Origin of the sequence: Sphingopyxis sp. DBS4, from assembly GCF_024628865.1 — a bacterium.
Lineage (GTDB): Bacteria > Pseudomonadota > Alphaproteobacteria > Sphingomonadales > Sphingomonadaceae > Sphingopyxis.
The window spans coordinates 3,238,445-3,293,261 of sequence record NZ_CP102384.1 but is presented as its reverse complement, the minus strand read 5'-3'; the positions used below and the strand labels follow the sequence as shown (position 1 = coordinate 3,293,261).

The window sequence follows — 54,817 nt, the reverse complement described above, 5'->3', positions numbered from 1 at the left end:
TGATCGGCGGCGTGAAGAATGACCGGCATCCGGTCGTGAATGTCGAACAGCTCCTCGGTCGCATCGACCATCACCATCGTATAGCAATCGCCCCACTCGTTGGTCGGACGCCAGAGCCCGGCGCAGGCGGCGAGCGGCTGGTCGACGACGCTTAGCCAGGTTCGCGTCATCTTGCCCTTCTCGCCTTCGGCTTCGGCGAAGGCCGTGATCGGGATCAGACAGCGCTGGGCGGGATTGGTAAACCATGTTCGCCAGAAGGTCATCAGCTTGTCGTCGCGGGCATTGTTGACGGGCTTGGGCTTGCTCGTCGGTTTCATATGCTTGAGCCGCACCGGGAAGCCCCAGGTCATCGACTGGAGCGCGCGCGTGCCCGCGTCGTCACGGACCACAAATCCTTGTCCGCCGGGATAGACTTCGCCGGGTTGCGCATTGGTGAGCGGACGCCGCGCACCGAACGCCGAGGCCACTTCGGCGACCGAAGCCTTGAGGGTCACGAGATTGCACATGGCGGCGAGTCCCCTTGGGTGGTTTCGGTCAGGCCGCGCCGAGCATTTCGTCGAAATTCTGCTGGATCGGCGGCATGATGCTGAAGCTATTCTTGGGGAAAGGTCGCAACATGTCCAGCGGCGGCCGCGCCCCCATCAACCAGTCGAACCAGTCCTCGGGGCGGACCACGCCGACGTGGCGATCCTTGTGCGGCGCCAGATCGTCATAGGCCGGGACGGTGAGCACCGCGAAGCTCTCAGGCCACAGGCGGTGCGCCGGACGCCAGACCGCTGCGATGCAGAAGAAAGGCTCGTCGCTGATGAGGCTTGCGGCGTAGATCGTCTTGCCGCGCTTCACGAGGCCGAACTCATTGGCGAGCAGCAGACAGGGGCGATCAATGATCGCGGTCTCGGACTTCAGGAGCGGGATCTGGAATATATCGGCATCGCGCGAGGGCAGCCCCCACAGCATCTCCTTCTCGCATTCGCGCTGGCCGTTCCACACCATCACGCGGTGGAGCTTGCCGATGCCGACCAGCGCGTCGTCCGTCTCGATATCCATGAACTCAGTCCTCAGGCGCGGAAACGGCTGAGCGCGCGCTTCCATTCGCGTTCTTCGGGCATCGGCAGGGCGATGTCATCGGGGCTCGGGTCGACGAGCTCGATCCGCACCGGGCGGACGCGCTTGCCCGTCCGCGCGCCGCAGCGAACACACCAGAATTTCTGGCACGCCTTGACGAGATTGCCGTCCCACATCCTGCACTCGAAGCGCCACCAGATCCCATAGGGATTGAACGTCGCACTATGCCCGCAGCGGCAAACGGGCTTGATCGCCCGAAACCAGGCCGCGGCCTCGAAGACATGCGTGGCGCGATGCTGTCCGTCCTTTGTCCATCCGCCCACGTCACAGGGAGAGTCCAAGCTGGTCGGGGCTTGCGGGCTCCGCGCCGGCACGGACGCTCTCGACGATCGCACGGGCGAGTTCGAACGCGGCCTCGACACGGATGTGATTCGTCGGCGCGGTGATACCCACGCGCGCCCAGCCAGGGGCGGAAAGGATGGTCTCTGCGACTCGGGCAGTATCGATATTGTCCATGCCCTAATGAGAACATAGAGAGAACAATTTGGCAAGTGGGTGACCGGGACAGCGCGGGCGGCCTGCGTGGTCAGCGGGCGCTTGCTGCCGCTGCCGCCCGTCGCCGCCCGGTCCGGGGCGCGCGGCCGCCACCGGCAACGCCAGAAACCGGCGAGGAAGAGATGGCCCGCCCCTGGGCGGCGGACCGCGCGCGGCGAGAGAGGCTCGCCGCCGGTCGCCCCAGGAGAAAGTACCATGAAACTCTTGACCCCCGCGCTCGAGGCGCAGCTTCGCGCCAATCTGGCCACCCGGATCGACACGCTTTCGCGCGGCGAACGCGAGCCGGACCCCAAACCGGTCGTCCGCCTGTTCAGCCCCGTCGGCGCGGCGACCTGGCTCGCGACCGAGATCGATGCGGACGGTATTTTCTTCGGCCTCGCCGATCTCGGCTTCGGCTGCCCCGAACTCGGCAGCTTCGCGCTGTCCGAACTCGAGTCCGTCCGCCTTCCGTTCGGCCTCACGATCGAACGCGACCTCCACTTCACGGCAAGCCACCCGCTATCGGCTTATGCCGAAGCGGCGCGGCGAGCGGGGTCGATCGTGTTGGGGGAGCAAAGGCTCCGGCGCGCGGTCGAACGACTTTCGGGGCGCGGCTGACGCGCCTGGCCGCCTGCCGGGACCGCCACGCGCGGCCCCCGGGAGGAAGAGGGGGGCTGGCGCCTTCGTGACGGGTCCAGGAGCCGGGAGAGTGTCTCGCGGCGGCCCGTCATGGAGAAAGCCCATGGCCAGACAGGCCCCGAAACTCATCCTCAGCCCGTCGCGCGACATCCCGTTCGACCGGCTGTTTCTCTCCCAGTCCAATGTCCGGCGGGTGAAAGCCGGCGTGTCGGTCGAGGCGCTCGCCGACGATATCGACCGGCGAACCCTGCTCCAGAGCCTCAACGTCCGGCCCGAACGCGACGCCTCGGGAAAGGAGACGGGCCGCTATGAAATACCGGCCGGGGGGCGGCGCTATCGCGCGCTCGAACTGCTGGTGAAGCGGAAGCGTCTCGCGAATGATGCGCCAATCCCCTGCGTCGTGCGCGCGGCGGACAGCGATATTCTCGCCGAGGACGACAGTTTCGCCGAAAATGCCATGCGCGAGAGCCTCCATCCGCTCGACCAGTTTCGCGCGATGCAGGCGATGGTCGACAAGGGCGACGATGTCGAGGCGATCGCGGCGCATCATTTCACCACCCCCGCGGTCGTGCGCCAGCGGCTGAAGCTCGCCGCGGTGTCACCGAAGCTCCACGACATCTATGCCGACGACGGGATGACGCTCGACCAGTTGATGGCCTTCACCGTCGCCGACGATCATCAGCGCCAGGAGGAGCTCTGGGCGCAGCTCGATCACAGTTTCAACAAGAGCCCCGGCTTCATCCGCCAGAAACTCACCGAGGACAGCGTAAGGGTCACCGACAAGCGCGCAGCGTTCGTCGGCGTCGATACCTATGTCACGGCAGGCGGCGGCGTGGTGCGCGACTTGTTTGAGGCCGACGGAGGCGGCTGGCTCACCGACCCGGCGCTGCTCGACCGGCTGGTCGACGAAAGATTGAAAGCTGAAGGCGAGCGCATTCTCGCCGAGGGCTGGAAATGGGTGACCACCTCGATCGACCTGCCGTGGGACGCGACGCGCGACCTGCGCGCGATCGACCGCACGGAGGTCCCGATGACCGACGATGAACAGGCCCGCGTCGCCGCACTCGAGGCTGAAAGCGAGGCGCTTTGCGAGCAATGGTCCGAGGTGCCGGACGTGCCCGCCGAAGTGCATGCGCGGATCGATGCCATCGACGCCGAACTCGGCGCGCTCGTCGACCGCCCGCTCGTCTTCGATCCCGCCGAGATGGGACGCGCTGGCGCCTTCGTCTCGATCGACCGCGACGGATCGGTGCGGAACGAGCGCGGGTTCGTGCGGGCTGAGGACGAGCCGGAGCGGGAACTGGCCGATGGCGAGGCTGATCCGGAAACGGAAGCAGGGGGCGAAGGGTCCGGCCTGCGTGGCGGCGGGGATGGCGATCACGTCATACCGCCTGTGGGCAGCGATGGCGAAGACGAATCCGATGCGCTGCGTCCGCTTCCCGATCGCCTCGTGTCGGATCTCACCGCATGGCGCACGCTCGCGCTCCAGGACGCCTTTGCCCAGGATCCGGCCATTGCCTTCGCTGCGGTGCTCCATGCCCTTGTTCTCGGCTGTTTCTATTCCGCTACGGTCATAGGCCCTATGAGGACGAACCCGACGCACGGCCGCTTCCAGACGACCGGCTCGCTGGCGGCGCCGTCGCCGATATCTTCGACGCATTGGCGGGCTGCCTGGTCGATACCCGCATCGAGCCCGATCTTGAAGATCTGCTCTGGGGCATCGTCAATATCTTTCACCGCGCCGGCGAACGGATCGAGCGCGAGCTCGACCGCAACGAACAGGCGCAGCGCGAACTCCAGCGCGAGCAGGATGGAAGCGAAATTCGCTCGGTCGAACTCGAGCGCGCGATCGCCGAGGGCATCACGATGATCGAGCGGCGCGACACGATGGAATTTTTCCGCGAATGCGCCGCCGAGCAGTTCCGCATCCATGCCCGCAAGGCCTGGACCCCGCGCACTGGGTCGCGCGTCCGTCACAAGACGATGACCGCGGCGATGATCGACAGCCGCGACTTCATGGACAAACGCCTCCGCGAAAAGGCCCAGGCCCTGATCCCCGAGGGAACGCGCATCGCCTTCAGCGGCGGACCGGCGTGCAACGATCACCGCCACATCTGGTCGGCGCTCGACAAGGTTCATGCGCGTCATGCCGACATGGTGCTGATGCATGGTGCGACGCCAACCGGCGCCGAGCGCGCTGCGGCCTGCTGGGCCGATGCGCGCGGCGTGCCGCAGGTAGCGTTCCGGCCCGACTGGAACCGGCACAAGAAAGCGGCGCCGTTCAAGCGCAACGAGCGGCTGATCGATGCGATGCCCGCCGGGCTGGTCGTCTTTTCGGGCATCGGCATCCAGGACAATCTTGTCGACAAGGCGCGGGCGTTCGGCATTCCGGTCTGGGATTTTCGGCTCAAGGAAGCCTGAGTTGTCGATTTGGATCTGACGGCGCTTGCCATCCGGCGAGCAGGATTACAGGATGAAAATCAATGAAAACCGATCTCGATCATCTTCCGGCGAACAAGCAGCGCGAGCTCGAACGTGTGAAGGCGATCATCTTCGAAGAATTCGAGGATGCGATCGCGCTCGGCACCATGGGCTGGAAAAAGAAGGGTCGGATCGACAAGGTCATCCTCTACGGCAGCTATGCGCGCGGTGGCTGGGTCGACGAGCCGCACACCGCAAAGGGCTATCGTTCGGACTTCGATCTCCTGATCATCGTCAACGACAAGCGGTTGACCGACAAGATCGACTTCTGGTCGAAGCTCGACGACCGGCTGACCCGCGAGCTTGCGATCGACAAGACGCTGCACACGCCGGTCAACTTCATCGTCCACACGCTGCAGGAAGTGAACGATGGGCTGGCTCACGGCCGCTATTTCTTCATGGACGTCGCGGGCGACGGGATCGCGCTCTACGAATATGACGACAAGGAATTGCACAAGCCGAAGCCCAAGACGCCCGAGCAGGCGCTGGCGATGGCGCAGGAATATTTCGACGAGTGGTTTCCGCTCGCCATGCAGCGGTTCGAGCTGTCCAAGATGGGCCGCGAAAAAGGGTTTCTGAAGCCCGCCGCGTTTGACCTCCATCAGAGCAGTGAGTTTCTCTATCATTGCGTGCTCTTGGTCTGCAATTTTTACACGCCCCACGTCCACAACCTGGGATTTTTGCGCACGCAAGCCGAGCGATTAAACATGCGGCTTGTCGATGTTTGGCCGCGCGAGGTGAAGGCAGACCGCGCGCGCTTCGAGAAGCTCAAGGAAGCCTATGTGAAGGCTCGCTACTCCAAACATTATCGAATCAGCGAAGAAGAATTGCTCTGGCTGGCTGGACGCGTGGAGGAGCTGGGCCGCGCCGTGCATGCCATCTGCTCTGAACGGATAGCGAACCTTGAAGAAGCTGTGCAGGCTCCGGAGTAGACCCGGCACATGCGCGTTCGTGACTTCTTCCTTCTCGTCGCCGTGTGCCTGATCTGGGCATTCAACAATGTCCTGAGCAAGATTATAGTAACGGACTGGGCGGTCCCGCCGCTTTTCTATGCGGCGCTACGCTTTGCGGTCGTCGCGATGGTCATGTGGCCATGGTTGCTGCCGATGCCGCGGCCGGCATGGCGGATTGTTGCCATCGCCCTGTGCCTGGGCGGCGGAAGCTTTTCACTACTTTTCGTCGGTTTGCAGACTGTCTCACCTTCTGAGGCCGCGATTATTCTGCAGCTCGGTGTCCCCTTTACCATGCTGCTCTCGGTGCTGGTGCTCGGCGAGCGTATCTACTAGCGCCGCGGACTGGGCATCGCGCTGACATTGGTCGGCGTGCTGATCGTGACCTGGCGGCCCGGTGGACTTTCGCTTTCGACGGGGCTCTGGTTCGTCGCCGCCAGCGCCTTCGCCGGCGCCGCTGGCGCGGTGCTGATGAAGCAGGTTGATGGCGTCAAACCGTTCCGCTTTCAGGCCTGGGTGGGACTGGTGTCGGCGACCGTTCTGACACTCGCTTCGATCTTGCTTGAAGACGGTCAATGGACGGCGGCGACGACCACTGGATCCGAAAGCGGTCATTCATGGACTCGGCCCAATTGGCTATTGGCTGGCACTCCGTTTCTCGGCAATTCTAGCGCGATGCGCGTTTACCACTTCGTCAACTGCGAATACGGTCTCCAGGACATCGCCCGAAGGCGGTTGAAAGTCGCGACTCTCGCTGACGTGAATGACCCGTTCGAGATGCTTTCGTTGAACCTGAAAGATAGTGGTCTCCGCGCCACCTTGGGCAAGGCCCGAAAGGAATTCGGTGAGCGGCGGGGCATGCTGTGCTTCAGCCGAGGCTGGCGCAACCCGGTTCAGTGGAGCCACTATGCAGACCATCACCGCGGGTTGTGCCTGGGCTTCGACGTGCCTGACCGGCTGCTGCGGGATGTGCAGTACCGGAAGTCCCGCGCCGCCGTCGATGCCACCGTCATCGATGCGCCCGGGTTCGACATGGGATCATTCGTGCTGAAAGCGCTGGACGTGAAGTTTGTCCATTGGACCTACGAGGATGAAGTGCGCATGATCGTCGACCTCGAAACCTATGATGATGCGTGCCGGATCTGGTATCGCGGCTTCGATGGCGACCTAGTCCTGCGGGAGGTCATCGTAGGCGCCGACTGCCCCGCGACGCGCGCTCAGGTCGCAGAGGCGCTTGGCGATGGGGCGCGGGGGGTTGTAGCGCACAAGGCGCGCCTGGCATTCGGGACGTATCGCGTAGTTACGCAGCGGAGGGAGGATCTGTGGCAGTAATGGGTGGTTCGGAAGGCGAGGCGAGGGCCGAGGGCGATGGCGTTCCCGTCGTCTTGGATCTTCCTAACGATGAACTCGGCGCTGCGGCTGAAGGGCTTTTCATCTATCTTTGCCCGCGCGCGCTTATCGTCTGTAACAAGAGTGACCGCGACCGTTCGGGATGGGATTTCGTCGTGGACCTGCCTATGCAGGACGGCATCCTGGACCAGCGCAGCAAGACGACCTGTCATGTCCAGCTAAAGGCCACGAAGTCGGTCGGGACTGGCAATGTCCAACTGCGATTGTCCGCCGCGGACTTGCTTGCGAAAAGCCCGCTTCCCGCGGTCATCATCGTCTTCAGGATGAGGCCCGATGGCACGCCGATCAGGGGCTATGTCGTCCATCTTCTCGGCGCGCCGCTTGAGAAACTGCTCCGCAGGTTGAGGCACGAGCAATTCATCGGAAACCGCGATATCAACCGACAGTCGATCTCCTTCGACTACCGCAAGCTCGGCCACCCCTTTGAGGTAACGCCGCAGGGCCTTCGCGCAGCGATCGAACGGGCATGCGGCCCAGATCCTGCCGCCTATTCAGCCGAGAAGCTCGGCCAGCTCGCGGAACTGGGTTACGGTGATGACCGCATCGTCGGCGACGTCTTCTTCAGACCGGACAGCGACGAGCAGCTGACCCGCGTCGTGCTCGGCATGGTTCCGCTGAAGCCGTTGGCTATTCAGGCCTTCGACAATCGCTTCGATATGCCGGTGCCCTATGATCACGACATGCTGAACGCGGTTGAGGAGATCATGCTTTCGCCTCCCTCAGCCGGTGGTTGCGAGATCGTGGTGACCGGCGCGCCACTGACCCCGCCTGCTACCTTCCACGCCGAGATATTCTTCGCGCCTCCCTTCGACGCGCGCCTGCGGATGCTCATCCGTCACGCCGACTTCAGCTTCCTGTTCCATGAGCGCGAGGCGGATTTCGAGACCAAGGGCATCTTCGAGCAGGGCGGCCGGACGCTCGACGACCTCGTGATGCTGCTCCGCGCAATGGCCAACCTCGCCTCGGGCGAAGGTGCAATCGTAATGAGCGGTGACGACGGTCGCTTTGGCCCGATCAAACTGCCTATGAGCAATGTGCTAACCGGCCCCGACGTCGAGGACCTGCCGGCGCTTTACAAGATCGCCTCCGATTGGCGGCGGTTGCTTGAACTGGCCGGCGTGCGATCCAAGGCCTCCCTCGCGATTGGTGACCTGTGGGACAGCCGCTGGATCCAGCTGGCTGCGGATCTGCTTCTTCGGGCAAAGCCAGAGGCTCGGTTCGCATTCGACACGGATACAATCGCGGGGGATGGGGGCGCCTTAAAGGCGATCTACTTCAACAGTGCCGAGCTCGCGGGCGACGGCATTAGCTACGGCGTTGAGATTGAACTTCAGCCCACCACGCGTGATCAGCGCGTCTACAGTTCGGTATCCTTTCGACCAATTGACGTGCGGCCGATGGTCCCCGATCTCTATGAGTACATGGAGGAGCTTGCATCACGATATGAGCATCCAATCATGATTCACCCCGATCACCTGCGGGAGGTCGGTCCGGAGCGGCTTGAGGTCGCCGAAGCCGTAGGTAACGGATCGGATTCTGGTCGGGAAACGCCGCTCCCTAGCCGTCAATGACCTCAACGGTTCCGGTTTATCGGCTTGATGGACCGCGGACGCCCTGAGCTCGCAACTTACACTTCGCACCTTCTACCCGGGTGGCTTCGTCGATTTGCTGGCGAGAACTTCGATGAACTTCTCTGCAATATCGAGATCATAGGAATTCAACCCGTCCAGATGCTTTTGGAGCTTCTGCGCAGCCACGGACGTGCCCACATCCTCGCTGCGCCCGAGCAGATAGTCGGTCGTAACATCGAGCGCGTCGGCGAGCCTCAGCAGATTGTCGAAAGATGGTTTGCGACCGCCACCTTCGAAATGCGAGATCGAACTTGCCGGGAGGCCAGTTTTTTTTGCTAGGTCGCCTTGGCTGATTTTCCTTGCATCACGGGCACTTGCAAGCCGGGCCCGGAAAATCTCACCTGATCCGCTGTTATCGGTCATGGCGATTTCGCGATGAATATATTGACATAAACGACATGTTTCCTATTTTAGCGTTATCGACACGATCATCATGTCGAAAACGTCAACAAGGCGCAAGTGCCTTCGTATGGAGAAATGTTGTGACGAACGAGAATTCCATGTCTGGGCGCTTTGCGATCACGATCGACGGCGTCGAACATCTGCTGAGCGACCCACTGGTCAAGGGCCGCGACCTGCTCGAAATCGCGGGCCGTATCCCGGTCGACGAGCATCTGCTCTTCTATCGCCAGGGCGACGGGTTGCTCGAAGACATCAACCTCGCTGAAGAAATCGACCTTCGCGCGAGCGGCAAGGAAGAGTTCAGCTCGGTGAAGGCCGACCGCCTCTTCTTCCTTGTCGTCGACGGGCGCCGTTTCCCTTGGGGTAAGGATGAGATCAGCGGCGCGGAACTCCGCGTTCTCGCGCTAGTGCCGGCGGCTAAGGATATCTTTTTCGACCCGAAGGGCGGCAGGGACGACCTCGTCGAGGATACCGAGAGCGTCACCCTCAAGGGCAAGGAGGTCGAGCACTTCTACACTGCCGACCGCTCGGACGAACCGCGTTACGTCAATGTTGACCTCAACGGGGACAAGGTCCGGATCCTCGCCGGCGACTATACGACCGAAACGTTGAAGGACGCGCTCGGCGTATCGGCTGATCTCGACCTCGACGTCGTCGACAAGCAGGGCAGCTTCCGCACCCTGCAGCCCGGCGAGGCGATCCGCGTGATCGCCCGCATGAAGTTCGTCAGCCACGTTCGCCAGGGCGGCTCCTCGTGAATGCCGAAGATCAGTTCGACCGCATCAAGGCCATCTACCCGGATGCGGTCGCGCTGGTCGAAGGTGGCCGTACCTTCGTCCATCTGCCCGGGCTGGTGATCGCGACGCGGGCGGGACCGGTGACGCGCGATGCGCTGCTCTGCCCTCACGAGCATAGCGGCTATAAGACGCGGCTCTTCCTTAACGCCGCCGTTCCCGGTCATCTCGCAAACTGGACCCAGCACAATCTCTTCACCCGGAACTGGTTTTGCTGGTCCTGGAACTACATCGAGGCAGAACAGCCATGGACTTCCATCCTTGCAAATCATCTGGCGGCCTTCCGGTGAACGTCCATTTCAAGATCCGCGCCCCGCTTCTCGACGCCATTCGAGGCGACTTGAGGCGGCGTCACGCCTTCGCATATGAGCGCGTTGGCTGGATTTCGGCGGGCGTGTCGCGCATCGGCGATGGCAGCCTATTTCTCCTCGCGCAGGATTATCACCCGGTCGAGGACGCCGACTATATCGACGACCCGAGCGTCGGCGCGATGATGGGGTCAAAGGCAATCCGCAAGGCGCTGCAGCGCAGCTACCAGTCGCGGACTGCGGCGCTGCACGTCCATATGCACGAACATCGCGGCCGTCCCGGGTTCAGCGGCACTGACATTCGCGAGAATGCGAAGTTCGTGCCCGACTTCTTCAACGTCGCCGCACATGTACCGCATGGCGCGATCGTGCTGAGCGCCGACAATATAGCGGGAGACCTCTGGCTTGCGCGTGGTCAGGGACCGCTCCCCATTGCCCGGTTCACCGCGGTCGGCGCCACCCTCTGGATGGAAGGAGCGATGTCATGAGCCGCTATGACCGGCAGGATTTTCTGGGGCCGGACAGCGACGCCCGGCTCCGCGCCGTGACGATCGGCATCGTCGGCCTCGGCGGCGGCGGTTCGCATGTGGTGCAGCAGCTCGCCCATCTGGGAATCGGGGGCTTCGTCTGCGTCGATCCCGATATCGTCGAGGACAGCAATCTCAACCGCCTCGTCGGTGCAACCGCCGCCGACGCCGAGAACGCGACGCCGAAAGCGGATGTCGCCGAACGAATGGTGCGCGGGCTCGTCGCGGCGCCGCGTTTCCTTGCTCTTGCATGCAGGTGGCAGGATGCAACCGAGGCGCTCGCCGAATGCGACATCATCGTCGGCGGCGTCGATTCCTACCGCGAACGGAGCGAACTCGAAGCCTTCTGCCGCCGGATGATGATCCCCTGTATCGATATGGGCATGGACGTTCACGACCTCGGCGATCAATTCGCGATCGGCGGCCAGGTCATCCTGTCTTCCCCGGGCGGGCCATGCCTCTGGTGCCTTGGCGTTCTCACCGACGCGCGGCTTGAGCAAGAGGCGCAGAAATATGGCGCCGCCGGCGGCAAACCGCAGGTGGTCTGGCCGAACGGCGTGCTGGCGTCGTTGGCCGTGGGCCTCGTCATGCAACTGCTGCTGCCGTGGATGCGCGAACCCGTCGCCAGCGTCTACCTCGAATATGATGGCAATCGTCATCAGGTCGCGACAAGCAATCGCTTAAAGGCGGTCGCCGGGCAAACATGTCGGCACCATGGCGCATGCGAGACCGGTGACCCGCTGTTCGATGTTCGACGTCCGGCGCCGGCAAGGCAGTCAGAAACGGAACGGGAGGAGACGCGCGTGGCGCCGACCAGCGGATCGTGGTGGCGCCGCCTGTTAAGCCAGCTTGGCGTCCGAATCTGACCCGGCGTCCGGCACTTCGCACTGGTCGAAGTCGGGCCAATTGCGGACCTTGGGCAGGAAGGGTTCGGCTTCGTCGGTCGTCCGGAAAATGAGGTTATAAGTCTGGGTCGGGCTGTCGGCGTCAAACGTCCAGAACATCGAAAGCCCGGGCACCTGGACGATCAGCATGCTCTCGCCGAACTTGCTGCCTGTCGCGTCGACGACGACATGGGCACGCACCTTCCGCTGGCACTGGTCGAAACCGCGAAGATCGTCGGGAAGCGAGAATTCGGTCACCCACACGTAGCGTGGATATTGGTGTCGGAAGATTTCGAACTTGAAGATATCGGGAAGCCGATTGCGGAGCGTCCTGCCCTTATAACGCCAGCCATAGGTAAGATAGGTCCGCGCCACGAGTCTTGAAGGCGAAACCGCAAAAAAGGAGGGATCGACGGCGATCGCCTTGCCGAGTGCAGCACTGCCTTCGCCGGCGCGCATGCGGGCGAGTTCGCGATACTCTTCGATGCGCTCGACGCAGCTCGCAAGAAAGTCGCGGCTCAGTGTTTCGGCAACTTCGCCGGTCATGAACACCTTCCCGGGCAGCGGCGTCACTGAATAAACCGCATCCTCTTCGAGCGTCCACGGATAGGCACCGGGCGCGCCCGCCTCCAGCGCGTCGTCCTTGTAGACCGGCAGGCGGCAGACCGGCCCCCTCTGGTCGTCGGCGACGATGAGATGCGAAATCAGTTCGGCCGAGGTCGGGTCATCGGGCAGGTCGTCATCGCCGCGTTCGCGCATCACCCGGCCGATGGCAACGACAGCATGGCCGACCGTCGCGCCGTCCCGGCCCTTTAGCCCGATCAGCACTGGGATGCCGGAATCGAGATAACGACCAATCACCTCATGCAGAGGCTTGATGCCGACCCCTTGTTCGACCGCGGCCTTGCCGAGATCGAAGACCGGATGACGGTCCATCGCCCGTAGCGCCCGGATTATGTTGTCGGGCCTCAGGAACTCCGATCCGGCGGGAAGTGAGCGGGTCACGAAATTGTCTGTGGGCTTCAGCGCCGCATCATTGATGTCAGGCATCGAGAACCAGGGTCCGCCATGCGCGCGATGGAAATGGCGTCCTGCCATCCAGATTGCCGCCTGCGCGCAGGCGCCGACGCGTGTGTCTTGCTGGGTGAGCGGGAATCCCGTGACAGTAAGGTCAGCCCCCACGAGGTGAACGGGATAATCCGCCGTTACGTCGATGATCGTCGAGGGGTCGGAAGCAATCGCAGCTGCCGAGATTACCGCCGCTGCAACCGGCGCGTGGGAAACGGGGCGCAGCACCACAAAGCCAAGATAGTCGTCGTCATGTGAAGCGACCTCGCGCGACAGGCCTTCGGGGCTATCGACCTTGCCGAGATACGAAAGGTCACACCCGAAGAAGTGGAGACGCTGGCAATATTTGAGATAGGGATGGAATAGGGTCGAATAGAAGGCCGAATAGGCGGCGGAGAAGTCGCGGTCGATATAGGCCCGCTCGAGGAGATAGGCCTTCGCACCCGCCTCCCTGTAATCGCGTAGCAATTGTTGCAGCAGCGCGGACTCGTCGGCCCCCACCAATTCGGCCAATTCAGTCCAGTCGTCTTCGCCGAGCAGGGGTCCTACCTGGATTTGAGCCTGCATTCAGCGATTGCCTCCCGATCAGCCGCGGTTCGCGCCGACGACGAAATTTCCGAGTCGCTGTTCTGCCGCGAGCGTCAGCTCTTCGAGCCGTTCGATTTCTTCGACGGCCTTCTTCGATGGTCGAAGATTGAAGTGCTTGAATTCCTTGCGATTGGAAATCTCTACACGTCCGTAGGTATTGTCCGCGAGTAACTTTATACCATTTTTCATGGGTCCTCCTCGCGAATCGAACGCGCCCTGCCGGGCCGGCAGGGCGCAATGATTCGCTTTCGCTACGAAACACAGGGCGAGTCGGCAATGAATATCGCCGCCGTTTAGCCCCAAAACTGCAGTATTCCTTAAAGGCCGCACGACTTTCTGCGAACCGGTTGGGAATTTCTGTTCCGAATCCAGTTGGATGTCGGCGATCATTGGCCGTTCACCTTGGCTTCGATTTTCTCGGTGGTTGCGATGATTTCGTCGAAGGCTGGAGCCTTGCCGAAGATCATTGCCTCGGTTGCGGCATAGTCGCGCCGCAGCGCCTCGCGCATCGCCTTGGCCGGCGCGAGGCTGAAACTTCCTTTCGCCGCTGAGGCGAGGTCGAAGTCGGGTCGATTGAAGAACATGCGGGCATGACGCACGCAGTCGGCGCCAAGTTCATCCTTCTCCATCGCTTCGCGGCCAAGCGTGGTATCCGCAAGGCAGTGAAGGTCATAATAGTGGCGCGATATACGCTGGCCCTCATTCTTGAGGACGCCTCGGCGATCGAACCAACTGCGCAGCCCGTGCGCGATGACGATCTTGTCCCAGAAGGTCCGCTCGGCGTCGATCGTCGTTACTTCGGCAACCGCGAGATCTAGATCCGGCAACTCTTCGGCGACATAGGGCGTGACCGTGGCTTTGCCGTTCGGATCGAGCGCCGATTTGGCACCAGATTCGATGCGGACGGCTGGCTTGATATAGCTCGCTTCGTCATGTTCGAGCGACGGATACCAGACTAGCAGGGTCTGGGAGTCGCGGTCGGCCTTGTCGATCTCTACGCGTCCCGCGCCGTTCGTGGCCTCGGCGAGGCGCGCCGCGATATCGGTCTGGAGAGGACCGGTGATATAAGTGCTGCAGGCGTCCCGGATGGCGTCGAGTCTCGCTTCACGCTTTTTGCCCGACAACGCTTCGAGCTCGTCGACGCTCGCGGCTTCGCCGAGATCGTCCCTGTATATGGTGACGTCGATATCCTCGGAAAAGCGCTTGATGAGGCCGTGCGCCTTCGAAAGCGAGGTGCCGCCCTTGAAGAGCAGCCGTGGCTGGTCGGCGCTGCGCTCATGATAGAGCTGGTCCAGCGTCCAGCAGACCCAGAAATCCTTCTCGACATTGCCGAGCGGCGTGCCAAGCCGGTTCGCGGCCGACAGGAACAGGTCCCGGCGATCGGCTTCTCTCGACCCGATGATCTGCTGGTAGCCGGCGCGGGTCACGCGCGCCGCACCTTGGCCGGCGTGACGAGTTCGCGGAGGAAGTCCTGCATCCAGATCGGAAGTGCGGCGAGGCCGTCCTTCAAGTCCTTGCGAAGGGTCCGGCCGTGCCTTGGGTCCAACAATATCGCGGAGAGCGCGTCATAGACGCGAGTGCGCTCCTCTTCGCTGCGGTCGATCACATCCTTGAGCCAATAGAGTGCTTGCACGATTCGCATTGCAGGGCGGCCAGCCCAATAGAGGCGGCTCGGAGCGGCGTGCTTGAAGGTGATTTCTTGGTTGCCGAGCGTGATCGGTTTCAGCCGCGCATCCACCAAGACCTCGATCCGCGCCGGCACAGCCGTCGTCAGGCCGAGGTCGTTAGCGGCTGTCATGCCGTCGACAACCATGCGGGCTTGGTCCCGGCGAATGACCGCCTCGATGACCGCGCGATAATCGGGGACCGAGGGCTTGCCCGTAAGTTCGTTGTGGACGGGGCGATCGTAGAGCCCTCGATCGATGCGGCGGAGTTCGCCAGCCTTGGTCAGACGCTGTAAATTCTTGTCGATGACCTGCCGGTTGCCGAGGTCGCTGAAGTCTGCCGGGGTCCATGCTTGGCCCAGCTTTCGCTTTACTCGGCGCATGATGTTCCTGCCCACATCATCGTCGGCTCCGGACGATTTCCCCATCATGTCCGAAGCATGATACATTTTTCGGACAATGTCTATTTTAATTTGTCCGAAGCATGTCACTTCGTTCGGACGGCAATGTCCGAACCATGATGTAAACTTCAGACAGCTATGTCCGAAGCATGTTGCACTCTTCGGACAGACAGAATGGCGCCGCGCCCAGCCTGTGGACCTTCAGCAGGAAGCCTCAAATCCTCTACTGCAAAAACCGGATTCCATTCGCACGGATTATGTGAGATTCAGCTTCACGAAAATTCGGTTGTCTAATCGATTTCGAGACGGGGCAAAGCAGAACGACAATGGCTGATCACAGCGCAATAGAGTGGACCGACGCTACGTGGAACCCCGTCACAGGTTGCACGAAGATCACCGCTGGATGCGATAACTGCTATGCCGCGCGCTTCTCCGAGCGGTTCCGTGGAGTGCCGGGCCATCCCTTCGAAAACGGGTTTGACCTGACCCTCCGGCCCGAGCGCTTGGATCAGCCACTGCGCTGGCGCCGTGGACGGATGATTTTCGTAAACTCGATGAGCGATCTCTTCCATAAGGCCATACCGACATCCTTCATCGATCGGATATTCGACACGATGGAGGCGGCCAATTGGCACACGTACCAGGTCCTGACCAAGCGGAGCCCGAGGCTCCGGGACTATATGAATGGCCGCTATGCCGACAGAAGCCCGCCCGCGCACATATGGGTAGGCGTATCCGTCGAAGACCAGAAAGGCGCGGCGCGGGTTGCCCATCTTCGTGCGGCCAAATCCGCAGTCCGCTTTCTATCGGTGGAACCTCTCATAGGCTCTGTAGGCCCTATTGACCTGAAGGACATACACTGGGTCATAGCGGGCGGAGAAAGCGGTCCCAATGCCCGCGTGATGCGGATCGAGTGGGCACGGGAGATACGCGACGCGTGCCGAGAACAGCGCGTGCCTTTCTTCTTCAAACAATGGGGCGGATTTCGACCAAAGTCTGGCGGACGGGAGCTTGATGGCCGCGAGTGGAGTGAGTGGCCCCGCCTGACGCGGGCGGCCGGCTAAATGCTCGATCCGCGCTGGTACGATGGTCGGGAACAGGCGCTGGTGAAGCACACGTTCCTCGATACCTATATGCCGGCCCAAATTCCCAAGATCGTCAGCTGGGCAAACGAATTCACCTATGTCGATCTCTTTGCCGGACCGTGGCAGTCAAAGAGCGGCGATTATTCGGACACATCGTTTGGAATTGCCCTCCGCAGGATGACGGAAGCCAAAGCGAAGCAGGCGGAACTCGGCCGTAAAGTGACCATGGTGGCTCACCTCGTTGAGAAAGATCCCGCTAATTTTGCAGAGCTAATCGACGCCGTAAAGCGCTTTCCCGACGTTGAAATACATTGTCACCCGGGTCAGGCCGAGGATCACGCATCCGCAATCGCGACCGCCATTCCTGCGAGAGCCTTCCGGTTCGTCGTCATAGACCCCAAAGGTGTTCCCGACGTTCGGAAGTTTCGATGCTTGATCTCGCCGGATCGAACGGAAGTTCTCATGAATTTCATGTTCCAATTCGCAAACCGCTTTGCGGGATCACAGGATCGGATGCCGACACTCGAAGGATGGCTCGGCGATCTGCAAGAAAATGGCGGTTGGAGAGCGGAGTTCGCTGAACTGCGCGGATCCGAAAGAGAAGCGGCCATTTCCGAGCGCGCCCGCCAAGCGTTGCGGCGCATGGGGGACTATAAATTCGCGCCGGCGTTAACCGTCGACGAGACGGCGGTCGATCGGCCCTTGTACAAGCTCATTTACCTGACTCGGCACCCAGCCGGCATCAAGGTGTTCCGTGACGCACACAGAAAGTCTCTCGAGACCCAAGCGACCTACAAATCGGCGAAAAAGGCGGAGACGCGGAGGGTTGCAAGCGGAATGAACGACATGTTTGCTGGCCAATCTGCCATGGAACCGGGCGAGCGAAGCGCTCGCGAAATATCCCAAGGCGAGGCGGCCGCGCGGTCAACGATGCTTCAAATCCTGTCGGAGAGCTCGGCCGATTTGAAATGGAAAGATGTCTGGCCGCGTGTGTTGGATCTTTGCGCGGTTACTTACGGCGCCCTCGGTGACATAGCTAACGACTTAAGGAAGCGCGGGCTCATAATTGTCCCTGCGTGGAGCGGCGACGTGTTGAGGCGCCCGAAGGATGATTTCTCTATCAAAATTGCTCCACACCTCGCGCCTTAAGGAGCGGCGTCCCCTTTTCATCCCAGGAAACTAAAACCTGTCGGTCTGCTTGCGGCCAGTTCTGCTTTTCCTACCGCTCGGCTTTGCCTGCGGTCGGCACTTGGTGGATCATCGCGGCGTCGATCATGGCTCGATAGATTCTTCCGACTTCATCTTTGCTAACGTGGCCAGCCTCGAGCGCTGCGGCGCTGATCATCGTCATGTCGGGTTCGCGAAGAGCCATGATCGCGGCCTGTGCCTCCGGCAAATAGTCTTCCCAAAGCGACTTGCCATCCATCCGCGCATTGGGTGGATTTGCATCCAACTCGCAAAGTGCGCGGGCGACTCGTTCTAGGCCGGAGGTCATGACGCGAGAATAACATAGAACGTCGACCTGATATGGGGGGATTTCGGTGTTTCTCACGATCAAATCGAGTCGATCCCGTGGTCCGACATCGGTGACTTTCCAAAAACTCGGTCCCTCTCTACAGCCGCCTAATGGCTAGACGCTCAACCATTGCAGAACGTGTCGAGGCGCTCGTCCGGCGAATGGATGGGGCGCCCCTTTGCGACGAATGCATTACAGACCGGCTCGACCTTTCTTCGGTGTCACAGGCAAGCGTCGCCACCGGAGCAGCTGCCGGCGTCGGAGGATTTGAGCGGCTCAAAGAGCCATGCGGCCTTTGCGGCGAGCCGCGGCACGTCATTCGTTACAAAGGCTGAACTTCGCAATTCGCCGCGGAAAGATCGAGCGCGGCTGAATGGGCGTGCTCTGGCGCCGGCAGGCGGCGCCAGGGGCCGCGCGTTATCTTGGGCCGCGCAGCGCACTTGGCTCGCTATCCTTGCCGGACGGCGGCTGGCCCACAGGCCCGCGCGCACGCCGCCCGGCTGCGGCCTCGCCAAGAGCGCGTTTGCCTTTGCGCGCTTCGCGCGGTTCTTTGACGCCTTGCGATAGTTACGGGGTTTGAATCGATCGGCGGTCGGCACTACGGATCCCGCAATGATATTCAGTCTGTTCCTGCTCGCCTCGGTCGTTCCGGCCGGCCAATCCTTCACCTGCACCCCCGTCGCAGTCTGGGATGGCGATGGGCCGATCTGGTGCGCGGAAGGTCCGCATGTTCGCCTTTCCGGGGTCGCCGCACGCGAAATGAATGGCAGCTGCAGTTCAGCGCATCCCTGTCCGGACGCCGATCCGGTCGCGGCGCGCGATCATCTCGTCGGCCTGCTCGGGACGCCGCAAGGGCGGAACCGGACTGGCCATATTCTCGTGCGCGGACCGGCCATGCGCTGCCTATCGCGCGGCGGGGCCGGCGGCACCCGCACCGCCGCCTTCTGCACATCGCCCCGGTCGGGCGATATCTCCTGTGCGATGACCCGCAGCGGCCTCACCGCGCGCTGGGACAAATATTGGGGTGCGCATCGCTGCGATTGATCGGACCGGATCGGGCGGGTGGGTCAGGTGGACCGGCCTTTGAGTCCGGCGCGGATCGTTGAATGGACGCGGCGGCAGCTCTCTCTCAGTTGCTCAAGGCCACCCCTTTTCTGTCGCCTTTCTGCGGGCCCGGCTCGCCTCTGGCCGTCAACCCCATGCGGGGTTCGCCCTCGCGTTCCGCTCGGTGACGGCAGCTCGCGGTCCCTTCTTCTGGCGCCATCGGGGATGTCCCCCGAGCAACCGAAGGAGAAAGTCCATGCCCACCATCGCCAACCTCAACGTCAAGGCCGACGGCAGCTTCGAAGGCACGCTCGCCACCCTCAACGTCACCGCGCAGATCGCGATTGTCCCGAACGGCCGCAAGGCCAAGGACAACGAACCCGATTATCGCATCCTCAGCCGCAAGAACGGCTTCGAACTTGGCGCAGCCTGGGTCAAGACCGCCAAATCGACCGGCGCCGAATATATCGCAGTGACGATGTCGGCCCCCGAGTTCGGGACCATCTACGGCAATGTCGCAAACGCCCCCGGCGACGACCCGATGAAAAAGGTCATCATCTGGAACCCGCCTGCCTGACGGGCACCCCGGCTCCGCCTTCGGGCGGAGCCGATTGATTTCATCACGTGAAGGCGGTCCTCTGGGCCGCCTTTTCGTGTCTTGTGCTGACGAGTGTGGGTTTCCGGGGCCCGGCACTCGGTTATCCTCCTTTTCGGCGACTGGGCTGTCGCAGACGACGAGTGCCGCGCATGTTGCGAACGGCAGAATGTCGACAGGTCTTCGAAATGAAAGGTCAGCGAGGGGGCCGGGACGCGGCGGCGAACCGGGGGCGGGTGGGGCGTGGGGGCTCTGCCGCATGGGATCGGGCCATACCCGCTCTCGATTGCCGCTGATCCCTTGGCCGAGGCCAGGCCTCCTTCAATCAACCCGTGAAGGGTCCCCACGCTTCGCTCGGGCCGCGGCTTCGCGCGCGGTGATTGCGGCCTGTCCCCGTCCGGCGGGGCGCCTGTCGAGCGGGAATGGCCCGCTCCCAAGGACAGGAGTTGATCCCATGCCGCTTTCCACCGCCCAGTCGCTCGGATGGAGCCTCGCCCGGACCATGATGACCGTGATCATCCTCATCGAGACCAGCGCCGGATATTCGGTCATGCCGCTCGATGAGTTCGACGGCGACCCCGAAACGATCGTCAGCGAATATGACCCGTTCAATCGCTAAGCGTCTGGAATTGGTTCCAGATTGGAGCCGGTTCGGGGTCTCCCCCGAGCTGGCTTTGGCTATGCTGTGCCTGCAGGTTGCGCTGCGGAGGTGGTGGCGGGCGCGTCCGATGGGAGGACGTTCATGACCCTGATGCTGATCCTTGGCGCGGTTGCGGCATTTTATGGCCTTCTCCTGCTCTTTCGCTGCGCGACTTACGCGCTGCCACTCTTCGCCGGGCTTGGTCTGGCCTTCACGCTTCGGGACCAAGGTTTCGGCTGGATGGTCATTTTAGCGGTGGGATTGCTCGCGGGTGTCTCCGTCCATACCCTCGGCCGGCACCTGGCGCGCGGCTCGGCTCCGCTCGCCGTCAGGCTTGGCGTCATCCTGATTTTCGTTGGCGCCGCCGCGGCTGCTGGCTTTCAGGTTGGGGTCGCGCTCGCGATGCTGGCCGACCTCAATCCCTGGACGCAGCGCGGCATGTCCATCCTGACCGCCGTCGTCACCGGCTATGCCGGTTGGCGTGATCTCCTGTCGCCGGGGGGTGGGATCGAGCGACCAGCGCTGCACAGCTAGGCGTTCGCCCGCCTCTCATCGTCTTCGCTTCCCGGCCGACCGGCAACGCAACCGTCCGCAGAGCCGTCCCATCGCGGCCTCTCGACATGCGCCATCTGTCAGCGCGCCGCTTCGCTGGCCCGGCTTGGTGCAACCGCGCCGTTCGACTTTCTTCCCCTGGCGTGCCGCCATTCCTCGCGAAACAAGAAAGACGAACGGCGCGATCCTCCGCTGCGCTGCGGGCCTGCGGCTGCACCGCCGGTCCCCCGCTGACGACCGATGCGCATCGAGGCCGCGATGGTGCGGCCCGAGCCAAGGAAGGAATGCGACATGGCCAAGATCGGCACGTTCAAGAAAGTCTCCGGAGAATATCGGGGTCAAATCACCACTCTCTCGGTGCAGGCGAAATCGGTTCGCATCGCACCCGAAAAAGACCCCAGCGGCAATGCTCCCAGCCACCGTGTTTTCGTTGGAGACGTCGAAGTCGGCGCAGCCTGGGAAAAGCAGACGCAGGACAAGCGCCCCTATCTTTCGGTCAAGCTCGACGATCCGAGCTTCACCGCCCCGATCTTCGCGCAACTGTTCGCGGGCGAAGGCGAAGAGCACGACCTGGTCTGGAGCCGCCAGACCCGCCGCGGCGACTGAGCCGCAGGGACCCGCCCGGCAGCGCCGGGCGGGATACCCATTACTGGGGATGGATATCCCCGCGTCTTGGAATTGGCGCATGCCCGCATATCGCCAACTCTTCGGTCTCCCCGGAGGCTGTTATGGCGATCGAGACGACGGCAAAAAGCGAAGGGCCGCTGCGCCTCGACTTTCCCGGCTACGCCCAGGAGTTTCTGCGCCGCAGTCCGGACTATCGCCGTGACTATCGAAGCGTGATGTCGGATCGCAAGGCCGATCCGGCGTCGCAGGAGGGCATGGCCCGGCGATGGGGCCTCTGCTTTCCCGGTCGATCCGCGTGTTTCCGCGCTCGACGCGCCAGCCTTCTGGGACGCGGCGGTCTGCCCCTATATCGTGATCCTCGACGCTGCACCGCCGACTTTTGCCGCTGACCTGCGCCTCGATCCGGCTCGCTGGACGCATCGCCTTTGCTCTCGGATCGCGCTTGACGGCGGTCATTATATATTGGGCGAAAACCGCATCATGCACCGGATCTGGCTGCGCTGCGATCCAGCTCACGGTGCGCTTGCTGCGCTGATTCCGTGCGATGGCATGGCCGAGACGCGCCTACAGGCGGTAGCGGATCTGGAACGATGGCTCCGCGGCATATCGTCGGCGTCGGCCGTGTCTCGGCCGACATCCTACCAGGCACAGCGCCTCGATTTGCTTCTGTCGATTCTCGATCTTCGCGGCGAACTGGACGTGACCAGCCATGAGGTCGCCCGCCGGCTCATCTATCCACGCCTGGATGTCGGCCGCGGCTCGGCGTGGAAATCCTCTCCCGAGCGGCGCCGGACCCAGCGGCTCATCCGCGAAGCCGAGGCGCTGGCGGCGGGCGGATACCGCGCGCTGCTGGCAGACCGGGCGGGGCGACAAAAATAGCGCCGCAATTCTGCCGCTCCCCCGCGCGCGCGCTTTCGCGCCACCACGCGACATCGCCCGCCGGCCCGCGCTTTCCGGTCCGGCCGCTGGAAGGAGCCCCCCATGACCACCGGTCACCCACCGCGTTTTCTGACGACCCCCGATGCCGCAAAGCGGGTCGGCCTCTCGCACCGGACGCTGGAGAAGCATCGCTGCTATGGAACGGGTCCCGCCTATCGCAAGCTTGGCGGCCGGGTCGTCTATGCGATCGACGAACTCGATGCCTGGGTCGAACTTGGCCGGCGTTCGTCGACGTCCGATCCCGGCACCGGCACCGTGCACCCGGCGCGGCAGGTGCAGCGCTAATGCGCGGCGTCGATTTTGAACGGGCGCTGCGCCCGCGGCTAACCGCTAATTGCAACGCTGGCACACACCCGTCGCCGCGTGACACCGCGCTCACTGAGGTCGAAATGACCTGGATCGAGGGGCGACACGAGCAGTGGATCCGCTTCGGCCGCATCGCAGCCGAGCGCATCTTGAGCCGCGCCAAGCGCGTCGCGGCGTTCCGGCCCGGCGCCGTCTTTGCTTACGTGCGCTGGACGTCGAACGACTTCGGGACGATCCATTCGACCATCGCGATTGCCGCGGCGGTTGTGCCTGGCGAAGCTTATGCAACGCTGCCGTTCGTCCATCCCGGCGCGGATATCCTCGCGCGGATCGACGGCTGGCCGAAAGTGCAACAGGCGCTTGAGGCGATCGACGCGGTCGAAGCGACCGGCATCGATGCCTGCGATGCGGCGCCCGATCATTGGCGCCATGTCGGCAGCCGGATTTCGGCGGGGCTGCCATTCCGGCCATATTCCCGTGACCGCCATACGGCATGGCTGCGCCGCCGGGCGGTCGAGTTATGAGCCGCCGGGCACTTCGCGCCACGGCGGCGGCCGCGGCGATCTTCAGCACATCGTTCGTCGCGGTTGCGTGGCTCAAGCCCGCGCCGCGCTTCCTCTGGAATGTGAGCGCCAGCGCTCCGACCGGCCTCTATTGGGTCGATGTGGGCGCGCCGCCGCGGCTCGGCGACCTTGTCGCCATCGCCCCGCCGTCCGCACTCGGGACATTCCTTGCGCAGCGCGGATATTTGCCGCGCGACGTGCCGATGCTGAAGCGGGTCGCCGGTCTTCCCGGCGCGCTCGTCTGTCGTTCCGGCGTCTTCGTCACGCTCGATGGCGTCGCGGCCGCCCGCGCGCTGGCGCGCGATCGGGCCGGTCGTCCGCTCCCCGTCTGGACGGGTTGCCGGATCGTCGGCGGTGACGAACTCTTTCTCGTCAATGCGGCGCGCGACAGCCTCGACGGCCGCTATTTCGGGGCGATGCCGGCAGCTGGTCTGCTCGGCACCGCGCACCCGATCCTCACCCGCTCGCATCCGACGGCGGCGCTTCGCTGGGGCTCCGCCGAACCCGACCACCCGCCATCACGCAGCAAGGAGACGTCATCATGATCATCGGGACAATGCGCCGGAATACGACGGGAGGATATTCCGGCTCGATCAAGACGCTCGCGTTCGACGCGCAAATCGAGCTCGCACCGGCAGCCTATTCTGAAAAAGAGAATGCGCCAGGTTGGCGCTTACTGATCGGAGATCCCGCACTCGGTGCGGAGATCGGGGCCGGTTGGGATCGCACGGGTCCGCGCGGTTTATATATTGCGCTGCAGATCGACGACCCGAGCCTTGCTGCGCCGTTGCGCGCAAATCTGGTTCGCCTGGGCCCAGACGACGGCGATTTGTCTATTCTCTGTTCGCGCCCCGAACCGCAGGCCGGGAACTGAGCCATGGGGCTGCTGCTGCGCTTCGTGGGTGGGTTCGCGCTTCGCGTCAGCGTGCCTTGCGGCGCGTTTCTTGCGTCATTCGCGATGCCTCTGGCTTGCCCGCCCGCTGCCGCGGCGGTGCAACCGGCGCGCCATCCTCATGCCGCACCGGTCGCCGAAGCCGCACAGCGCTTCGGCATTCCGGAGCTTTGGATCTGGCGCGTGATGCACGCCGAAAGCCGCGGCAAGGTTGGTGCGGTTTCGCACGCCGGGGCGATGGGGCTGATGCAGATCATGCCCGGAACCTGGGCGTCGCTGACCGCGCGCCATCGGCTCGGGGCGGATCCGTTCGACCCGCGCGCCAATATCCTCGCCGGTGCAGCCTATCTGCGCGCGATGTGGGACCGCTATGGCGACGTTCAGTTGATGCTCGCGGCGTACAACGCGGGGCCGGGCCGCGCCGATGCCTTCGCATCGGGGCGCCGCGGTCTGCCCGCTGAGACGATCGCCTATGTCGCCAAGATCGCACCCGAATTGCATGTATCAGGCAGCGCCGCAACTGCTCCGTCGATGCTGTCGCCCGCGCCGGGATGGCGCGATGCGGCGCTCTTCGCTGAGCGAAATTTGCCGTCTGACGACGCACAACCTGCAAGCCCGTCGGGAACGGCTGCGCCTGCCCGGGCTGCAGGTGCTTCCATTTTCATTCCCTTGTCCGATGGCCGTGACCGGTGACGGACGGCGGGGCCGCTGGGTTTTTTGACAGGCTCTGCTCAGGGCCGGTGGTCGCTTGCTGGAAGGGACATGGGGGAGGGCAAGATAAAAGCCGTGCCAGCTTCGGGCACTCCATGGTCGGTTTTCTGCGGGTTTGCGCGTATGGCTCTGCCGAAATCTGCCATATCATCGCGTTGAACGCGCCGTTTTCTCCCAACTTTTCGTATGGCACCGCCCCCGATGCGCGGTGACGACCATGATTTCCGCATCAGGCCGGGACGGAGCCGCGATCGCGGGGCAGGGTCGGCAGGCAAGGGCAAGCGGCTCGCTACGCAGGTGCGCAAAGCAGCCTCGCGGTCGGGCTACACCCGCTCGCGGCCTGGCCGCGGCGCTGGCGGCGGGACCGGCACGCATGGACGGGGCCGGCGGGCCATGGCGGCGATGCGCCGTCAGCCTGGCGCCCGGCGCGTCACGGTCATGGCGCGCGTCGTCCGCCACCAAGGCGCGCGGTTTCGCGCCGCGCCGCTGGCGCGTCATATCTCCTATCTCGAGCGGGAAGGCGTGACCCGTGACGGCCGCGACGCGAGCATGTTCGATGCGGGCGGCGACGCCGCCGATCGCGATGCCTTCGCCGCGCGCTGCGAAGACGACCGGCATCACTTCCGGCTGATCGTGAGCCCGGAGGACGCCGCGGATCTCGGCGATCTCCGTTCCTTCACGCGCGATCTCATGACGGACATGGGACGCGATCTCCAGACCCGCCTCGACTGGGTCGCGGTCGATCATTGGAACACCGACAATCCGCATATCCATATCCTCGTGCGCGGCGTCACCGATGATGGCGCCGATCTCGTCATCGACCGCGGCTATATCGCCGCAGGCATTCGCGGACGGGCCGAAGCACTTGCAACGCTCGAACTCGGTCCACGCAGTGAGCTCGACATGCAAAGCGCGCTCGCGCGCGAAGTCGATGCCGATCGCTGGACAAGTCTCGATGCCCGACTGCAGAGGCTCGCCGACGAAGCGGGCGGAGTCATCGATCTGCGCCCCGCAGCGAACGAAGACCGGCATATGCACGGCCTGCTGGTCGGCCGCGCCGCCCGGCTCGAGCAGATGGGTCTCGCCGAGCGGCAGGGCGCCGGCCTTTGGGCGCTCGGGGCCGGCGCCGAGCCGGCGCTGCGCGAGGTCGCGGTGCGCGGCGATATCATCAAGACGATGCACCGCGCGCTGTCGCGCGGCGGGCGCCGCTTCGATCCCGCCGCGCTCGCGCTTCACGACGGCGCGCCCGAGACCGCGATCGTGGGCCGCCTTGTCGAGCGGGGGTTGCATGACGAACTTGCCGGCAGCGCCTATGCGATCGTCGACGGCGCCGACGGGCGAACCCATCACATCCGCTTCAACTACATGGAGATGACCGGTGATGCCAGGCCGGGCTCGATCGTCGAGCTCCGCAGTTGGGAGGATGGCAAGGGGCGCGCGCATATGTCGCTTGCGACGCGCTCGGACCTCCCGCTCGCGTCGCAGGTCACCGCGCCCGGCGCGACCTGGCTCGACCGCCAACTCGTCGCCCGTGAACCGGTCGCGTGCGGGAATGGCTTCGGTCTCGAAATCCGCCAGGCGATGGAGAAGCGGGCGCGCTATCTCGTCGAGCAGGGATTGGCGTCGCGCGCCGGGGACCGGCTGACCCTGTCATCCGGGCTCATCGACAAGCTCGCTTCGCGCGAACTGGAAGCCGCGACCGCATCGATTGCCGAGCGGACCGGCCTTGCCCACAAATCGTCGGCTGCCGGCGACTATGTGAGCGGCGTCTACCGCGAGCGCGTGACGCTCGCATCGGGGCGCTTCGCCATGATCGACGACGGGCTGGGTTTCCAGCTCGTCCCCTGGCGCCCCGCGCTCGACCGCCATCTCGGCCAGCACATCACCGGCACCATGTCCCCCGGCGGCTCGGTCGATTGGGCGCTGGGCCGGGGCATCGGCATCTAGAAAGGCATTTAGAAAGGCATTTTGCAATGAACGACAAGATCCTCTGGGGACAGATTACTGCGGTCGGTTCGATCGTGATCTTCGCGGTCTGGGCAGCAACGCAGTGGACCGCGGGCGCGCTTGGATTTCAGCCGGCGCTCGGCGCGCCCTGGTTCCGCATCGGTGACTATCCGGTCTATCCGCCGCCCGCCTTCTTCTGGTGGTGGTTTGCCTATGATGCCTATGCGCCGCCGATTTTCTACCGCGGCGCCATGATCGCGGCGTCGGGCGGCTTCGCCTCGATCATTGTCGCGATTTCCATGTCGGTGTGGAGGGCCCGTGAGCGGCAGCGCGCCGAGACCTATGGTTCAGCGCGCTGGGCCGAGGCTGGCGATATCCGCCGCGCAGGCATGCTCGACGAGGCTGGGGTCATCTTGGGGCGCTTTGGTCGGAGCTATCTTCGCCATGACGGCGCCGAACATATCCTATGCTTCGCGCCGACACGGTCGGGCAAGGGCGTCGGGCTTGTCGTGCCGACGCTGCTCACCTGGCCGGGCAGCTGCATCGTGCATGACATCAAGGGCGAGAATTGGCAGCTGACGTCGGGGTTCCGGGCCCAGCATGGGCGCGTCCTGCTCTTCGATCCCACCAATATCGCGTCGGCCGCTTACAATCCTCTCCTCGAAGTGCGGCGCGGCGCGTGGGAGGTGCGCGACGTCCAGAATGTCGCCGACGTACTTGTCGATCCGGAAGGCAGCCTCGAGAAGCGCAACCATTGGGAGAAAACGAGCCACTCGCTTCTCGTCGGAGCCATCCTGCATGTTCTTTATGCCGAAGAGGATAAATCGCTCGCAGGCGTCGCGGCCTTCCTCTCCGATCCGCGGCGCGGTATCGCCTCGACCCTGCGCATCATGCAGTCGACGGCACATCTCGGCGAGAAGGGTATCCATCCCGTCGTCGCGGCGGCGGCGCAGGATCTGCTCAACAAGTCGGCCAATGAGCGGTCGGGCGTCCTTTCGACCGCCATGTCCTTTCTAGGGCTTTACCGCGACCCCGTCATCGCTGCGGTGACGCGGCGGTCGGACTGGCGCATCGCCGACCTTGTGGCGGGGGAGACGGCGACCTCGCTCTATCTCGTCGTGCCGCCCGGCGACATCAGCCGCACCAAGCCGCTCATTCGTCTGATCCTCAATCAGATCGGGCGGCGGCTCACCGAGGAACTTAATCCGCGTGCGCGGTCGCAGCGCCTTCTTCTCATGCTCGATGAATTTCCGGCGCTGGGGCGGCTCGATTTCTTCGAGAGCGCGCTCGCCTTCATGGCCGGCTATGGGATCAAGGCGTTTCTGATCGCCCAGTCCTTGAATCAGATCGAGAAGGCTTACGGCCAGAACAACGCCATCCTCGACAATTGTCACGTCCGAGTCAGCTTCGCGACAAACGACGAGCGGACGGCCAAGCGGATCTCGGACGCGCTCGGCACCGCCACCGAAATGCGCGCAATGAAAAATTATGCCGGGCACCGGCTATCGCCCTGGCTTGGCCATCTGATGGTCTCGCGGACCGAGACGGCCCGCGCCTTGCTGACGCCCGGCGAGGTCATGCAACTGCCGCCCGATCAGGAAATCGTCATGGTCGCCGGCGTCGCGCCGATCCGGGCGAGCAAGGCCAAATACTATGCCGACCCCCGATTGATGGCGCGGATCCTGCCGCCGCCCGCGCCGCCGCAAGTCGGCGAAAGCCGTCCCGACGACTGGAGCGCGTTGGAACGACCGAAAGACCTGTCCGGCGGGAAGGTCGAGATCGCAGTTCATGATGAGATCCCCGATGCGAGCGACGGCGAGGAGGACGATAGCGACGCCAACAGCGGTATCCGGCAGGAGCCGGCGATGGCCGACCATGAGAATATCGTATCTGAGGCTCGCCCGGATGTCAGCGAGTTCGATTTCGCAACCGAGGAACGAGAGGATGACCCCGTCCGCGAGCGCAAGGCGATCGACGGTGCGATGCGCCGCGGCGCCCGCCTGGCGTCGCAGGATCCGGACGACGGGATCGAACTATGAGGAAGTCGTCGGTCAAGCGGACCTTCCGGATCGATAGCGTGCTGGCGCGCCAGCTCGACGAACGCGCGAGCAGCCGCCGCATCACGCGCACCGACATCGTCGAGGCCGCGCTCGCATCTTTGCTCACTCCCGATCATGAGGAGCGACTTGAGGCCGTGCTGACGCGGCGGCTCGATCGGCTGTCGCGGCAACTCGACCGGCTCGAATGGCATGTCGAATTGTCGAACGAAGGCTTCGCGCTGTTCGTCCGCTCCTGGCTGATCAACAATCCCCCGCTCCCTGACGCGGCACTCCGGGCGGCGCAAGTGACTGGCAAGAAACGGTGGGAGGCCTTTGTCGATTCGCTGAGCCGCCGGATGGAGCTCGGGCCGAAGCTTGGTGACGAATTGTCCCGCGACGTGGACGGCGATCATTCGTCGCCCGCCGCGAAATAGGCCAGGAGGCGTTGCGCGAGATCGGGGGCCAGCCGGATGAAATTGCGTCTTCCGTCGTGGCGATCCGGCTCCCGCGCCAACAGTCCCTCGTCGCAAAGGCGCTGCAGCAGCCTGAGGGCCGTCGTTCTCGGAAGGCCCGACGCGATACAAAGCGAGCTGGTCGATACTGATTTCGCCGCTGCCTCATGGATGAAGAGATCGATGAGCATATCCCAAGCCGGTTCGCCGAACAGGCCTTCTGCGCCGACAAGTTGTCGGCGCAGAAGGCGCCGCCGCCATACGCGCTGCGCGTTGGCGAGCGCCAACTCGGCATCGGGTGAGTTCCGCCAATCGGCAATTCTGTCGCGAAGTAGCGTGCCGGGCGAAGACGTCCGACCGGAGGCAGGTCGTCCCCGGAGGATCATCCGATGCCCTCGGAGCGCGACAATGATATGTTCCAGCACCTCGACGTCGAGCGCTTGTCCGATCGTAGCCAGGCGTTCAGTTGCCTCGATATCGCACCGGCTGGGCGCTGGGTCGCCACTAGGATGGTTATGGACGAGAATGATCGCGGCGGCGTCGAGTTCGATCGCTCGCCGAAATATCGTGCGGGGATAGATTGCGAGATGGCCGAGCGTTCCGCGCTGTAATTGTTCATCCGCGATGAGGCGATGCGACGGGTCAAGGAACAGCACGCGCAGCGCCTCATCGGGAAGCGCGCCCATCGATGCCCTGAGATAACGCAGCAATTTGGGATTGTCGGGGTCGATGCCGCGACCGCTCAGCTCTTCGCGCATGGCCTCCAATGTCGCGCACCGTGCGGCGACGAGCATCGCGCCGACCGGGCTGTCCTTGCCGAGCGTTCGCGCCAGCGCTTCGGGGGACTGGGCGAAAAGGCGTGCGAGTGTCCGATGTTCCGCGAGCAGTCGCTCGGCTAGGGACTCGCAATGCTCGGGATCGATGGCCGCGACGAGATCTGCCAGCATGGCTCGTTGGCGCCGCGCGCCAGCCGACGCTGGTGGCGCCAGGTTGCGAGGATGAGGATCGCCGGCACCGGCCAGGACGTCGCCACCTGCATCGCGAGATAGGCTGCCGGATGCAGCGCCACGTCGAGAATCCGGCTCGAGTGCGCAAGGAGCGGGACCATGTGCAAGACGGCGATGCACATGGGCCAGAAGCGATGCGCAAACAGCGCGAGCGTGACGGTGGATGCGGCTCCAAACAGGTCGATCGCGAGATGACCGGTGTCGAGTGAAGCGAAGGTCGGCGGAACGAACAGGTGGAGCAATTGATCCAAGCCCACCATCGTTGCTGCGATCGCCGCCATCGTCCGTTCCGGCCCGCCGCCCTTCCAGGCGGCATAGCCGACAGCAACAGCCAAGAAAGCGAGAAACAAGGCGATGCGCATGCCCTGAAACTTTCACGGCTGTCGCTCCCGGTCAACCGGCGTCAGGCTGCGGCCGCCCGCACGCTCGTTCCCGCCTCCGCGATCGACGGGCATTCATGGAGGTCATAACCCGCCGTCTCGCGCCCGATATCGGCGAGTTCGCCATGAACCCGCAGAATATCGCCGCTGACATCGACCAGCGCCATTTGCGCCTTCATCAATCGGCGGATCGTTGCCTGCCCTCTGGTCGCCGGCACCCCGGCGGTGTCGCGCCGCGCGGTGACGACGCTGGTCATCAGCGAAGACACTGCGATGAGTGCATCGTCGATCCTGACTTCGGCGGCGGGTACGTCGCGGATCAGACGGGCTGCCGTGATTGTAAGTGCTTGGGACATGACTTCTCCTCTGCCGGAAGCATCGCTCCGGCCTATTGGTGACAGACAGGATGAAAGGATCAGCCGGAAATCAGACGGGTGAGCGTTTCACCGATCGTCACCCCCGCCAGCGTCAGCAGGATCAATCCGGCGAACATCGCCGCCATGATCCAGACTTTGCTCGAACGCGCGTGATCGCGCCTCCAGAGACCCTTGAACGGCGGGTCGACCGCATTGGGATGCTTGGCGAGCGATGCATGATCGTTCAGCGCCAATGCGGCCGGCTCTCCGTCCGGGAAATCGGATGGCATCAGTCTGGCCTGCGGCGGTAGTATGATCGGATCCCATGGTATTCGGTCATAGGTCCGTTTGAGACGCGCATAGCGGACGGCCGCCTCGGCTCTACTGTCCGCTCCCAGAATATCGCGCGCGGTCGTGAGCCTGAGATCGACGGCCTGTTTCGAGATGTCGAGCCGCCGCGCAATCTGCTTTGAGGTCTGATGCTCAAGCACAAGATCGAGACAAGCGCGCTGCTTGTCCGTGAGCCGCGCCCAGCACAATTCATCCTCTGACGGCTGCGACACCGAATCAGTCATTGTTACACTGTTGTCAAAATCGGGCGTTTCACAAGTTCCACCATGATTTTTATCCGTTCCGATGCGGATCGACCTACGCCACGGCCTGTCTTTCTACGAGACGGTACGACGGCGCGAAAACCTTGTTGAATTTGGGTTTTCTCTGCGTCTCTTACTCATCCCCGTCGAGCCGGGCATCATCGCCAAGGCTCATGAAACGGGGTTCCCGATGGGCGCAGAACCAATCCGGCTGGAGGCACGTCACCGCAGCGCGCGCATGCTGCGCACCGCGATGGGCGGTGCGATCGCGGATTGGCTCGCCGACCGCGAGGTCATCGAAATCATGCTCAATCCCGACGGTCGGCTGTGGGTCGACCGCCTCGGCCAAGGGATCGAGGACAGCGGTGAAACACTGAGCGCCGCCGATGGCGAGCGCATCATTCGTCTCGTCGCGCATCATGTCGGCGCCGAAGTGCATGGCAGCGCGCCGCGCGTATCGGCCGAGCTGCCCGAAGGAGGCGAGCGTTTCGAGGGATTGTTGCCGCCGGTCGTTGCCGCGCCGACCTTTGCGATCCGCAAACCGGCAATCGCGGTCTTCACGCTCGGCGATTATGTGAACTCGGGCATCATGTCGGCGGATGCTGCGGACATACTTCGCTGCGGCGTGCGTGACCGGCTCAACATCCTCGTTGCGGGCGGCACCGGGACCGGCAAGACGACGCTGACCAACGCGTTGCTCGCCGAGATTGCGGGCAGCCGCGACCGGATCGTGTTGATCGAGGACACGCGCGAACTGCAGTGCGCGGCGCCCAATCTCGTCGCGATGCGCACCAAGGACGGTGTCGCATCGCTGTCCGATCTCGTCCGCTCCTCGCTGCGCCTCCGGCCCGACCGCATTCCGATCGGCGAGGTGCGCGGCGCCGAAGCGCTGGATCTCCTGAAAGCATGGGGCACAGGTCATCCCGGCGGTGTCGGAACAATCCATGCCGGGAGTGCGCTTGGCGCGCTGCGCCGTATGGAGCAGCTCATCCAGGAAGCCGTGATCACCGTCCCGCGCGCTCTTCTCGCCGAGACGATCAATCTGGTCGCCGTGCTCGTCCGCGACGGAACGGGCCGGCGCCTCGCCGAACTCGCCCGCATCGACGGGTTCGACCGGCTGAACCTCGAATATCGGCTGACCCCGCTCATCACCCCTGAAGGAGAAAATCGATGATCCATGCTCTTCGGCATGGCGCACGGCGCGCCATGCTCTGTTCGACCGCGATGTTCGTTGCGCTTGCGGTATCCGCGCCGGCCTATGCCGGCGGCTCGTCGATGCCGTGGGAAGCGCCGCTGCAGTCGATCCTCGAGAGCATCGAGGGTCCGGTCGCAAAGATCGTCGCGGTGATCATCATCATCGTGACCGGTCTCAGCCTCGCCTTCGGCGACACGTCGGGTGGGTTCCGCCGGCTGGTCCAGATCGTGTTCGGCCTGTCGATCGCCTTCGCTGCATCGAGCTTCTTCCTGTCCTTTTTCTCCTTCGGCGGCGGAGCGCTCGTGTGATGAGCCGGGAAGGGGAAGTGCCGGGCTTCTTTGCTCCGGTTCACCGGGCGCTCGCCGAGCCGATCCTCCTCGGCGGGGCGCCGCGCAGCCTCGCGATCGTCAACGGCACGCTCGCGGGCGCCGTCGGTCTCGGCCTCCGGCTCTGGATCGTCGGCGTCGCGATATGGGCGGTCGGCCACACCCTCTCGGTCTGGGCCGCCCGCCGCGACCCGCAGTTCGTCGACGTCGCCCGGCGTCACCTCAAATATCCCGTCTGGATGCGCTCATGATGAATCTCTCCGAATATCGCACGAAATCCGCCCGCCTCGCCGATTTTCTCCCTTGGGTCTGCCTGGTGGCGGAGGGCGTGGTGCTGAACAAGGACGGCGCGTTCCAGCGCACGGCGCGCTTCCGCGGCCCCGACCTCGACAGCGCCACGCCCGCCGAACTCGTGGCGGTCACCGCGCGCCTCAACAGCGCGCTGCGGCGCCTCGGGTCGGGCTGGGCAGTCTTCGTCGAAGCCCAGCGTGTGCCCGCGGTGACCTATCCGGTGTCCGAGTTCCCCGATGCGGTGTCCGAGCTGGTCGATGTCGAACGCCGCGAGCAGTTCCGCGAGGAAGGCGCCCATTTCGAGAGCTTCTATTATCTGACCCTCTTGTGGATGCCGCCGGCAGAGGAAGCGGCGCGCGCCGAGTACTGGCTCTATGAGGGCCGCTCGAAGACCGGCGTCGACCCCAAGGAATTGCTGAAAAGCTTCGTCGATCGCACGGGGCGCATGCTCCATCTCGTCGAGGGCTTCATGCCCGAGGCCGAATGGCTGGATGACGGCGAGACATTAACCTACCTCCACAGCTGTGTCTCGACCAAGGTCCAGCACGTCCGGGTGCCCGAGACGCCTGCCTATCTCGACGCGCTGCTCGCCGACGAAGCGCTCGTCGGCGGGCTCGAGCCGCGGCTCGGCGATCATCATCTGCGCACCCTCACCATCACCGGCTTCCCGAGCGTCACCTTCCCGGGCCTGCTCGACGAATTGAACCGCCAAGCGTTCGCCTATCGCTGGTCCTCGCGCGCCATCATGCTCGACAAGACCGACGCGACCAAGCTGCTGACCAAGATCCGGCGGCAATGGTTCGCCAAGCGCAAGTCGGTCGCCGCGATCCTCAAGGAGGTGATGACCAACGAGGCCTCTGTCCTGATGGACAGCGATGCCTCGAACAAGGCGGCCGACGCCGACATGGCACTGCAGGAGCTTGGCGCCGACGAGGCGGGCATCGCCTATGTCACCGCGACGATCACCGTCTGGGATCGCGATCCGGCGCTCGCGGCCGAGAAGCTGCGCCTCGTCGAGAAAATCGTTCAGAGCCGCGACTTCACCTGCACGGTGGAAGGCGTCAATGCGCTCGAGGCCTGGTTCGGGAGCCTCCCCGGCCATGTCTATGCCAATGTTCGCCAGCCCCCGATTTCCACCCTTAATCTTGCCCATCTCATTCCCTTGTCGGCGGTGTGGGCGGGGGCGGAACGGGACGAGCATTTCGGTGATGCCCCCTTGCTTTACGGCAAGACCGAAGGCTCGACCCCGTTCCGCTTTTCGCTGCACGTCGGCGACGTCGGTCATTGCCTCGTCGTCGGCCCGACGGGTGCGGGCAAGTCGGTCCTGCTCGCGCTGATGGCGCTCCAGTTCCGCCGCTACGAGGGCAACCAGATATTCGCCTTCGATTATGGCGGTTCGATCCGCGCCGCGGCGATTGCCATGCGCGGCGATTGGCAGGATCTTGGCGGCGCGCTGCACGATGCCGGCAGCGCCGGGTCGGTCGCTCTGCAACCGCTGGCGCGCATCGACGAGGCCGCGGAGCGCGCCTGGGCAGCCGAATGGCTCGCCGCCTTGCTCGCGGGCGAAGGGGTCGACGTCGATCCGGCCGCGAAGGAGCATCTCTGGTCGGCGCTCACGTCGCTCGCGACGGCGCCAATCCGCGAGCGCACGCTGACCGGTCTTGCCGTCCTGCTCCAATCGCAAGAGCTGAAGCTCGCGCTTTCGCCCTATCTCGTGGGCGGTCCCTGGGGACGGCTGCTCGACGCCGAGGCCGAGCATCTTGGCGATGCGCGTGTTCAGGCGCTCGAAACCGAAGGGCTGGTCGGCGCCTCGTCGGCGGCCTCGGTCCTCGCCTATCTGTTCCACCGCATCGAGGGCCGCCTCGACGGCTCACCGACGCTGATCATCATCGACGAAGGCTGGCTCGTGCTCGACAGCCCCGCCTTCGCGGCGCAGCTGCGCGAGTGGCTGAAGACGCTCCGCAAGAAAAATGCGAGCGTGATCTTCGCGACGCAAAGCCTCGCCGATATCGAGGGCTCGCGCATTGCGCCGGCGATCATCGAGAGCTGCCCGACACGCATTTTCCTGCCCAACGAACGCGCCGCCGAGCCTCAGATCGCGCGGGTCTATGAACGCTTCGGGCTCAACGATCGCCAGATCGAGATATTGAGCCGCGCAACGCCGAAGCGCGACTATTATTGCCAGTCGCGACGCGGCAACCGGCTGTTCGAACTCGGCCTCGGCGACATCGCACTCGCTTTCACCGCTGCCTCTTCAAAGACCGACCAGATCAAGATCGGCGAGCTGATCGAGACGCGCGGCCACGCCGATTTTGCCGAATTCTGGCTGCGTCACCGCGGCCTCTATTGGGCCGCCGATCTGCTCGCGAACCTCGAAACCCCCGACCAGCTGAAGGAGTCCTTTTTATGAAGAATGTGAAGAACCGCGTGCTGCTTGCTGCCCTGCTCGCCGGATCGACCTTGATCGCGAGCGGAGTGACTGTTCCCGCCGCGGCGCAGATCGGCGGCATCGTTCACGATCCGCGCAACTATGCGCAGAATATCCTGACCGCCGCGCGCACCCTCGAGCAGATCAACAATCAGATCTCCATGCTGCAAAACCAGGCGACGTCGCTGGCGAACGAGGCGCGCAATCTGACCAGCCTGCCCGTCTCGACGCTGAAGGAATTGCAAGGCCAGGTCGATCGCACCCGCCAATTGCTGAGTGAAGCGCAGCGCGTCGCTTATGACGTCGGCGATATCCAGACCGCTTTCGATGCCCGCTACAAGGGCGCAGCCTTGTCGGGGCCGCAGGCCGCGATGGTCGCCAACGCCGAGGCGCGTTGGAACGACAGCGTCGGCGCGTTCCAGGATGCGATGAAGGTGCAGGCCGGCGTCGTCACCAACATCGGCGGCACGCGCCAGTCGATCGGAACCCTCGTCTCGGCGAGCCAGTCGGCGACCGGCGCCTTGCAGGCGGCGCAGGCGGGCAACCAGATCCTCGCCGTCCAGTCGCAGCAGATCTCCGACCTCACCGCCGCTCTCGCCGCGCAGGGCCGGGCGCAGATGCTCGACGCGGCGCGCAGCGCCGCCGCCGAGGCCGAAGGCCGCGAGCGCTTCCGCCGCTTCCGCAAAGGCAATTGAGATGGGCCGGGCGGCGAAGATAGCGGCGGTCGCGGTGCTGGGCGGCCTGCTCATCACGCTGGCAATTCTGCATGCGTCATCGCCGCCTACGCCTCGTGCGCCCGCCCCCCCGATCTCCGCGGCGGGCGCACACCCGGCAGCCGCCGACGTGGCCGAGCGCTGCCGCACGGTCACGGTCGCCGATGCGGACTGTGAAGCGGCCTGGGACGCCAGGCGCCGCCATTTCTTTGGACAGAAGGACTAGCCCGATGGAAGACACCGGCGTTATCGACCAGTTTCTGGCGGTCTTCTCGACTTATATCGACAGCGGCTTCGGGCTGCTCGGGGGCGAAGTCGGCTTTCTCTCCTCGACCCTCATCGTCATCGACGTGACGATTGCCGCGCTGTTCTGGGCGTGGGGCACCGACGAGGACATCATCCAGCGGCTCGTCAAGAAGACGCTCTATATCGGCGTCTTCGCCTTCATCATCGGCAACTTCCAGGCGCTGGCCGTCATCATGCTCGAAAGCTTCGCTGGCCTCGGCCTTAAGGCGAGCGGCGGCGCCATGGCGATCGGCGACTTCATGCGTCCCGGCGTCGTCGCCGCGACCGGCATCGATGCGGCGCAGCCCCTGCTCGATGCGTCGGCGGACCTCGTCGGCCCGGTCGGTCTCTTCACCAACTTCGTGCAGATCATGATCCTGCTGATCGCCTGGGTGATCGTCGTCCTCGCCTTCTTCATTCTCGCGGTGCAGGTCTTCGTTACCATCTTGGAATTCAAGCTGGTGACGCTCGCGGGCTTCGTGTTGCTGCCGTTCGCCTTCTTCGGCCGCACCGCCTTCATGGCCGAACGCGTGCTTGGCCACATCATATCTTCGGGCATCAAGGTGCTCGTCCTCGCGGTGATCACCGGCATCGGGGTGACCCTGTTCGACCGCTTCATGCAAGCCGGCCTCGGTCCGGAGCCTGACATCGAACAGGTCATGGCGATCGCGCTCGGCGCACTGACGCTGCTCGGCCTCGGCATCTTCGGTCCCTCGATCGCCAACGGGATCGTCGCCGGCGGTCCGCAACTCGGAGCAGGGGCCGCCGCCGGCACCGCAGTCGCCGCAGGCGCAACGCTTGCCGCCGGGGCGGCTGGCGCGACCCTGGCCACCGGCGCGGCTGCAGCGGCGGCGCGCGGCACAGCTGCTGCCGGTGCCCGCGGAGCGGGGAGCGCGTCGACAGCTTATGCGGCGGGCGCGGCCGGGAAGAGCGGAGCGAAGGCCATCGGCGGGGGACTTGCGAATGTGGCACGTACGGCAGCCAGCGGCGCAGCTTCACCTGTTCGCAGCATGGCCGAACGGGTTCGCGCGAATTTCGCGTCGGGCCGCGACGGTCCCACCGATAGCGCGGCGCCAGCGCAAGCTGCCAGCGCGCCTCCGGCCTGGGCGGCGGCGATGCGGCGGCGCCAGACCATGACGCATGGCGCGACCATCGGCGCGCAGACGCTCAAGAGCGGCGACAGCCACGGGGCCGGCTCGGCGCCGAACATCAGCGAAAAGGACTGATCCCATGTTCAAAAGACCCACCAATCATTATGGCCGCGCGCCCGAGCCGGTCACGCCCTACCAGCGCGCCGCGCAAGTGTGGGACGATCGGATCGGTTCTGCGCGGGTCCAGGCCAAGAACTGGCGGCTCGCCTTCTTCGGCGCGCTGATCATCTCCGGTGGTCTTGCCGGCGGCCTGGTCTGGCAGTCCGCCCGCGGGACGATCACGCCCTGGGTCGTCGAGGTCGACAAGCTGGGTGAAGCGCGCGCGGTCGCGCCGGCCGACGGCGATTATCAACCGACCGATCCGCAGGTCGCGTTCCATCTCGCGCGCTTCATCGAACATGTTCGCAGCATTCCCGCCGATCCGGTCGTGCTGCGGGCCGACTGGCTCAGCGCTTATGACTTTACCACCGCGACCGGAGCGCAGGCGCTCAATGACTATGCCCGCACCAACGATCCCTTTGCCGAGGTCGGCAAGGCCCAGGTCGCGGTCGATGTGTCGAGCGTCATTCGGGCTTCGAAAGACAGCTTCCGCATCGCCTGGAGCGAGCGCCGATATCAGGACGGCAGCCTAGTCGAGCGTTCGCGCTGGTCGGCGATCGTGACCGTCGCGATCCGGCCGCCACGCACGCCCGACGCGCTTCGCCGCAACCCGATCGGGCTGTTTGTCAATGCTATCAACTGGTCGAAGGAACTCAGCCAATGACGCGATATCCTCTGCTTCCGATCGCACTCGGAGCCATGCTGTCCCTCCTTGCGGCGCCCGCCGCGGCGAGCGAGGCCGCCGATCCCCGCCAGCGCGTCGGCCGCGCCAACGCCGAGGCGCGCGTGCAGCCCGACCGGCAAGGCTATCGGAACGCCATCCAGCAATATGCCTGGTCCGAAGGCGCGCTCTTTCAGGTCTATGCTGCGCCAGGGCAGGTCACCGATATCGTCCTTCAGGAAGGCGAACAGCTCGTCGGCCCGGGGCCGGTCGCCGCGGGCGACACGGTGCGCTGGATCATCGGCGATACGGTCAGCGGGACCGGGGCCCGGCGGCGCGTGCATATTCTGGCGAAACCCACCCGATCCGATATCGCCACGAATCTCATCATCAACACCGACCGGCGCACCTATCATGTCGAGCTGCGCGCGACCGCCGCGGCCTATATGGCATCGGTATCCTGGACCTATCCCGCCGATGAGCTGATCGCCTTGCAGCTTGCCGAGGCCGAGGCGGCGAGGGTGGCGCCCGTTGCCGGGGCGATCGATCTCGCCGCGCTCAACTTCCGCTACCGCATCGCAGGCGACAAGGCCGCGTGGCGGCCGGTGCGCGCCTTCGACGACTCGCGCCAGCTAATCATCGAATTCGGTGAGGATATCGCCACCGGCGATATGCCGCCACTCTTCGTCATCGGCGGCAGCGGCGAGGCAGAGCTTGTCAACTACCGGGTGCAGGGCCGCTACATGATCGTCGACCGCCTTTTCGAGCGCGGCGAACTCCGCTTGGGCGCCGGAAAGCAGGCCCGCGTCGTTCGGATCAAGCGTGAAATGCCGCGCCGCCGGGGGCGGTCGTGACCGGGCCGGCAAGCGAGGCGGTGGCGCCCGCCGACGTGCCGGAAGCGGGCGAGCGCACGGCGCCCGGCCCGGAGGTCGATCCTTTTCGGCTACGCGGCGACACGCCGCGGGTCATGCGGCTTTCGCGCAAGGCGCTCGCGATGATCGGCGCTGCCGGCGGCACCGCGATCGGCGGCGCTCTGCTCTGGGCGCTGCAACCCGTAGCCCCGAAGACCGCCGAGAATCTCTACACGGCCGATGGAGCGAATCGCGCCGAAGTCGTCACCGGTGCGCCCGCCGACTATGGCAAGGTGCCGAAGCTCGGACCGCCGCTACCCGGCGATCTCGGGCGACCGATCGTCTCGGCGCAGCAGAACGGCGAGACGATCCCGGTGCCGCCGATGGGAAATCCGCCCGCCGGCGGGCGCTCACCCGCCGACAAGGCGCGCGATCGGGCGCGGCTGGAGCGCGAGGCCGCCACGGCGAGCCGGATATTCCTTGGAGGAGGGACCTCGGGCGCGCCGGTGGCAGACGCGCAGCGTGGATCGATCGAACCGTCCGCCGCGACCATGTCGGCACCCGAAGGCGGCGCGCGGACTCCGGCGGCGGCGCGGCGCGCCTTTCTCGCGGGCGGCTCCGCCGAACCGTTCGAGAGTGCCGAGCGCCTTCATGCGCCTGCTTCGCCATACATCCTTCAGGCGGGAAGTCTCATTCCGGCCGCGCTGATCACTGGGATCAGGTCCGACCTTCCCGGACAGGTCACGGCGCAGGTGACCCAGAATGTCTACGATAGCCCGACGGGTCGCATTCTCCTCATTCCGCAGGGTGCCCGGCTGATCGGCGACTATGACAGCGAAATATCCGTGGGGCAGGAGCGCGTCTTGCTGGCCTGGAACCGGTTGATCCTGCCCGGTGGCCGATCGATCCGGCTCGATCGTCAGCCCGGCGCCGATGCGCGGGGCATGGCGGGGATTGCCGATCGCACCGACCATCATTGGGGGTCGATGCTGCGCGCGGCGCTCGTCTCTTCGTTGCTCGGCGTCGGAGCCGAACTTGGCTCGGACGGGGATGATGCGCTCGTGCGGGCGCTTCGCGACGGGCCGCAGGATACGGTCAACCAGTCGGGACGGCGGCTCGTCGAGCGTCAGATGAACATCCCGCCAACCCTCACGATCCGCCCCGGCTTCGCTTTGCGGGTCCTTGTCACACGCGATCTGATACTCGAACCGCCGGCGGGTGCGGCCCCATGAGCAAGCTGCGCCTAGGCCCCATCGCCGACGACAAGCCCGTGAAGCTGTCGATCGAATTGACGGGATCCCTCCATCGCGAATTGCTCGTCTATGCCGAGGTGCATGCGAAGGCTAATGGCCTCGCGGCGCCTATGGCGCCGGAAAAGATCGCGGTGCCGATGATCGAGCGCTTTATCGCGACCGATCGTGGATTTGCGACGGAACGGCGGCGGCGCTGAGTGTCTGCGGCGTCATCCTCACGTCGGTCAGGCGTGATCACCCATATGTGTTCGTTCAAACCGCTGGCGGCGGTGCGCCAAAAAAAAGACGCCCGCGCGATCGAAACCGTGCGGGCGTCAGATGAAGATCTCTGTTTCCTGAAAGGAAGAGCTCTTCTGGGTCGCACCGCGCGGATAGCGTCGCGAGCCGACCGATAATTGTACGGCAGCGCCAAAAGATACCCTGGAGCTCAAACCGTTGTCGGCTTTCGGTTAGTTTCAGTCAGAAACCCGGCGATCTCCGATCGGCCAAGACCAGCGATTCCCCTGAGTAGCGAACATTCCGGGGAGAGGGGGTCATTTCTTGCCCTATTTGCTCAAAGAATTCCTGTGTCCTTTAGCCAATCTTCCACGAGCGTCGGCCATCGCTCAACGGGATGACGCAGCGGGCGCATGGCGAAGGCGTGCCCTCCCTTGGCAAAGAGATGGACTTCCGCTGGAACACCTGCCTCGTCCAGCGCTCGCGCATAGACTATGCTATTGCAAATCGGATCGACGGGATCGTCCCAAGCCTGAAGAAGAAATGTTGGCGGGGTCATCTTGGTAACTTTGATACCAGGATCAAGCGAGCCCCCCGATCTGCACAGGTGGCCTGGGAACATTGCGATGGCAAAATCGGGCCGGCTGCTCACTTTGTCTATTTCGTCGACCGGCTCATAAGCAGGTTCGAATATATTGCTGGTCTGCGCGACCAGATACCCTCCGGCTGAGAAGCCTATGACACCGATCTTGCGGGGGTTGATCTTGAGCTCGCTGGCGCGCGAGCGCACCAGGCGTATCGCACGCTGGGCGACCTGCAACGCAAGGAGGTGCTTGGGCGTCACTGCACAATGGCAGTCTTCATCATAATGGTGGCCGCTTTTGGGAACATGGTATTTGACGAGCACGCAAGTGGTGCCTCTTGAAGTCAGCCAGTCGCGAACTTCACTACCTTCCAGATCGATCGCGAGCTTGGAGAATCCTCCGCCGGGAAAAACCAGCATCGCTGTGCCATTGCCTGGTTGTTGGGCGGGAAACACCGTGAGAGTGGGCACAGTGACGTTGAAGGCGCCGGTAACCGGACGTCCGGCGAAGCGTTTCGGATTCGTTGCCGTTTCGCTATACTCTGGAGGAAGTTTGACATCCTCCATGTTCGGCGCCGCTCCAGGCCACGGTGGCGTCTGCTGATGGCCCGCTGGGGTTGCCACACGCCCTCCTCCCTGCCCTCAACGCTTGCCGTCTCGGGCATCTTTGTCGGGCCCTTAGCGTCAGGATCACGCGTCTCGGCCTCGCTGCAGCCAACAACGAAGCCTTGAAAGCACAAAAGGCCTGCTGGAATCACGCTTCGCTGCAATGAAATTCCGAACCGCCCCACATTCCGCATTTTCCTGCTTCCTCACCTCGGATCGCCACCGGAAAAATTTCTCCTGACGACATCCAACCCTTAATTGACCGGGTGACCAAAGGATGATTTCTCGGGCTAGCGTCCAATTTTTTTAGGGACATGCCGTGGGTCGGCGATCAATCTCGCTAAACACGCGCCGCGCCTTTGAAGCCGCAGCGCGGTTGTCTGAACAACCTGAATAGTTCGATCGGGCAAGCACTGCTCGCGTCTCAGGCAGGGTGCGATACTTTCGTCATCGGGTTGCGCAATGTGGTTGGGGGCAAAGCATTGATCCGGAGCATGTTCGGCTCGCTCTTGACGGCGGTACTGTTGCTCGCGCTGAGACCGGGCGCGTCCGCAGAGTTAGTTTTCGAGCCGCTTCCGCCCAGCCCGGAACTAAGCGACCGTCGGCAAAGTGCCTATGCCGGGTCCTCCAGCGAAAATCGTACCTGATAGAACAGGTTGGTCCCATTGCCCGTCCGTACGGACGTTGCTGGGCTAAACGGCAGGCCGAGCTTCTTTATGTTTCCCTACTCATGGGGGAGTATTAAAGCTGGATTGGCCGCATCGTGGGTCAGCTGACATGGGTCGATGGAGGGAGCGTCGTCGGTCGTCGTTTCGGGCCCTTGGCCGAAGCAGGAGTTTGGCAAATGGAATTAATGTTCGCCCCTCTCATGGTGGCGGGATCGCGCGCGCGATGAGCCCTGCAACCGTCGCCGCGCTTCTGTTTCTGTCCGGGGTAGCGCCGCCTCCGACCGACCTCGCATCCGAAAGCCAGACTGAGACCGAGTTGCAGCGGGTAGATGATCCCTCGGCCCCACCCGAGCCGCCGATCGTTGTGCCAGCACTCGGCAACACCCCGCATCCCTCTTTAGCCGCGCCAGCAACCTCCGACGACGAGACTATGGCCGAAATGCCCTCGGCGCCCCATGATATTGTGGTGACGGCCCGTGGCGATGCGCCGCCGGGAGATCCGCTTCAAGCGGTCAATATTGCCTCTTATCGGGCGGTCCAGTCGATCGATGCGGCGCTCGTGGCCCCAGTCGCGATGGGCTATCAAGGTATCGTACCCGAACCTGTTCGCGACGGGCTGGGCAATGCACTGCGTAACCTCAGCGAACCCGTCAATTTTCTGAACTTCCTGTTACAGTTCAAGATCGGCAAGGCTGCCGAGACGCTCGGCCGTTTCGCCGTAAACACGACATTTGGTGTCGGCGGCCTTTTCGATGTCGCGAAGACAATGCCTTTCAATCTGCCTTACCGACGCAACGGCTTTGCCAATACATTGGGTTTCTACGGCGTCGAGCCCGGTCCCTATTTCTATCTTCCGCTTATCGGGTCGACGACATTGCGCGATCTGGCGGGCAACAGCATTGACTTGCTCGTCGTGCCGACCGCGGTCGGCGCGCCTTTCGACCGCACGGCATATGCCGTTCCGACAACTGTGGTCAGGCAACTCAATGACCGCATCGAGGGCGACGCTCAAATCCAGCGCTTGCAACAGGAAAGCCTTGATCCCTATGTCGAGACACGGACCCTCTATCTGGAACTGCGCAAACGCGAAATCGACGCATTGAAAGTTAGGCGCAGCGACCGCAATGGCGAGGCTGGACCTCAAACAGAAATCACGGTCAGCCAGACCGGGCCCTTGTCCGATCCAGAAGGTCTCATCTCCGTCGGCCCCCTTGAACTCGAGACGCCGACCTCGGACGGTTTGCCACCGCGACCTTAACGCCAATGATGCACATTTGGCGGGCGCGCAGAGAAGCCAAAGCGCTTCGAAATTTTGCTCGCACGGAACTCAAGCCGTCAACTGCAATCGCCGCGGTGAATCTCAATAAGCTTCCTCGCTGAAGTTTGGTCTTCCGGTTTCGGACGTGTCGAGACAAATGCCCACAACCGCTATCGGTTCGGCCATCGCGGATGAGTTTTTCGATCATGAACGCGTGCCTCGCGCTGTCTCCGACTGGCGTTCCCGAACTCGCCGATGGTCCCATGTCAAATGCTCGTCGCTTTGCGTGGGAACCGCTGGGCCTTCGCGTGGCAAGATGCGCCGCGCGTCAGATGGGTGTTTTGCTCGCCGAATGGCTCAATTACCGCGCAAACCAGGCTGCCAGATTGGGATCTGGATATCTCTTTTCTGTTCAAAAATTATAGGTTCGCAAGCAAGCTTGGGAATATCGTGATCGATGCGGCGGCCAAGAGTGTCATGCTGCACTCGGCAATCAGGGGCCACAAACCGCCGCGATGATCGTGCCGCCTCCGAACGCTGCCGGATTGATCGCGAGCTCGCGGTGCCGGAGACCAGCGTGCTTCCTACAAGTGCCCGTGGGCAACGGTCAGCGCGCCGTTCGCGTCGGTCGCATGCGACATCGCAAGCACAGGCCGCGAAATTCGGAGATCCTTGAGATGGCTCCAGATGACTTGCCTCTTTCCGTCGCAGATGCCCCCGTTTGGTGCCTTGGGCCTGGCGCATGGAAACCGGCGTCGGAGAAGGTTCCCCCGTCTCTCCGACGCCGCGATTTCTATGCGAGTTAGATTGGAACCGCTAAATCGTCAGAATTTTGCTCCGATGGCGACACCATAACGCCGCGGATCAAGAGTATAGATGTTTGTAAAATTACCGGAAGATGCATCGGTGACATAAAGTCCGGTAACCGAGTTGCTATCGAAAATATTCTGAACGAACCCCCGGACAAACCAGCGCTCGTCGGCGCCATTCAACTGTAAAACCGCATTTGCCTGGACGAAAGGTTCGATACGATTAATCCTGCCGTTGAAGATATTGCCATATTGCTTTCCGGTAAGGGAAATGTCGACGCGGGGGACGAGTGTCATACCATTCCCAACCTCTGCCGTGTACTGCACGCCCATCGAGACCTTGACATTCGGCGCTTGGGGCAATGTGTTGCCCTTGATGTTAACCTCGACGCCAGGACTCAATACCTGGATCCCGCTGTTCGCAGGGATAGCGCTCGCGAGGACACCGCAAATGCCGAACGCGCCGCTGGAGGCGATATTGCCGTCCGAAGGAAATTCCTGCGGTGCGCGAAGGCCGAGAGCCGCATTTACTCCCGCAACGAACGCATCAGCAACGCCAGGCGCAGGTCCCGTGACAGCGCAGTGCGCACCATTGCTGATGTCCTTGATAATCACGGCATCAGGATCTCCGCCGCCCGGATCACGCGGATTGGAGAAGAATTGATCGCCGGCGACCTTGGCATTGAGATAGCTGAAGGACAGATTGATAAGCCAGTTCGGGTCCGGCCTGATGACAGACTCCAGTTCGACACCCCAGATATTGGCGTCAACCGTGTCATTCACAGACGTTCTTGCCACGATGCGGCTGAGCTGCAGTCCACTATATTTGTAGTAAAATGCGGTGGCATTCAGTTGCAACGCGCCGTTTGCGAAGACGTTCTTGGAGCCAATCTCGAAGGCATCGATCGATTCAGAGCCGAAACTCTCGCTGACGGCGAAAATCGGAGAAAGCGGAGGATTGATACCGCCGGATTTGTAACCCCTCGAGTAAGATGCATAGAGTGAATTGTCCGGCGTAACCTCGAAGGCCAGAACTGCTCGTCCGGTAATTTCGTCGAAGCTTACTTCGCGAAACTGGGCGAGCTGTTGGCCCGGTGTCCCCGGGTCGGCATCGAAAAGTCCAGACGGCCCGGTGAGAGGCGTTATCGGGGTATCGAACGGATCTCCATCGTTGGCATAAGGGTTCAGGAAACTGATCAGTGTCGTACGCGCCGTTACATCCTTCTTGTCATTGTTGTAACGCAGCCCCCCGGTCAACGTCAGCCGGTCGCTTAGATCGAAATAGACCTCGCCGAAAATCCCATAGCTCTCCAGATTCGATTCCAGCGAGTTGTTCCGATACATCGACGTCGCGAAATAGGATGGCGGAAGGCCGCCCGACAAGGAGCCGAATGAACCCAATATGGCACTGGCGTAATCGAGCGCAAACGAGTTCACATAATAGCTATTGTCGGTGGTTTTCGATTTCGCGTAAATTCCCCCCAACAGGAAATTGAACGGCCCGTCGAAGTCACTCGTAAGGATGAGCTCTCCGCTCCACGATTCGCGTTGTTCCGAAGATCGATCGAAAGAAAGCGGCGTTTCGGAACACAGCGAGTTCCCTTCGAAAGCGCCTCTGCTTCCATCATCATTATCCGAGGTGCACAGCACGCCCTGCGGACCGTCCGGGATGAGAGCGCCGGCAATCGGCGAAAAATAGGCCGAGGAGCCGGGAATGAAGGCCGGCGCCGGCGGAGCAAGACCCGTCGGCAATCCGTTAGCCGCAAAAAAGGCCAGCGTATTGAGCGCCGGGGCGAAACCGGCACGGCTTTGAATTCCAAGAAAATAGTCCTGCCTGGAATCGACTTCAGTATCCTGATAAATGCCGGTGGCCGTCAGGGTCATCGCGCCGAATTTTTGCTCAAGGCGCGCCTGCACCTGTAGCTCTTCCGCAAAATAGAAGGGCGTATAGGCCGTGTTGACGACACGCACATCGCCAGGCTCCTGAAACCCGGAAAACCCGTCAGGGCCATAAAGGCTGCCAAGGCCGAGTACGGCGGGAATGCCCTGAATGGCGAAGAACTCGGAAGAACTGAGCGTCGCACCGACCGTGGAATTTGCGTTCGTGGTATCGAAATCACGTCGATTGTTCAGGCATCCGAGCACGCCCAATGGATCGCGTTGGCACGTTTGTTTCTGGTTTCTGAGGCGCGTGTCCTTTTCCCGGAAATAATAGCCCATGAGATCGATCGTCGTATCAGGACCGGGCTCGAAACGAAGTGAGCCTCGCAACGCGTAAAGGTCCCGAGTGTCGATGTCCGATCCATCATAAAGATTCGTCGTATAACCGTCGCGGTTCACATATATGCCCGCCAGTCTCACGCCGATCATATCCCCGATCGGGACATTGACCATGCCACGCGCTTCGATGCTGTTGAAATTGCCATACTCGAATTGCGCTTCAGCCTCGAAACGGGAGAGTTTGGGTTTCGCGGTCACGACATTCACGACCCCGGAGGTCGCATTCCGACCGAACAGGGTGCCTTGAGGTCCGCGAAGGACTTCAATCCGTTCCAGATCGAAATATTCGGTCTCGAACAGGCGTGTTCCGAACAAGGGTGATCCATTGACATGAATTGCGGTCGCAGCATCGCAGGTGACGCCGACGCACAGGTCGCCAACGCCGCGAATAGTGAATGAAGCTGAGGTGAAATTGCCTTTCGAGAAAGATACATTGGGCAGCGTCAGCTGTAGATCCGAGGCATTTTCGATCTGCTGGCTTTCAAGCGCCTCAGCGCTGAATGCGCTGACAGCTATCGGCACGTCTTGCAAGCTTTGCGCCTGACGTTGCGCCGTCACGACGATGACATCGTTACCGCCATCTGGCTCTTCAGCTATGGCTTCCTGAGCATTTGAGACCTGTGGCAACGCCATCAGGACGGCGCTTGCCAACAAATAAGCTTTGTTATTCATCACCCTTCTCTCCCTGTCTCGATTTTTTAGTTTCTTACGCGAACCCGTCCTTTTCCCCGGTAGTCGATGTTCAAAAATGGGGCAGCTCGCCGAGCTGCCCCGAGTTTGAGAGGTGGCCAGAAGGAGATTTCCGGAGAGGAAAAGATTCTCGCCGCCCGGCTTGAAGCTGAGCAGTTTTTCGGTATTTGGTAAAGAACTTTATTATGGCACTTTATTATATTGCTCGGGGCGCTGGGAGGTGTTCCATCTCAGATCCGAAGAAATCAGTTTATACATCCGATGCTTGCTGTCAGCGCTTCAGCCTTGGCACGGTCGAGCGCGCGCCGACGACTTTTGGATGCGGCTGCGGTACGGCACGCCCGATCCCGAGCGCATGTCCCGCCGAAGCTGGACAGCCTTTTGTGGCTCCATGACCTTGCCTTGCTGTTTGCCTCGGAAGGCATATCGACCAACTGTGCCACGATAGATTTCTTTGTGGCGCCAAGCAACACAGGCAAGAGAAGAAGATCTAAACAGAACATATGAACTCTGCTTGGTTATTTCTGCCTCGGCCTTAGTATTTATGTCTTGCTGTGCAAAAGAGGCCTCATCGTTTAACTAAATGTTGGATCGGCAATTCTCGCATCGCCATTACGGTCGCATGCAACCATAAAATCGCGCTAGACGTTGCTCAAGTCGGCGCTTCCCAAAGCCGGAGAAGGCTCCTCAACGCGGTGACAAAGGCCAGCGGCTGGTCGAGCATCAGATGGTGGCGGGCTTGAGGCACGGCAATGATCGGAATGGCTCCTCCCCCCAGTTCACGAACATATGCCACGGAATCCCGGTTGAAGAGCTGGCTCTCCTCGCCGTGAACGATAGCCTTGCGGCCCGGCGCGTTCACTAGGCGCTCGCCGATGGTGAGCCACTCGTCGGGCCGGTTGCTCCTCCGGAACACTTCGGGAGAGAATTTCCACGTCCAACCCTCCCCGTCACGCCGCAGAGAATGAAAGGCCATATAGTCCAAAAGAAATGGCTCACCGACAGGCTGGGGTGGGGAAAGGACGTATCGACTGCGCGCCGCGTCGTAGCTGGGATAGCGACTTTTGGCTTTGTCCGGGTCGCCGGATCCGGGGCTGGCGCGGCGGAGATTCCAATACGCTTGCAAGAGCGCAGGTCGCATGACCATCAGGTCGCAAACCACAATGCCGGAGAAGGTATCGGGCGATTGGGTGACGGCCGTCAACGCTGCGCCAGAACCGAAACTGTGGGCAATGATCGTGGGCTTGTGGCCATCCGCAAACAGTCCAAGCGCTTCGGCAATTTCGCCGAACTCGCGCCCCCTGGCCAAGGGGTCGGCGTGCCCTCGCATTTCGCTGTCGCCCATGCCGGCAAGATCGAAGGCCACCACATCATAATCTTCGGCCAGAAACGGCGCGATGAAGGAAAAGCAGCGGGCATGCGAGAGAAAACCGTGCGTCATCAGTACCTTGGGTTTCGCCCGGTCGCCCCAGCGAAAGTAATGCGCTTTGGCACCCTCGATCTCTACATAGCCTTCCTCGCGCGGCACCCTGAGAGCGGAAACGAACCATTCGGGCAGATGCGAACCATCGCCCGCCCAGAGAGCGTCGATGTCCTCGGGGCAATCTTCAATCTTTACCGCCTCGTTCATATTGTTGGGCCGTCCTTGCGTGTGAGTTTTTCGAAAGCGAAGCCAGCATAGCTGCCGGCCGCCTCTTCGTCGCAGAGCGCGGCATAGCCAGACACGCTCGGAAAATTGATGAGCTGGCGCTTCTTTCCCGGAATATTCGCGCCCATGTACCATGAGGCCGCCTCGGGAAAGAGCGTCATCGCGCCAGCCGCGGCAACCATTTCAGTCCAGCCAGTTTCGGCAGCCGGTTTGCCCTCGAAAAGATCGATGTCCCTCCTACGCAACCAGACCATGAAATCGCAAATCCAGTCGCCCTGTATTTCCGCGCTTGTCGGGCCATTGGCGAAACCCGACGGGCTGAGAGGACCATAAGCGAACAACATGTTGGGAAAACCCGACACCGCCATGCCGAGATAGGCGCGCACACCGTCTTCCCACGCCTGCCAAAGGGGAAGCCCCTCCCTCCCGGTGATGTTCATGTCGATCAACCCGCCACGCCCGGCATCGAAGCCGGTCGCAAAAATGATCAGATCGCATTCGACCTCACCGTCTTCCATCTTGATGGCCTGGGGCTCGATACGGATGATCGCGTTTGCCTTCAGATCGACCAGCGCGACATTATCCTGCTCGAAAATTTCATAATATCCCTGTTCGAGCGAGGGTCTTTTCGTGCCGAAAGGATGCGGCGGCTCCGCAGGCGCAAGTTTCTCGGCCAGAACGGGGTCGATAATCCGCGCGAGAACCTTTTTGCGCCAGAACTCATAGGCGTAGCGGTTCGCTTCGCGATTGGTCAGTATGTCGGCAAAGTTGTTGTACCAGAATTTGAGGCCGCCCTGCCGCCACAGGGTCTCGAAATGGTTGTTGCGCGTCGTGGCGTCTACATCGAGCGCGGAGATGTCAAGCGACTGGCATTCGAATCCCCCGTTCGTTCGCTTGCGCCGAACAAAAATGGCGGGATAGCCCTGCTTATCACGCTGCTGAATGTCTTCGGTAAGCCGTTCCTGGCGCATGGGCAGGCCCAGAATAGGAGTCCTCTGAAACAAGGTCAGCTTTTCTGCGCATTTGGCGGCCTCCTGCGCGATCTGCACTCCGCTCGCACCAGTGCCGATGACGGCGATCCGGCGGCCCGAAAGATCGATACCCTGTTGCGGCCATCGCGCCGTGTGACACCAATCGCCTTCGAACGCCGCGATTCCTCGCATATCGGGAATATACGGCTTCGATGCGAATCCCAAAGCGGGCAGAAGGAAGTGTGTCGATATTCCTTCCCCGCCCTCAAGCTGCAGGCGCCACCGTCGTCCCTCTTCATCGAACCTTGCGCTTTGGACCCTCGATCCCATCCGCATAAGCGGCCAAAGGCCCAGCGTATCGCAAACATGCCGGAAATAGGCTCTGAGCTCCTTCCATCCGGGAAAGCGCTCGCTCCAGGCCCATGATTTCCAAACCTCGGGTATCGAAAACTCATAGAGCGGTACCTGCGAGTCCACGCGGGCACCGGGATAGCAATTCCAGTACCAAATGCCGCCGGGCTGGGCGGCCGCATCTACCAGCAGCACCTTGAACCCGGCGTCACGCAATTTGTGCAGCAGATAGATGCCGCTGAAGCCTGCACCGACGATCACGGCATCGTAATCGGGAGAGCCAGTCGATCTCACGTCGCGACATTCGATCGTTCGGCAATCGCTTTTGCCGTTGCATAATCGGCCTTGCCGTTCGAGGCTCGCATGGGGATGTCTGTCGGAATTATGGTCTTGGGAGTTTTGTATCCCGCCAAATGTGCGCGCACATGGGTTTTGACCGCTTGTTCGTCGAACTGGGCGTGGTCGTTGAGGTGGACGATCGCGGTTACGGCTTGGCCCCATTTATCATCCGGCACGCCTACGACCAGCGCGTCCCCGATGGCGGGATGGGTCTTGAGCACTTCCTCGACCTCCTCGGGATAAACTTTCTCTCCCGCCGTGTTGATGCAGACGCTTCCGCGGCCGAGCAAGGTCAGGCTGCCATCGGCTTCTACCCGACACCAGTCGCCCGGAATGGAATAGCGCACCCCATCGATCGTGCGAAACGTCTTCGCGGATTTCTCGGGGTCCTTGTAATAGCCTATGGGGATCGCACCCTTCCGGGCGATAAATCCCGGCACGCCGCTCCCCGGTTCGACTTTCTGGTCGGTTTCGTCGAAAACATCGCAGAACTCGCCGATCCCAAATTTCGCGGTGTTCGTGCCGCCCTCCGCAGTGGTGACGGCAAGGCCGAAGCCGAGGCCTTCGGATGCGCCAAAACTGTCCATCAGTACGATTTGCGGAATATGCCGGCACAGGCCGGACTTGACCTCCTTGCTCCACATCACACCGGAAGAGAGGATTGTAACGAGGCTGCTGGTATCCCAGCGGCCAGGGTGGTCGTCGAGCGCGGAAAGCATTGGCTTGGCAAAGGCGTCGCCCACGATCGCTATACCTTCCACCTTGTGCCTTTCCACCGTATCCCACAGTTCCTCGGCATCGAAAGACCATGCCTCCAACGTAACTATCGCGCCGCCAGACATCAGCGTGCCGATCGCAGTGATAAAGCCCGTTCCGTGCATCAGCGGGCAAGAGGAAAGCGTGCGCCTGCCCGGGCCTTCGCGGGCGATCAGCGCGACATTTTCTTCGAGTGTCTCTGGAACGGGGCCGAGCAACTTCTGTGCGTCGAGTTGGGCCTTGCGCATGTCATCATGACGCCACATCACGCCCTTGGGCATTCCGGTCGTACCACCCGTATAGATGAAAAGCAGATCGGCGGGCGAGCGTGTGATGCCGAGCGCCGATCCGTCCCCCTCTTGCGCGAGAGTCTCATAGTGGATCGCAAAGGGCGCGATTGAAGACAGCTCGCCAATTTCGACGAAGGTGCGAACCTTCCTAAGCCGGTCGTTGAGTTCGACGATAGTGTCGCGGAATTCCGAACTGTAAACGATGACCTCGCTGTCGGAATCGTCGAAGATATAAAACACCTCTTCGGCCCGATAACGGTAATTGATGTTCACATGCGTCAAACGCCCCTTGAAGCAGGCCGCCATCAACTCGCCATATTCGGGTCGGTTGCGCATATAGAAGGCGACCTTCGCGCCATCGCGGATGCCGCGTTGGCGCAACCCGCGGGCGATATTGTTCGAGCGCGCCGACATCTCGGGCCAGGTGACGATCCGGTCTCCATGTATCAGAGCCGGCGCATCTTCGGGCATGAAGGGCTCGATCGCGTCGAGAATATCCCCGAGATTCCAGTCGATCACATTGATTCTCCTCTCTGGACGGGGCCGCAGCATCGGGGCGCATGACTCCCGTTACTATCAGGCTGCTCTCGTCCAACCCTGCAGAGCCGCTGCCTCGGCTCGCACCGCTTCGGGGCCACCCAAGACCTGCCGATCGAAGCCGATCCGTTTGAACCAGTAGTGCAGGCCGAGCAGATCGGTGAACCCCATCCCGCCATGCACTTCAGTGGCGGTGCGGGCGACAAATCGGTGGACGTCGCCCGTGAGGGATTTCGCATGGCAAGCCGCGAGAGATGCATCCTCCGGCAGCGCATCGAAGACATGGGCGGCGTACCAGACCAGCGCGCGGCACGGTTCATGGCGTGCGGCCATTTCGGCGCACATGTGCTTTACCGCCTGGAAGCTGCCGATAGGGCGGCCGAACTGCTCTCGCTGACCAGCATAATCGACCGCCTTTTCAATCATGGCCTGCCCTGCGCCTAAGCTGTCGGCGGCAAGGATCACGCGGCCAGCATCGCGCAGCCGAGCCGATGCTGTGCCGCCGTCGTCGGCAAGCGGATCGGTCTCGACAGCCGCAAAGGACAATTCTCCCACGCTGCGCGTGCGATCGATGGTGGTGAGGCGGGTCGCCTTGAGTCCCGATGCTAGGGCTGGGACGAGGTGCAGCCTGCCACCGGCGTCCGCTACGAGATACGCGTCCGCGCCTTCGAAATCGAGGCAGAACAGGGCGGTGCCGCTAAGCTTCCCTTCGACGAATTGAACTCCCGCGCCGTCGCGCGCCTGGACCGTCGCGGAAATCGCGACTCCGATACGGGCCTCGCCACGCGCGATCTTCGGAAGCCATTGGCACTTTTGCTTGTTAGTTCCTGCCTCGCTCAGCGCGATCGGGGCGAGAACTACGCTGGCTAGAAATGGCGCTGGTGTGACCGCATAGGCGAGTTGTTCCGCCACGACCGCAGCGTCGAGAAGGGTCATGCCTAGGCCACCATGCTCTTCGGGGACAAGCATGGCTGGGACCGCCAGATCGTGGAGGGCTCCGAAAATAGTGTCACTTAACGGGTTGTCGCGCCCGGCACATTCGCGGACATGCTCAAGCGGGGAGGTATCGGCAAGACACCGCGCAACTGCGTCGCGCAGTATCTGCTGATCCTGCGAAAGGCCGAAGTCCATCACGCCGCTCCCTGCCTGTCGGTCTGCATGCCTGCCGCTCCCTTCGCTTCGTCGGAAATCCGCGCCAGCTTCGGCTCGCGCGGCATCTCTAGGCCACGTTCGGCGATGATGTTCTTCTGGATCTGCGCGGTGCCGCCACCTATTATGAGGCCGAGTTGGAACATATAGTTCCATTGCCAAGCCCCTCCGTCTCGTTCCCGCGGGCTGCGGTGATACAAAATGCCCATCTCGCCCATCGCGTCGATCGCCAGCGCAGAGATCTGATGCGCGACCTCGCAACTCTGCAGTTTGACGATCAGCTTCGCCATGCCGCCAGGCTCGCCCTTGAGGCTGTTCGATAGAATGCGCATTCCATTACATTTCATCGCCGTCACTTCGGCCTGGAGCGCCACCAGCCGGTCGCGCAGGACCGCATTGTCGATCGCCCGACCTTCGCCGATGGATTCCTGCTGCATCAGGCCAATCAATGCCTGCAGCCGGTTCTCGAGTGCGTCGGGATCGCCCAGCATTCCGCGCTCGTGGCCAAGCGTTGCGTTCGCGACGAACCAGCCCTGTCCTCGCTGGCCGACGATCTGGTCCACCGGAACCCGCACATTAGTAAAGAATGTCTCGTTGAACTCGGCGTGACCGGTCATCGTCTTCAAGGGGCGTACCTCGATCCCCGGTATGTCCATCGAGAAAATCAGATAAGAGATACCGCTATGCTTCGAGGCCTCGAGTTCGGTCCTCACAAGGCAAAAGATCATGTCGGCTTGCTTCGCGGTGCTGGTCCAGATTTTCTGGCCATTTATAACGAATTCTCCATTTTCGATGCGCGCGCTGGTCTTGAGGTTGGCGAGGT

61 protein-coding genes and 1 pseudogene (2 of these 62 cut by a window edge) are annotated in these 54,817 nt (G+C 62.9%); 41 read left to right on the top strand and 21 right to left on the bottom strand.

What is annotated here, in order from left to right; all coding sequences use genetic code 11:
- The 4 genes in view from NP825_RS15825 to NP825_RS15810 are tightly spaced (at most 28 nt apart) and all read right to left on the bottom strand, a layout consistent with a single transcriptional unit that may run on beyond the window.
- Window positions 1-506 carry the 5' portion of an SOS response-associated peptidase gene (locus NP825_RS15825; protein ID WP_037556213.1) on the bottom strand. The gene continues 142 nt to the left of window position 1, outside the view, so the window shows 506 of its 648 coding nt (coding positions 1-506); the start codon lies at window positions 504-506; the stop codon falls past the left edge of the window.
- 28 nt (window positions 507-534) lie between these two features.
- Window positions 535-1,047, bottom strand: coding sequence for a hypothetical protein (locus NP825_RS15820; RefSeq protein WP_037556211.1), 513 nt, complete (start codon window positions 1,045-1,047; stop codon window positions 535-537).
- Between the two features lie 11 nt (window positions 1,048-1,058).
- On the bottom strand, window positions 1,059-1,388 hold the full coding sequence (locus NP825_RS15815) for a hypothetical protein (RefSeq protein ID WP_037556209.1): 330 nt from the start codon (window positions 1,386-1,388) through the stop codon (window positions 1,059-1,061).
- 1 nt (window position 1,389) lies between these two features.
- Window positions 1,390-1,581, bottom strand: coding sequence for a DUF6771 family protein (locus NP825_RS15810; RefSeq protein ID WP_037556207.1), 192 nt, complete (start codon window positions 1,579-1,581; stop codon window positions 1,390-1,392).
- Window positions 1,582-1,815: 234 nt separating this feature from the next.
- Between NP825_RS15810 and NP825_RS15805 the strand changes: the two genes are divergently transcribed.
- The 7 genes and pseudogenes from NP825_RS15805 to NP825_RS15775 all read left to right on the top strand — a co-directional run bounded on the left by NP825_RS15805 (window position 1,816) and on the right by NP825_RS15775 (window position 8,650).
- Window positions 1,816-2,217: a DUF2958 domain-containing protein gene (locus NP825_RS15805; RefSeq protein ID WP_037556205.1), complete on the top strand. Its 402-nt coding sequence runs from the start codon at window positions 1,816-1,818 to the stop codon at window positions 2,215-2,217.
- A 124-nt stretch (window positions 2,218-2,341) separates the two neighbouring features.
- Window positions 2,342-3,802, top strand: a pseudogene (locus NP825_RS15800) (ParB/RepB/Spo0J family partition protein); the annotation flags it as partial.
- Window positions 3,706-4,659: a DUF2493 domain-containing protein gene (locus NP825_RS15795; protein WP_374046499.1), complete on the top strand. Its 954-nt coding sequence runs from the start codon at window positions 3,706-3,708 to the stop codon at window positions 4,657-4,659. The pseudogene NP825_RS15800 and the gene NP825_RS15795, both read left to right, overlap by 97 nt.
- 62 nt (window positions 4,660-4,721) lie before the next feature.
- Window positions 4,722-5,651, top strand: coding sequence for a HEPN domain-containing protein (locus tag NP825_RS15790; protein WP_037557222.1), 930 nt, complete (start codon window positions 4,722-4,724; stop codon window positions 5,649-5,651).
- 9 nt (window positions 5,652-5,660) lie between these two features.
- Window positions 5,661-6,005 carry a DMT family transporter gene (locus NP825_RS15785; protein ID WP_197411479.1) on the top strand — a complete coding sequence of 115 codons (345 nt, stop codon included), beginning with the start codon at window positions 5,661-5,663 and terminating at the stop codon, window positions 6,003-6,005.
- Between the two features lie 36 nt (window positions 6,006-6,041).
- Window positions 6,042-7,001, top strand: a complete 960-nt coding sequence (locus NP825_RS15780) for a DUF2971 domain-containing protein (RefSeq protein ID WP_257545233.1) — start codon at window positions 6,042-6,044, stop codon at window positions 6,999-7,001.
- Window positions 7,001-8,650 (top strand): hypothetical protein, encoded by a 1,650-nt coding sequence (locus NP825_RS15775; RefSeq protein WP_037557220.1) that lies wholly within the window; start codon window positions 7,001-7,003, stop codon window positions 8,648-8,650. The genes NP825_RS15780 and NP825_RS15775 overlap by 1 nt, the downstream gene beginning before the upstream one ends.
- Before the next feature lie 72 nt (window positions 8,651-8,722).
- Here the strand turns inward: NP825_RS15775 and NP825_RS15770 are convergent, their stop codons facing one another.
- On the bottom strand, window positions 8,723-9,073 hold the full coding sequence (locus NP825_RS15770) for a helix-turn-helix domain-containing protein (RefSeq protein WP_037557219.1): 351 nt from the start codon (window positions 9,071-9,073) through the stop codon (window positions 8,723-8,725).
- Between the two features lie 137 nt (window positions 9,074-9,210).
- Here NP825_RS15770 and NP825_RS15765 point away from each other — a divergent pair, with 137 nt between their 5' ends.
- Genes NP825_RS15765 through NP825_RS15750 form a run of 4 tightly spaced genes read left to right on the top strand, consistent with a single transcriptional unit; the run spans window position 9,211 to window position 11,607 of the window.
- On the top strand, window positions 9,211-9,870 hold the full coding sequence (locus tag NP825_RS15765) for a multiubiquitin domain-containing protein (protein WP_052182452.1): 660 nt from the start codon (window positions 9,211-9,213) through the stop codon (window positions 9,868-9,870).
- The gene (locus NP825_RS15760) at window positions 9,867-10,196 is read left to right on the top strand and encodes a hypothetical protein (RefSeq protein WP_037557218.1); all 330 of its coding nucleotides are present in this window, start codon (window positions 9,867-9,869) and stop codon (window positions 10,194-10,196) included. Before NP825_RS15765 ends, NP825_RS15760 begins: the two co-directional genes overlap by 4 nt.
- Window positions 10,193-10,702, top strand: a complete 510-nt coding sequence (locus tag NP825_RS15755) for a hypothetical protein (protein ID WP_037557217.1) — start codon at window positions 10,193-10,195, stop codon at window positions 10,700-10,702. The genes NP825_RS15760 and NP825_RS15755 overlap by 4 nt, the downstream gene beginning before the upstream one ends.
- Entirely contained in the window at window positions 10,699-11,607 is a 909-nt protein-coding gene (locus tag NP825_RS15750; RefSeq protein ID WP_081933209.1) for a ThiF family adenylyltransferase, read from the top strand. Before NP825_RS15755 ends, NP825_RS15750 begins: the two co-directional genes overlap by 4 nt.
- On the opposite strand, the gene NP825_RS15745 is transcribed toward NP825_RS15750, so the two are convergent.
- The 4 genes from NP825_RS15745 to NP825_RS15730 are packed head-to-tail and all read right to left on the bottom strand — an operon-like array spanning window position 11,581 to window position 15,376.
- Complete coding sequence (locus NP825_RS15745) at window positions 11,581-13,260, bottom strand: hypothetical protein (protein WP_052182451.1); 1,680 nt, start codon at window positions 13,258-13,260, stop codon at window positions 11,581-11,583. The two genes, NP825_RS15750 and NP825_RS15745, sit on opposite strands and share 27 nt — an antisense overlap.
- Before the next feature lie 18 nt (window positions 13,261-13,278).
- Window positions 13,279-13,671 carry a hypothetical protein gene (locus tag NP825_RS15740; RefSeq protein ID WP_137752010.1) on the bottom strand — a complete coding sequence of 131 codons (393 nt, stop codon included), beginning with the start codon at window positions 13,669-13,671 and terminating at the stop codon, window positions 13,279-13,281.
- A complete protein-coding gene (locus tag NP825_RS15735) occupies window positions 13,668-14,708 on the bottom strand; it encodes a nucleotidyl transferase AbiEii/AbiGii toxin family protein (protein ID WP_052182450.1) in 1,041 nt (346 codons plus the stop codon). The genes NP825_RS15740 and NP825_RS15735 overlap by 4 nt, the downstream gene beginning before the upstream one ends.
- Complete coding sequence (locus tag NP825_RS15730; RefSeq protein WP_037557226.1) at window positions 14,705-15,376, bottom strand: DUF6088 family protein; 672 nt, start codon at window positions 15,374-15,376, stop codon at window positions 14,705-14,707. Before NP825_RS15730 ends, NP825_RS15735 begins: the two co-directional genes overlap by 4 nt.
- A gap of 296 nt (window positions 15,377-15,672) precedes the next feature.
- Here NP825_RS15730 and NP825_RS15725 point away from each other — a divergent pair, with 296 nt between their 5' ends.
- Both NP825_RS15725 and tcmP read left to right on the top strand, forming a co-directional pair.
- Window positions 15,673-16,410 (top strand): DUF5131 family protein, encoded by a 738-nt coding sequence (locus NP825_RS15725; RefSeq protein ID WP_037557212.1) that lies wholly within the window; start codon window positions 15,673-15,675, stop codon window positions 16,408-16,410.
- The gene (gene tcmP / locus NP825_RS15720) at window positions 16,411-17,580 is read left to right on the top strand and encodes a three-Cys-motif partner protein TcmP (protein WP_037557210.1); all 1,170 of its coding nucleotides are present in this window, start codon (window positions 16,411-16,413) and stop codon (window positions 17,578-17,580) included.
- A gap of 70 nt (window positions 17,581-17,650) precedes the next feature.
- Here tcmP and NP825_RS15715 read toward each other — a convergent pair whose 3' ends face one another.
- Window positions 17,651-17,857: a hypothetical protein gene (locus NP825_RS15715; RefSeq protein WP_037557209.1), complete on the bottom strand. Its 207-nt coding sequence runs from the start codon at window positions 17,855-17,857 to the stop codon at window positions 17,651-17,653.
- 702 nt (window positions 17,858-18,559) lie between these two features.
- Here NP825_RS15715 and NP825_RS15710 point away from each other — a divergent pair.
- The 15 genes from NP825_RS15710 (at window position 18,560) to NP825_RS15640 (ending at window position 29,236) form a co-directional block, all read left to right on the top strand.
- Entirely contained in the window at window positions 18,560-18,991 is a 432-nt protein-coding gene (locus tag NP825_RS15710; protein ID WP_037557225.1) for a hypothetical protein, read from the top strand.
- A 256-nt stretch (window positions 18,992-19,247) separates the two neighbouring features.
- Window positions 19,248-19,568: a DUF736 family protein gene (locus tag NP825_RS15705; protein ID WP_037557208.1), complete on the top strand. Its 321-nt coding sequence runs from the start codon at window positions 19,248-19,250 to the stop codon at window positions 19,566-19,568.
- 472 nt (window positions 19,569-20,040) lie between these two features.
- Entirely contained in the window at window positions 20,041-20,205 is a 165-nt protein-coding gene (locus tag NP825_RS15700; protein WP_167919412.1) for a hypothetical protein, read from the top strand.
- A 123-nt stretch (window positions 20,206-20,328) separates the two neighbouring features.
- Complete coding sequence (locus NP825_RS15695) at window positions 20,329-20,760, top strand: hypothetical protein (protein ID WP_058539111.1); 432 nt, start codon at window positions 20,329-20,331, stop codon at window positions 20,758-20,760.
- A gap of 309 nt (window positions 20,761-21,069) precedes the next feature.
- Entirely contained in the window at window positions 21,070-21,384 is a 315-nt protein-coding gene (locus NP825_RS15690; RefSeq protein ID WP_037557681.1) for a DUF736 domain-containing protein, read from the top strand.
- A gap of 122 nt (window positions 21,385-21,506) precedes the next feature.
- Complete coding sequence (locus NP825_RS15685) at window positions 21,507-21,794, top strand: transcriptional regulator domain-containing protein (RefSeq protein WP_197411505.1); 288 nt, start codon at window positions 21,507-21,509, stop codon at window positions 21,792-21,794.
- Window positions 21,757-22,284 (top strand): DNA -binding domain-containing protein, encoded by a 528-nt coding sequence (locus NP825_RS15680; RefSeq protein ID WP_052182480.1) that lies wholly within the window; start codon window positions 21,757-21,759, stop codon window positions 22,282-22,284. Before NP825_RS15685 ends, NP825_RS15680 begins: the two co-directional genes overlap by 38 nt.
- 102 nt (window positions 22,285-22,386) lie before the next feature.
- Window positions 22,387-22,629, top strand: coding sequence for an AlpA family transcriptional regulator (locus NP825_RS15675; RefSeq protein ID WP_037557574.1), 243 nt, complete (start codon window positions 22,387-22,389; stop codon window positions 22,627-22,629).
- A gap of 26 nt (window positions 22,630-22,655) precedes the next feature.
- A complete protein-coding gene (locus tag NP825_RS15670; RefSeq protein WP_037557683.1) occupies window positions 22,656-23,174 on the top strand; it encodes a DUF2840 domain-containing protein in 519 nt (172 codons plus the stop codon).
- Window positions 23,171-23,758: a S26 family signal peptidase gene (locus tag NP825_RS15665; RefSeq protein ID WP_037557575.1), complete on the top strand. Its 588-nt coding sequence runs from the start codon at window positions 23,171-23,173 to the stop codon at window positions 23,756-23,758. The genes NP825_RS15670 and NP825_RS15665 overlap by 4 nt, the downstream gene beginning before the upstream one ends.
- Complete coding sequence (locus NP825_RS15660) at window positions 23,755-24,087, top strand: DUF736 domain-containing protein (protein WP_037557576.1); 333 nt, start codon at window positions 23,755-23,757, stop codon at window positions 24,085-24,087. The genes NP825_RS15665 and NP825_RS15660 overlap by 4 nt, the downstream gene beginning before the upstream one ends.
- 84 nt (window positions 24,088-24,171) lie before the next feature.
- On the top strand, window positions 24,172-24,798 hold the full coding sequence (locus NP825_RS15655; RefSeq protein WP_081933254.1) for a lytic transglycosylase domain-containing protein: 627 nt from the start codon (window positions 24,172-24,174) through the stop codon (window positions 24,796-24,798).
- A gap of 219 nt (window positions 24,799-25,017) precedes the next feature.
- On the top strand, window positions 25,018-26,763 hold the full coding sequence (locus tag NP825_RS15650; protein WP_037557686.1) for a DUF3363 domain-containing protein: 1,746 nt from the start codon (window positions 25,018-25,020) through the stop codon (window positions 26,761-26,763).
- 26 nt (window positions 26,764-26,789) lie between these two features.
- Window positions 26,790-28,802: a conjugal transfer protein TraG gene (locus NP825_RS15645; RefSeq protein ID WP_037557577.1), complete on the top strand. Its 2,013-nt coding sequence runs from the start codon at window positions 26,790-26,792 to the stop codon at window positions 28,800-28,802.
- Window positions 28,799-29,236: a hypothetical protein gene (locus NP825_RS15640; protein WP_037557578.1), complete on the top strand. Its 438-nt coding sequence runs from the start codon at window positions 28,799-28,801 to the stop codon at window positions 29,234-29,236. Before NP825_RS15645 ends, NP825_RS15640 begins: the two co-directional genes overlap by 4 nt.
- Here the strand turns inward: NP825_RS15640 and NP825_RS15635 are convergent.
- The 4 genes from NP825_RS15635 to NP825_RS15620 all read right to left on the bottom strand — a co-directional run bounded on the left by NP825_RS15635 (window position 29,212) and on the right by NP825_RS15620 (window position 31,572).
- Window positions 29,212-30,012, bottom strand: coding sequence for a JAB domain-containing protein (locus NP825_RS15635; RefSeq protein ID WP_197412336.1), 801 nt, complete (start codon window positions 30,010-30,012; stop codon window positions 29,212-29,214). The genes NP825_RS15640 and NP825_RS15635 overlap by 25 nt on opposite strands.
- Before the next feature lie 137 nt (window positions 30,013-30,149).
- Window positions 30,150-30,623, bottom strand: coding sequence for a hypothetical protein (locus NP825_RS15630; RefSeq protein WP_037557579.1), 474 nt, complete (start codon window positions 30,621-30,623; stop codon window positions 30,150-30,152).
- A gap of 41 nt (window positions 30,624-30,664) precedes the next feature.
- Window positions 30,665-30,997, bottom strand: a complete 333-nt coding sequence (locus NP825_RS15625) for a hypothetical protein (RefSeq protein ID WP_037557580.1) — start codon at window positions 30,995-30,997, stop codon at window positions 30,665-30,667.
- Window positions 30,998-31,056: 59 nt separating this feature from the next.
- A complete protein-coding gene (locus NP825_RS15620; protein ID WP_081933239.1) occupies window positions 31,057-31,572 on the bottom strand; it encodes a helix-turn-helix transcriptional regulator in 516 nt (171 codons plus the stop codon).
- A gap of 208 nt (window positions 31,573-31,780) precedes the next feature.
- On the opposite strand from NP825_RS15620, the gene trbB reads away from it, so the two are divergent.
- Genes trbB through NP825_RS15565 form a run of 11 tightly spaced genes read left to right on the top strand, consistent with a single transcriptional unit; the run spans window position 31,781 to window position 41,040 of the window.
- Window positions 31,781-32,764: a P-type conjugative transfer ATPase TrbB gene (gene trbB, locus NP825_RS15615; protein WP_037557689.1), complete on the top strand. Its 984-nt coding sequence runs from the start codon at window positions 31,781-31,783 to the stop codon at window positions 32,762-32,764.
- Window positions 32,761-33,093 carry a TrbC/VirB2 family protein gene (locus tag NP825_RS15610; RefSeq protein ID WP_037557582.1) on the top strand — a complete coding sequence of 111 codons (333 nt, stop codon included), beginning with the start codon at window positions 32,761-32,763 and terminating at the stop codon, window positions 33,091-33,093. The genes trbB and NP825_RS15610 overlap by 4 nt, the downstream gene beginning before the upstream one ends.
- The gene (locus tag NP825_RS15605) at window positions 33,093-33,362 is read left to right on the top strand and encodes a VirB3 family type IV secretion system protein (protein WP_037557583.1); all 270 of its coding nucleotides are present in this window, start codon (window positions 33,093-33,095) and stop codon (window positions 33,360-33,362) included. The genes NP825_RS15610 and NP825_RS15605 overlap by 1 nt, the downstream gene beginning before the upstream one ends.
- Window positions 33,359-35,812, top strand: a complete 2,454-nt coding sequence (gene trbE / locus NP825_RS15600; protein ID WP_037557584.1) for a conjugal transfer protein TrbE — start codon at window positions 33,359-33,361, stop codon at window positions 35,810-35,812. Before NP825_RS15605 ends, trbE begins: the two co-directional genes overlap by 4 nt.
- Window positions 35,809-36,525, top strand: coding sequence for a P-type conjugative transfer protein TrbJ (gene trbJ / locus NP825_RS15595; protein ID WP_037557585.1), 717 nt, complete (start codon window positions 35,809-35,811; stop codon window positions 36,523-36,525). The genes trbE and trbJ overlap by 4 nt, the downstream gene beginning before the upstream one ends.
- 1 nt (window position 36,526) lies before the next feature.
- Entirely contained in the window at window positions 36,527-36,769 is a 243-nt protein-coding gene (gene trbK-alt, locus NP825_RS15590) for a putative entry exclusion protein TrbK-alt (RefSeq protein ID WP_037557586.1), read from the top strand.
- Window positions 36,770-36,773: 4 nt separating this feature from the next.
- Window positions 36,774-38,054 carry a P-type conjugative transfer protein TrbL gene (trbL, locus tag NP825_RS15585; RefSeq protein WP_037557587.1) on the top strand — a complete coding sequence of 427 codons (1,281 nt, stop codon included), beginning with the start codon at window positions 36,774-36,776 and terminating at the stop codon, window positions 38,052-38,054.
- A gap of 4 nt (window positions 38,055-38,058) precedes the next feature.
- Window positions 38,059-38,742 carry a conjugal transfer protein TrbF gene (trbF, locus tag NP825_RS15580; RefSeq protein WP_037557588.1) on the top strand — a complete coding sequence of 228 codons (684 nt, stop codon included), beginning with the start codon at window positions 38,059-38,061 and terminating at the stop codon, window positions 38,740-38,742.
- Window positions 38,743-38,777: 35 nt separating this feature from the next.
- The gene (gene trbG / locus NP825_RS15575) at window positions 38,778-39,593 is read left to right on the top strand and encodes a P-type conjugative transfer protein TrbG (protein ID WP_327523827.1); all 816 of its coding nucleotides are present in this window, start codon (window positions 38,778-38,780) and stop codon (window positions 39,591-39,593) included.
- Complete coding sequence (locus NP825_RS15570; protein ID WP_374046498.1) at window positions 39,590-40,822, top strand: TrbI/VirB10 family protein; 1,233 nt, start codon at window positions 39,590-39,592, stop codon at window positions 40,820-40,822. Before trbG ends, NP825_RS15570 begins: the two co-directional genes overlap by 4 nt.
- A 38-nt stretch (window positions 40,823-40,860) precedes the next feature.
- Window positions 40,861-41,040, top strand: coding sequence for a DUF2274 domain-containing protein (locus NP825_RS15565; protein WP_306997218.1), 180 nt, complete (start codon window positions 40,861-40,863; stop codon window positions 41,038-41,040).
- Between the two features lie 356 nt (window positions 41,041-41,396).
- Here the strand turns inward: NP825_RS15565 and NP825_RS15560 are convergent, their stop codons facing one another.
- The gene (locus NP825_RS15560; RefSeq protein ID WP_037557590.1) at window positions 41,397-42,209 is read right to left on the bottom strand and encodes an alpha/beta hydrolase; all 813 of its coding nucleotides are present in this window, start codon (window positions 42,207-42,209) and stop codon (window positions 41,397-41,399) included.
- A gap of 930 nt (window positions 42,210-43,139) precedes the next feature.
- Between NP825_RS15560 and NP825_RS15555 the strand changes: the two genes are divergently transcribed.
- Window positions 43,140-44,174, top strand: a complete 1,035-nt coding sequence (locus tag NP825_RS15555; RefSeq protein ID WP_161786577.1) for a VacJ family lipoprotein — start codon at window positions 43,140-43,142, stop codon at window positions 44,172-44,174.
- Window positions 44,175-44,365: 191 nt separating this feature from the next.
- Window positions 44,366-44,599 carry a hypothetical protein gene (locus tag NP825_RS15550; protein WP_152567707.1) on the top strand — a complete coding sequence of 78 codons (234 nt, stop codon included), beginning with the start codon at window positions 44,366-44,368 and terminating at the stop codon, window positions 44,597-44,599.
- Between the two features lie 399 nt (window positions 44,600-44,998).
- Here the strand turns inward: NP825_RS15550 and NP825_RS15545 are convergent, their stop codons facing one another.
- From NP825_RS15545 to NP825_RS15520, 6 genes are all read right to left on the bottom strand, one after another.
- Window positions 44,999-47,935: a TonB-dependent receptor gene (locus NP825_RS15545; protein ID WP_137752008.1), complete on the bottom strand. Its 2,937-nt coding sequence runs from the start codon at window positions 47,933-47,935 to the stop codon at window positions 44,999-45,001.
- A gap of 670 nt (window positions 47,936-48,605) precedes the next feature.
- Window positions 48,606-49,583, bottom strand: coding sequence for an alpha/beta fold hydrolase (locus tag NP825_RS15540; RefSeq protein WP_037557592.1), 978 nt, complete (start codon window positions 49,581-49,583; stop codon window positions 48,606-48,608).
- Window positions 49,580-51,217, bottom strand: coding sequence for an NAD(P)/FAD-dependent oxidoreductase (locus NP825_RS15535; protein ID WP_052182483.1), 1,638 nt, complete (start codon window positions 51,215-51,217; stop codon window positions 49,580-49,582). The genes NP825_RS15540 and NP825_RS15535 overlap by 4 nt, the downstream gene beginning before the upstream one ends.
- The gene (locus NP825_RS15530; protein WP_037557593.1) at window positions 51,214-52,827 is read right to left on the bottom strand and encodes an acyl-CoA synthetase; all 1,614 of its coding nucleotides are present in this window, start codon (window positions 52,825-52,827) and stop codon (window positions 51,214-51,216) included. The genes NP825_RS15535 and NP825_RS15530 overlap by 4 nt, the downstream gene beginning before the upstream one ends.
- Window positions 52,828-52,884: 57 nt before the next feature.
- Window positions 52,885-53,976: an acyl-CoA dehydrogenase family protein gene (locus tag NP825_RS15525; protein WP_037557595.1), complete on the bottom strand. Its 1,092-nt coding sequence runs from the start codon at window positions 53,974-53,976 to the stop codon at window positions 52,885-52,887.
- Window positions 53,976-54,817, bottom strand: partial view of an acyl-CoA dehydrogenase family protein gene (locus NP825_RS15520; protein WP_037557597.1) — the 3' portion only. The gene runs 409 nt beyond the window's last position; the window shows 842 of its 1,251 coding nt (coding positions 410-1,251); the start codon falls outside the window, past its right edge; its stop codon occupies window positions 53,976-53,978. The genes NP825_RS15525 and NP825_RS15520 overlap by 1 nt, the downstream gene beginning before the upstream one ends.

What these genes read in the sequence shown, in the direction of transcription:
- NP825_RS15740 (WP_137752010.1), bottom strand. Translation starts at nt 13,671, where the DNA reads ATGATCGCCGACATCCAACTGGATTCGGAACAGAAATTCCCAACCGGT.
- NP825_RS15765 (WP_052182452.1), top strand. Translation starts at nt 9,211, where the DNA reads ATGTCTGGGCGCTTTGCGATCACGATCGACGGCGTCGAACATCTGCTG.
- NP825_RS15610 (WP_037557582.1), top strand. Translation starts at nt 32,761, where the DNA reads ATGATCCATGCTCTTCGGCATGGCGCACGGCGCGCCATGCTCTGTTCG.
- NP825_RS15605 (WP_037557583.1), top strand. Translation starts at nt 33,093, where the DNA reads ATGAGCCGGGAAGGGGAAGTGCCGGGCTTCTTTGCTCCGGTTCACCGG.
- NP825_RS15525 (WP_037557595.1), bottom strand. Translation starts at nt 53,976, where the DNA reads ATGGACTTCGGCCTTTCGCAGGATCAGCAGATACTGCGCGACGCAGTT.
- NP825_RS15710 (WP_037557225.1), top strand. Translation starts at nt 18,560, where the DNA reads ATGATATTCAGTCTGTTCCTGCTCGCCTCGGTCGTTCCGGCCGGCCAA.
- NP825_RS15795 (WP_374046499.1), top strand. Translation starts at nt 3,706, where the DNA reads ATGGCGCACGCTCGCGCTCCAGGACGCCTTTGCCCAGGATCCGGCCAT.
- NP825_RS15550 (WP_152567707.1), top strand. Translation starts at nt 44,366, where the DNA reads ATGAGTTTTTCGATCATGAACGCGTGCCTCGCGCTGTCTCCGACTGGC.
- NP825_RS15560 (WP_037557590.1), bottom strand. Translation starts at nt 42,209, where the DNA reads ATGGAGGATGTCAAACTTCCTCCAGAGTATAGCGAAACGGCAACGAAT.
- NP825_RS15625 (WP_037557580.1), bottom strand. Translation starts at nt 30,997, where the DNA reads ATGTCCCAAGCACTTACAATCACGGCAGCCCGTCTGATCCGCGACGTA.
- NP825_RS15620 (WP_081933239.1), bottom strand. Translation starts at nt 31,572, where the DNA reads ATGACTGATTCGGTGTCGCAGCCGTCAGAGGATGAATTGTGCTGGGCG.
- NP825_RS15675 (WP_037557574.1), top strand. Translation starts at nt 22,387, where the DNA reads ATGACCACCGGTCACCCACCGCGTTTTCTGACGACCCCCGATGCCGCA.
- NP825_RS15770 (WP_037557219.1), bottom strand. Translation starts at nt 9,073, where the DNA reads ATGACCGATAACAGCGGATCAGGTGAGATTTTCCGGGCCCGGCTTGCA.
- NP825_RS15695 (WP_058539111.1), top strand. Translation starts at nt 20,329, where the DNA reads ATGACCCTGATGCTGATCCTTGGCGCGGTTGCGGCATTTTATGGCCTT.
- trbB (WP_037557689.1), top strand. Translation starts at nt 31,781, where the DNA reads ATGGGCGCAGAACCAATCCGGCTGGAGGCACGTCACCGCAGCGCGCGC.
- trbL (WP_037557587.1), top strand. Translation starts at nt 36,774, where the DNA reads ATGGAAGACACCGGCGTTATCGACCAGTTTCTGGCGGTCTTCTCGACT.
- NP825_RS15775 (WP_037557220.1), top strand. Translation starts at nt 7,001, where the DNA reads ATGGGTGGTTCGGAAGGCGAGGCGAGGGCCGAGGGCGATGGCGTTCCC.
- NP825_RS15660 (WP_037557576.1), top strand. Translation starts at nt 23,755, where the DNA reads ATGATCATCGGGACAATGCGCCGGAATACGACGGGAGGATATTCCGGC.
- NP825_RS15540 (WP_037557592.1), bottom strand. Translation starts at nt 49,583, where the DNA reads ATGAACGAGGCGGTAAAGATTGAAGATTGCCCCGAGGACATCGACGCT.
- NP825_RS15650 (WP_037557686.1), top strand. Translation starts at nt 25,018, where the DNA reads ATGCGCGGTGACGACCATGATTTCCGCATCAGGCCGGGACGGAGCCGC.
- NP825_RS15810 (WP_037556207.1), bottom strand. Translation starts at nt 1,581, where the DNA reads ATGGACAATATCGATACTGCCCGAGTCGCAGAGACCATCCTTTCCGCC.
- NP825_RS15665 (WP_037557575.1), top strand. Translation starts at nt 23,171, where the DNA reads ATGAGCCGCCGGGCACTTCGCGCCACGGCGGCGGCCGCGGCGATCTTC.
- NP825_RS15725 (WP_037557212.1), top strand. Translation starts at nt 15,673, where the DNA reads ATGGCTGATCACAGCGCAATAGAGTGGACCGACGCTACGTGGAACCCC.
- trbJ (WP_037557585.1), top strand. Translation starts at nt 35,809, where the DNA reads ATGAAGAATGTGAAGAACCGCGTGCTGCTTGCTGCCCTGCTCGCCGGA.
- NP825_RS15655 (WP_081933254.1), top strand. Translation starts at nt 24,172, where the DNA reads ATGCCTCTGGCTTGCCCGCCCGCTGCCGCGGCGGTGCAACCGGCGCGC.
- NP825_RS15785 (WP_197411479.1), top strand. Translation starts at nt 5,661, where the DNA reads ATGCGCGTTCGTGACTTCTTCCTTCTCGTCGCCGTGTGCCTGATCTGG.
- trbF (WP_037557588.1), top strand. Translation starts at nt 38,059, where the DNA reads ATGTTCAAAAGACCCACCAATCATTATGGCCGCGCGCCCGAGCCGGTC.
- trbK-alt (WP_037557586.1), top strand. Translation starts at nt 36,527, where the DNA reads ATGGGCCGGGCGGCGAAGATAGCGGCGGTCGCGGTGCTGGGCGGCCTG.
- NP825_RS15545 (WP_137752008.1), bottom strand. Translation starts at nt 47,935, where the DNA reads ATGAATAACAAAGCTTATTTGTTGGCAAGCGCCGTCCTGATGGCGTTG.
- trbE (WP_037557584.1), top strand. Translation starts at nt 33,359, where the DNA reads ATGATGAATCTCTCCGAATATCGCACGAAATCCGCCCGCCTCGCCGAT.
- NP825_RS15690 (WP_037557681.1), top strand. Translation starts at nt 21,070, where the DNA reads ATGGCCAAGATCGGCACGTTCAAGAAAGTCTCCGGAGAATATCGGGGT.
- NP825_RS15715 (WP_037557209.1), bottom strand. Translation starts at nt 17,857, where the DNA reads ATGGATGGCAAGTCGCTTTGGGAAGACTATTTGCCGGAGGCACAGGCC.
- NP825_RS15630 (WP_037557579.1), bottom strand. Translation starts at nt 30,623, where the DNA reads ATGCGCATCGCCTTGTTTCTCGCTTTCTTGGCTGTTGCTGTCGGCTAT.
- NP825_RS15805 (WP_037556205.1), top strand. Translation starts at nt 1,816, where the DNA reads ATGAAACTCTTGACCCCCGCGCTCGAGGCGCAGCTTCGCGCCAATCTG.
- NP825_RS15700 (WP_167919412.1), top strand. Translation starts at nt 20,041, where the DNA reads ATGCCGCTTTCCACCGCCCAGTCGCTCGGATGGAGCCTCGCCCGGACC.
- NP825_RS15685 (WP_197411505.1), top strand. Translation starts at nt 21,507, where the DNA reads ATGGCGATCGAGACGACGGCAAAAAGCGAAGGGCCGCTGCGCCTCGAC.
- NP825_RS15640 (WP_037557578.1), top strand. Translation starts at nt 28,799, where the DNA reads ATGAGGAAGTCGTCGGTCAAGCGGACCTTCCGGATCGATAGCGTGCTG.
- NP825_RS15790 (WP_037557222.1), top strand. Translation starts at nt 4,722, where the DNA reads ATGAAAACCGATCTCGATCATCTTCCGGCGAACAAGCAGCGCGAGCTC.
- NP825_RS15745 (WP_052182451.1), bottom strand. Translation starts at nt 13,260, where the DNA reads ATGCAGGCTCAAATCCAGGTAGGACCCCTGCTCGGCGAAGACGACTGG.
- tcmP (WP_037557210.1), top strand. Translation starts at nt 16,411, where the DNA reads ATGCTCGATCCGCGCTGGTACGATGGTCGGGAACAGGCGCTGGTGAAG.
- NP825_RS15750 (WP_081933209.1), top strand. Translation starts at nt 10,699, where the DNA reads ATGAGCCGCTATGACCGGCAGGATTTTCTGGGGCCGGACAGCGACGCC.
- NP825_RS15635 (WP_197412336.1), bottom strand. Translation starts at nt 30,012, where the DNA reads ATGCGCGAAGAGCTGAGCGGTCGCGGCATCGACCCCGACAATCCCAAA.
- trbG (WP_327523827.1), top strand. Translation starts at nt 38,778, where the DNA reads ATGCTGTCCCTCCTTGCGGCGCCCGCCGCGGCGAGCGAGGCCGCCGAT.
- NP825_RS15730 (WP_037557226.1), bottom strand. Translation starts at nt 15,376, where the DNA reads ATGATGGGGAAATCGTCCGGAGCCGACGATGATGTGGGCAGGAACATC.
- NP825_RS15645 (WP_037557577.1), top strand. Translation starts at nt 26,790, where the DNA reads ATGAACGACAAGATCCTCTGGGGACAGATTACTGCGGTCGGTTCGATC.
- NP825_RS15820 (WP_037556211.1), bottom strand. Translation starts at nt 1,047, where the DNA reads ATGGATATCGAGACGGACGACGCGCTGGTCGGCATCGGCAAGCTCCAC.
- NP825_RS15555 (WP_161786577.1), top strand. Translation starts at nt 43,140, where the DNA reads ATGAGCCCTGCAACCGTCGCCGCGCTTCTGTTTCTGTCCGGGGTAGCG.
- NP825_RS15705 (WP_037557208.1), top strand. Translation starts at nt 19,248, where the DNA reads ATGCCCACCATCGCCAACCTCAACGTCAAGGCCGACGGCAGCTTCGAA.